Genomic DNA, 57671 nt, shown 5'->3' with positions numbered 1-57671 from the left:
TGCTCTCTAGCGTCATTAACAACTCGAAAACCAACATGCACCCGACAAAACTGGTTGCTGAAGCTCTGATTCTCGACAGTTTAGGCAAACAGGATCTAGCCATAGATAAGCTCCACAACTTTCTGATCGCGCAGCCACTCTCATTGAGCGTCATTGATTGCTTAAGCTGTATCTACGAAAAACATAAGATGCTGCTTCCTGCTCTGAAATTAGCGATTCGTGCATTTGAGATGACACCAAGTATCAGCCATCGTGCAATCAGGGCGATTGACTTGGCTGAGAACGCAGACAACACACGTATGATCATAAAGTTAGGTGAGATGTATGCGACCCATATTTCAGCTGCTGACATTGATGTCATCCATTCCATTGGTGCGCACTTTAATTCCTTAAAAGCAACGTATCAGCGCGAGACGCAACTAAAGTACAAACGTATTTTGCTTGAGCACGCCAACCAATTCACCGAGTTGGTAAACCTGAAACTTCCGGTAAAACAACAGCAGCAAGTTTTGGCCAGCCTGGCCCTATTTCAGACCAGCATATTGCTCATCGAAAATAGCCCTCAGATTGCCCACAAAAAAGTGATTAGAGCTTCGACACTGTTAGCGAACAATTTCCACAGCCAACCGACTTACTTGCTCACTCAGTTATTACCCATGCTCGCCCACTTTGGTGAGTACTCTCTTTATCATTTAACAGTGGAATGTCTCAAATCTCGTGGAGAAGCCATAAATCACCAACTTGAGTCCAAAAATGTCGACCCCTCAACGTGTATAAACATTGAAAATTTGGGTTCGATCCAAGAAATAAAGGACTACATTCACAGTTACCCATATTCAGTTGCCGCCAAACTTGACTATATATACGCCGTCAATAAAGCTCATATAGATGAGAAACTTAGCGACGACTATCTAGAAGAAATCTTACAGTTAGAACTTCCTCCAAAATGGAATCAATGGATTAGTGATTCATCAAGGTATGGTTTTTCCACTAAGCCGCCTAGCCCATTTTCAACATTCAGCCGACAGGAGTCCACATGCTAGACTTTGATGCTTTAAACGCCTATTTAGACAATGACAGAGACGTCATTTACGCCGTTTTGTCTACATATCAAGAAGACCATGGCAATTCGCTACAAGAGATCGAAGAGTTGGTTCAACAACAAGATTGGGGCAAGCTTCATTTTACCGTTCACACCTTAAAAGGCATTTTAGCCAGCTTTGGTGAAGAAACGGCCACAGTTGCATTGGAAAGAGTAGAACAAAACACACTCAATAAGCTTGCGCCGCAAGATGATGATCTTTCGGTTATCTACAGCGAAATGAAGATCATTAATCAGCAAATCGATGAGGTTCTTAGCACTTATTAGTCGATAGAATTAAAACGTGCGTGGCGATACTTAACAGCCGACACAGCTAAAAGAGTTGAGGTACTTGGAAACATTGAACCTCGACTCTTACCATTTTTCTCATTATTTCTCCTCTCAATTATAGTTCTAACCCACACCTATAAATTCACGTCATTTATCTAGATAAACCGATGTATAACACATGCTTTATAAACTATCCGTCTTAATGTTTTAAATGAAAAACCAACACACTTGATGAGATGCAAAATAGTTAAATATTTGTAGATCTTTTTGTGACATAAACATACGAAATTGCATTTTATTTATTGGTAAAGAAGAAACTGTTATCTACACTCTAATGAAACCAAGCGTTAATCACTTGGTAGCATAATAATAAAATAAAACGTTCAGTCGGCTAGATAAGGACAAGGAAATGAACAACGATAGTTTTGCTGCGTTTCAGGGGCTCACGGATGAAACACCCATTACCGAATCATTTTCTACCAGTGCAGACCCTTATGCTCATTATCTGAAAGATATTGTAGGCATTGATCTGCTGTCGCGTGAAGATGAAGTGTATTACGCAAAATTGAATCGCGCGGGTGATAAAAAAGCGCGTGATGTTATGATCGAATCAAACCTACGCCTTGTTGTGAAGATCGCAAAGAGTTACCTAAAACGTAAAGGCAATAATTTCACCCTGCTCGACCTGATCGAGGAAGGCAACATTGGCTTGATTAAAGCCATCGACAAATACGATCCAGAACCAGGTTATCGTTTTTCAACCTATGCTGTGTGGTGGGTCCGTGAAAACATTGAAGCCGCACTCATGAACACGGGTCGAACCGTTCGATTGCCAGCCCACGTGTGTAAAGAAATAAACAGCCTCGCCTCAAAAAAGCTCGATGTAAGCAGAAAAATGAGTAAAGAGGTTTCTATTTCTGAGTTATCAGACAGTTCAGGTGTTAAGGCCGAACGCGTCGATCAACTGGTGGCGTTAAGCGGGTTTATTGACGTGACGACAACGGTTGGAACTAGCCATGCTCCTATGGTGCTTGATCAATGCGAAAGTGAATATATCCTCGACCCTCAACAAGACTGTGAAGATAAATCCTTTACCCAAGCTCTGGAACAAATTATCAATACACTTCCTCCAAAATTACAAAAGGTGCTCATCCACCGTTTTGGTTTCTTTGATAACAACGTGAAAACGCTGTCTGAGGTCGGACAAATGTTGGATGTGAACGTTTCTAATGAACGTGTTAGACAAATGCAGAAAGAAGCGGTCGAAAGGATTCAAAAACGACTCAAATTTGATGGTTGGGTGTAAACCGCAACCCTGATTAGAAGTGGGTAAAAATAACGTTTCGCCAAAACAGCAACGTTAAGTAAAAGAATGAACCTAAAGGGTGAGCCTCAAAGCTTGCCCTTTTTGTTTGCCTGTATTGTTTACCTGATTCGCCAGAAAAACAAAAATATCGTAAGCACACGGCCCCTAATTCGCTAATGGCTAATGCCTAATACCTAATGAAAAATGCCACAGCATTAACTTACCTTAGAGAAGTGACTCGCTCACTGCGCAAAATGAGATAATTGATATAAGTGGTTTCAAGACAATCTTGTTCCCACACTGATAAAATCCGTTTGGCCGCAAAATAATAATCTTTGTTTCTCAACAACATCCCAACGGTGCGGCTAAGCTTTTCAAATCGAACGTGATCGCTCGCAGAGATGTAGTCATCTTCACTTTCAATAATGGGCGCTAAACCATCAGCAAACCAATTATTCAATATTTCTCGCATCTCTAATTCAGACTCAGGCACATCCACACTCGACAACTCTCGATGTTGAGGCGGTGGCACTATGTACTTCGACGCTTGCGGTGAACTGACATAACGATACATGTCGTCCCTCCGTCTAACTGACCCTTCTAATAATTAAGGACATATTTACCTGTTCTCAAGTTTATTTAGCGAAACAAACAAAAAAAAACAAATAAAAAAGCCATGTATCAATAACTCTACATGGCTTTAATGAGGGCAACTTTACGCTGCCCTATCTGCTTGTTGGCTTAGACTAAATGTCGGTTTAGACTAAATGTCGGTTTAGACTAAAACTAAGCTCTCTCGATTAAATCGAGCTTTGGTCGAAGTCGTTGCCTTGATCAGTTCCAGTTTGAGAATCTGAATCGAAGCTTCCAGAGTCATCCGTGAAGTCAACACCTTGATCTTGACCACCTGAACTTGTCCAGTCGCTGCCACCAGATTCCATACCCGCCATGTCCGGTTGCTGTTCTTGCGTAGAACTTTGCATGGTGTATTGATCATCGACCTCAACTTCAACAGAACCGCTAGCACCGTCTATTGAGCTACCCAATTCGTCGTAACCTTGGAATTGGATCTCGCTAGTACCTTCATAACCTTCTGGAAGTTCAACGGATACAGGCTGCTCTAGGTTGCCACTGATTGTGAAGCTACCATCACCGTTATCCAGTGCGTTGCTCACAGTAGCGCCCTCAGGTAAGCCAGACATATCAGTATAATCAACCGATTCGTTACCACTCACCTCATCTGGAATCGAGATAGAGATGGTATCGCCCGGTGCCGCGGTTACATCGGCTGTACTGTCTTCAGTTTCAGCATCTTGAGCTTGGTCATCAGCTTGTTGAGCCACTTCCACTTGTTGCTCTTCTGTTTCTTGAGCAGCTTGGACTTGTGGTTCATCACTTTGTACTGAATCATCTTCAACTTGGATGCTTAAGCTGTGACTTGATACTTCACCGCCGTCGTTAACTTCAACATTCATCGCTAAATTGCCATCGAAGTCTTCGTTCGGCCAGTAAGTCCACTCACCTTCACCAGATTGAGCAAAGAAGCCAGCATCGTTCGCGTCTGCAACATCAACAACTTGTGCAGAATCACTCACGCCTAACTCATCCACCAGCTGTGCATCCGTGATAGTTAGTGAACCATCATCAGCTAAGGCATAACCTTCGCTCGCCGCCGCTTCATCTCCGCCTTGGATATCCACATTGAAGAAGCTTTCGATGCGATTCTCGCCATCGGTCGCTATAAACCCAACTTGAACATCTCCGGTGTAGTCTTCAGCAGGAGTGAATTGATAGTTACCTTGGTTATCGCTCTCAATTACGCCCTGACCTTCCATCAAGCTTACTGACTCAATGCTCAAGCTGTCGCCTTCTGCATCGCTCAGGTTCGCTAACATGTCTTCATCAGTGAACGACAAGGTGGCATCCGCTGCGATTTCCGTCGTTGTGATGCTGTTAACTTCTGGTGCTGCATTCTCTTGCGAGTCACCTTCTTTCACGACTACGCCAGTTTGCTCATCATGAAGCACGCCATCTTTATCAACTACGTACGCAATGTCTGCTTCGCCCGTGAAGCCTGGTGCTGGTGTGAACGTCCAAGTGCCATCGCCATTATCGACAATCTCACCTTGGCTGCGGTCAGCAAGATGAACCAGTTTCACTTCATCATCGCTGTCAGCATCCACATTCTCAGCCAAACCAATTAGGTCGTCCGCCGTTAGGATGATGGAATCACCCGCCACAGTTTCGAAATCACCTGAATCGATACCATCATCAAACGCTTCCGGCTCATCTCCGTAATCAACCGTTGTTGCACTTACGGTTACGAAGAACTCACCATGGAAGTCTTCAGGCGGCGTCATTTGAATGTTTGAGATATCCCAGTCGAACAGGTCGATGTATTGACCCGGCTCGGTGATCATCACGGTATTCACACCATCTGTTACCTCGAATCCAATAGGGAAACCTGTCATCACCAAGTTACTTAGCGTTTCTGAATCATCGACTAGGCCAACGTTCAGTCCCAGGTGACCCGTTTCATCTTCGCCGAAGACTAATGGACCATCATGGTCGGTTGAAATAACCGCGCCATCTGCGACAGGACGTACGTACACAGGAACATCGAGAACCGTTTCGAACTCACCGTCACTCACGACAACTTGTAGGTCAGAAACACCCGCAAAGTCGCCTGTTGGTGTGAATGTCCAAGTACCATCACCGTTGTCTGTTACTTCTCCGCCATCTTCACCGTCTGCGGTGATAATGCGAGAAACAACAAGGTCAGCGGTATCAATGTCACCGAACAAGTTCATCAAGTCGCCAGCATCGAAGGTGAACGCGCCATCTTCGTCTGTGGTCATCATTGCGTTGCCGACATTGAATGGTGCGTCGTTAACCGGAATGACATCCACATTCAGCGACCCATCAACCACTTCTTCACCGTCAGTAGCTTGATAACCGAGTTCTACTAAGCCATTAAAGTCTTGAGTAGTCACTAAGTGATACATGCCGTCTGGTTGCTGAGTTAAGGTCGCATTCGCTGGAGCCCGAACTGTGATGCTCTCAATGCTGATCTCGTCGCCATCAAGGTCTGTCACTTGATCCGCGATGTAAGCTGGGTCAATCACCATGACCACATCTTCTTCGCCTTGCATCTCAATCATTGGCGCTTCAGGTGCATCATTCACTGGCGTAACATCGATGTTGCCGTCGACTGAAATTGTCTCTTGGCCATCGCTAACATTAAACGTCATTGGCACATCGCCATTGAAGTTTTCGTTTGGCGTAAATGACCAAGTACCATCTTCGTTGTCTAGCAACTCACCTAAGCTAGGGTCGATTTGTAGACCAGAAGCCGACAGCTCGTCTGCGGTGTTATCGATGTCGGTAGCTTGAGCTAACAACATGTCTTGTGTGATAAGAATGGTGCTGTCTTCGGCTGTGGTTAGTTTCACATCCTCAGATTCAGGTCCATCGTTGACAGCCAGAACTTCGATACCTGCCGTTGTTGTTGCCGTTGCACCGTCATCATCGGTCACGACCACATCTAGGCTGATATCACCATTAAAGTTCTCGTTTGGCGTGAAGGTCACAGACCCATTATCGTTTTGAACCAAGGTGCCGTCAGAGCCTGAGTAAGTCACGCTTTCAAGCGACACTTCACCATCAACGTCAGAGCTATTAGCAATTAACTGCTCAGGGCTGATTGTGATGGTGCCATCTTCGTTCATTTGATAAGACGTAGAACCCGCTACCGGCGCATCGTTAACATCCGTTACCGTCACACCAATATTGGCATCGACTGTCTCAGTGCCATCAGTCACTGTGAAGCCTAGGTTGACATCGCCATTGAAGTTCTCGTTCGGAGCAAAACTATAAGTGCCATCACCGTTATCCGTGAATACACCTTCTGCGCCCGTGTAAGACACATCCGTGATAGACAAGTCATCGCCGTCAATGTCTGCAGCACCTGCTAGTAGGTCTGCATCCGTGAAGATTAACGTTCCATCTTCCTCAACAGTAAAGTTTTGGTCTTCTGCTGTTGGTAGGTCATTGACTGGGTTAACCGTTAGGTCGACGCCAGCTTGAACAGTTTCGAGGCCATCTGACACGTCGAAGCTTAGGTCAATGTCACCGTTGAAATCAGCATCAGGCATGATAGTAAATGAACCATCTTCGTTTGCCGTTACGGTTGCATTGTCACCTGCAGATAGGTTGCTTGCGGTCAGTGCATCACCATCAACATCGGAAGCGTTCGCCAACAACTGTTCTTGAGACAGCGTAATTGAACCATCTTCATCAACCGAGTAAGCCACGTTTCCGGCTACTGGAGCGTCGTTGACAGCAATTACTTCAATACCAGCCGTTGTTTCAGCCGTTGCGCCATCGTCATCAATAACCGTCACATCAAGGTTGATGTCTCCGTTAAAGTTTTCGTTTGGTGCGAACGTTACCGAACCATCTTCATTTTGAACCAAGATACCGTCTGCACCTGAGTAGCTCACGCTATCAAGCGACACTTCACCGTCCACATCGGAGCTATTGGCAATCAACTGCTCAGGGCTCAATGTGATGGTGCCATCTTCGTTCATTTGGTAAGACGTTGCGCCTGCCACTGGTGCATCGTTAACGTCTGTTACCGTTACGTCGATGTTTGCATCGACTGTCTCAGTGCCGTCAGATACTGAGAAGTCTAGGCTTACTTCACCGTTGAAGTTTTCGTTTGGAGCAAAGGTGTAAGTGCCATCGCCATTGTCGGTAAACACACCCTCTGCGCCAGTGTAAGACACATCAGCAACTGACAGCTCATCACCATCAATATCAGAAGCACCCGCTAGCAGTTGCTCGTCTGTAAAGGTAAGTGAACCACCTTCTTCAATGGTGTAAGCGACATCTTCTACAACCGCGATGTCATTCACTGGATTCACAGTAAGGTCGGCCGTTGCAACAACCGTTTCAGTACCATCAGAAAGGTCGAAGCTAAGGTCAATATCACCATTAAAGTCGGCATCCGGTGTAATAGTAAATGAACCATCATCGTTTGCCGTAACGGTAGCGTTATCACCCGCGGTTAGATTAGCCGCGGTAAGATCATCGCCGTCCACATCCGATGCTTGAGCCAGCAGTTGCTCTTGGCTTAGCGTGATTGAACCATCTTCATCCACTGAGTAAGCCAAGTCACCTGACACTGGTGCATCGTTGACTGCGATAACATCTATACCCGCAGTGGTTTCAGCCGTTGCACCCTCTTCATCAGCAACGGTTACATCTAGGCTGACATTGCCGTTGAAGTTTTCATTTGGTGCGAAGCTGTAAGTACCATCACCATTGTCAGTAAAGATACCGTCTGCGCCTGAGTAGGAAACGTCGCTAACGGATACATCACCTTCAATGTCTGAGCTGTTCGCAAGAAGCTGCGCTTCAGAGATGGTAATCACGTTATCTTCGTCAACGCTGTAGGTCGTTGAACCTGCTACCGGCAAGTCATTAACAGCAATGACGTCGATACCTGCGGTTGTTTCAGCGGTTGCGCCATCTTCATCCATAACAGAGACATCAAGACTGATGTCACCGTTAAAGTTTTCGTTTGGAGCAAAGGTGTAAGTACCATCACCATTATCAGTGAATACACCATCAGTGCCGCTGTAGCTTACATCGCTGACAAACACTTCCCCTTCAACATCCGAGCTATTCGCCAGAAGTTGTGCATCGCTTAGCGTAATACTGCCGTCTTCTTCAACGCTGTAAGTTGTAGAACCTGCTACCGGTACGTCGTTGATTGGAACCACTTGAACATCAATATTCGCCGATACAACATCTGTACCATCACTCACATCGTAAGTTAGGTCGACATTACCATTGAAGTTCTCGTTTGGAGCAAAGGTATAAGTACCGTCGCCGTTATCCGTAAACACACCTTCGGTGCCTTCGTAGTTAACAGATTCAACAGAAAGGTCGTCGCCATCGATATCCGTTGCACCAGCGAGTAACTGCTCATCAGTGAAGGTCAGTGAGCCATCTTCATTGATGGTATAGTCGTGGTCATAAATAACCGAAAGGTCATTAACTGCTGTTACGGTCACGTCTAGTTCCGCTGGAGTAACCCCACCGTTGCCATCGTCTACGTTGTAGCTAATCGAGAATTCACCATTGAAGTTCTCTTCCGGTGTAATGGTGTAAGTACCATCACCATTGTCAGTGATAAGAGCGTTCTCAATGGAAACATCTCCAACACTTGGTTCGTTTCCACCCGTATCACCAGAGTCATCACCTTCATCTCCGGTTAGCAATTCAGAGATATCAATGCCGTTTTCATTCGCGAGCGCTTCTTCTGCCGTTGGCAAGTCGAATGCATTTTGAGTGCCTACGTCTTGGCTTGGAACAATAACGCCATTCACGATATCAAATACATGCCAGTGGTCACCCGATGGGTTCTCAGATAAATCAGGGCTAAAGGTTTCAACCAATGTATCGCCAACAAACACCTGAACCTGTACATCTTCAACACCATCCACATCCCAACTTCTGCTGGTGTAGTTGTGTACTGAATAGTGCATGTCAGCATCTTGATAATTTGGAATAGTGATGGTTTCAGGACCACCGCCATTCGTGTCATCCACATCTTGCTGAACGACATTACCTTCGCCCAAATCGTGGCTCATGTCGCGATAGTAAATGTGGTCTAGCTCATTGCCATTTTCTGTATCGTAGAGCCATAAATGGTTGTCCATATCACGTGGGCTTTCACCCCATGTGACCACGATACGCATATCTGTTTCTTCAAGTACTTCAGATATTGCAGTTACGCCACCGTTGGTATCTTCGCCTGCTGGAACTAGGAAGCTGCTAGTAATTGAGCCTTCTTGTTCAATCGTAACGGTACCTTGGTCAACAACAGGACCGCTCACAGAGTAGTTACCGGATTGATCGGTCTCCGCCGTGTAAGAATGACCTGCGTTGTCGGTTAGCGTAACATCCGCACCTGCGATTGGATTGCCAGTTTCAGCATCCAACACAGTACCAGTAACGGTCGTTTCATCGCCCTGCTCTCCGATAATTGCGGTCATGTCATCGTCTTCGATGTCAGTCGCGAATTGTAGGAGCTCTTCTTGAGTAATGGTGTATGAACCGTCTTCTTCAATGGTTATCGCCACATCAGCAGAAACAATTGGCGCGTCGTTAACTGGGTCAACGGTCAAGCCTAAGTTAGCGGCAATTGGTGTGTCGCCATCGCTGATGCTGTAGGCAACATCGATGTAGCCATTGAAGTTTTCGCTTGGAGTGATTGAGAACGTGCCATCGCCATTGTCGACAATCGTTGCATCGTCACCCACTAATGTTAAGTCGGAAGCGACAAGGTCGTCGCCCTCAATATCAGCGGCATTCGCAAGTAACTGCTCCTGCGTGATAGTGATGACATTATCTTCATCAACGTTCGCATAAACATCAGATGTCGTTGGCAAGTCGTTGACTGGGTTTACCGTCAGATCGGCGTTCGCCACAATCGACTCAGTGCCGTCCGAGATATCAAAGCTTAAGTCGATATCGCCATTGAAGTTCGCATCTGGCGTTACCGTAAAGGTGCCATCACCATTATCAACAACGGTTGCATTATCGCCTGCGCTTAAGTTGCTTGCGGTCAGATCATCGCCATCCACATCCGAGGCTTGAGATAGCAACTGCTCTTGAGTCAGAGTAATGGAACCATCTTCATCAATGCTGTATGCCAAATCACCCGATACTGGTGGATCGTTAATTGGAAGAACATCAATACTTGCGCTGGTGGCTACTGTCGCACCGCCTTCATCTGTCACCACTACATCAAGGCTAACATCGCCGTCGAAGTTTGCGTTCGGCGCGAAGCTAAATGTTCCATCGCCATTGTCAGTAAAGATGCCGTCAGCGCCTGTGTAGTTCACGCTATCAATCGCCACTTCACCTTCAATATCAGAAGAGTTCGCCAACAGTTGCTCTGCACTGATGGTGATAACTTCATCTTCGTTTACTGAGTAACTGGTTGAGCCTGCGATTGGCGGATCGTTCACCTCAAGTACAGTGATTCCCGCTGTGGTCGCTTCTGTTACCCCTTCTTCATCGGTAACAACAACCGCTAAGCTCACATCACCATTGAAGTTCTCGTTTGGAGAGAAGGTGTAAGTGCCGTCACCGTTGTCTTCGAACACACCGTCACTGCCAGTGTAAGTCACGCTATCAATCGCAACCTCACCTTCAACGTCTGAAGAGTTGGCTAATAGTTGTTCGTTACTGATCGTGATTGAGTTGTCTTCATGTACGGTGTAAGACGTGCTGCCCGCCACTGGTGGATCGTTCTCAGGCGTCACGCTCACATCGATGTTCGCTTGAACCGTATCCGTGCCATCTGACACATCAAAGCTGAAGTTCACATCACCATTGAAGTTCTCGTTTGGCGCAAAGCTGTAGCTTCCGTCGCCATTATCAGTAAGAACGCCATCAGCACCCGTGTATGTCACACCTTCTACCGTTAAGTCATCACCTTCAACATCCGTTGCACCCGTTAACAGGTCAGCGTCAGAGAAGTTAAGAACCCCATCTTCACCAATAGTGAATGCTTGGTCTTGTGGCTCTGGCGCGTCATTGACCGGTGTTACCGTCAAGTCTAGGCCTGCAGCGACCATGTCTTCCCCATCGGTTACATCGTAACTAAATTCGATATTACCGTTGAAGTTTTCACTCGGTGTAATGGTGAAGCTGCCATCGTCGTTCATTTGAACGGTCGCATTTTCATCATTGGTGGTTAGGTTGATTGCTGATAGGTCATCACCATCAATGTCAACAGCGTGCTCTAGCAACTGCTCTTGAGTTAGCGTGATGCTGTTGTCTTCGGCTGTCACAGCACTGATGTCACCATCAACTTCTGGAGCATCATTCGCTGGCGAGATATGAATCGTCACATCTTGGGTTGCCGTCGCGGTGGTGCCCGTATCAACATCAGTCGACGTCGCATTCACGGTTAGAACCACATCCCCATTGAAGTCACCTGAAGGGATAAACTCTAGCCCTTCTAGCTCACCAGGTTGCAATGACCAAGTGCCATCACCGTTATCAGTACCTGCAGAAAGCGAGCTGCCTTCCGGCACATCTTCAATCAAAATAGCAAGGTTTTCTGAACCATCGGTATCGGTTAGAGCGGCATCAATATCGAGTGGTACAGGTGTATCTTCGGTACCAATGATTTGGTAATCCGCGTCAGACACTGTGATTTCGATGTTGTCGATACCAAACGACTCATCACTCACACCTTGGTTCAAGGTTGAACCGAAGCCTAACTCAAGTTGGCCGTCTTCAACGGGTACCGTTAGGTTGATTTGGTGCGCTTGGTCGTTCCAACCACTGAAGCCTTCACCTTGCGACACGCCGTGAACAACTTCACCCACTTCATTGCCCGCTGAATCGTACAATGTTGTAGTGCCATCTTGAGTTTGGAACGCCGAGTTGTCTAACGAAGTTAGCTCTTCGCCGCCGACAAAGATTTGGAATGACTCACCATCCCAAGAATCAATTTCGTAGAAACTGAACGAGATATTAACTTCGCTCACATCACTTGGAATGTCGTAAGTTTTGCTGACTGCTTCATCGCCACCAGTGCCACCAATACGACCTAGCATGTCACCTGATTCGAAGCCTTGTGAGCTTTCAGTACCGGTATTCCAACCGTTTGAGCCAGACTCGAAGTTGTCTGACGCAATCACTAGGTCAGACGCAATCGACAGCTCTGGCATATCAACCACAGATTGAACATCAATTGTCGCTTCTGCTGGTACTGTCGCTGTACCGTCATTCACGTCGAACGTCACATTTACATTGCCGTCGAAGTTTTCATTCGGTGCGAATGTGTAAGTACCGTCGCCGTTATCAACCAAAGTACCGCTATCTGAAGCCACATTTTCAACCGATAGGTTATCGCCATCAATGTCGCCCGCATTTTGCAGCAGTTGCTCTTCTGTGAAGGTAAAGCTGGTGTCTTCTTGAGTCACAAATTGTGGCTCACCTACTGTTGGCAAGTCATTAACTGGGTTAACCGTTAGGTCAGCTGTTGCTTGAAGCGTCGCATCACCATCGGTAATGTCGAAGTTCAAATCAATGTCGCCATTGAAGTTAGCATCTGGCGTGATAGTGAAACTACCATCATCGTTTGCAGTAACTGTCGCATCACCACCAACGGTCAGGTTAGCCGCTGTTAAGTCATCGCCATCCACATCACTCGCTTGAGCAAGTAATTGCTCTTGGCTCAGGGTAATTGAACCATCTTCGTCCACGCTGTACGCCAAGTCGCCCGATACCGGAGCATCGTTAACAGGCAGAACATCAATGCTTGCGTTGGTCGCTACGGTTGCGCCTTCTTCATCAGTAACGACAACATCAAGGCTTACATCGCCATCGAAGTTAGCGTTTGGTGCGAAGCTGAATGTGCCATCACCATTGTCGGTAAAGATACCGTCTGAGCCTGTGTAGTTAACGCTATCAATCGCCACTTCACCTTCGATATCAGAAGCGTTCGCCAACAGTTGCTCTGAACTGATGGTGATAACTTCGTCCTCGTTGACTGAGTAGCTGGTTGAGCCTGCGATTGGTGGATCGTTCACCTCAAGTACAGTAATACCCGCGGTGGTCGATTCAGTTGCACCCTCTTCATCGGTAACGACAACATCAAGGCTAACTTCGCCGTTGAAGTTTTCGTTTGGTGAGAAGGTGTAAGTACCGTCACCGTTGTCTTCAAAGACACCATCAGCGCCAGTGTAAGTCACGCTATCGACTGCCACATCACCTTCAATGTCCGAAGTGTTAGCAAGTAACTGTTCGTCGCTGATGGTAATTGAGTTGTCTTCATGAACGGTGTAAGACGTGCTACCTGCAACCGGTGGATCGTTCTCTGGTGTCACGCTGACATCAATGTTGGCTTGAACCGTATCCGTGCCATCTGACACATCAAAACTGAAGTTCACATCACCATTGAAGTTCTCGTTTGGCGCAAAGCTGTAGCTTCCATCGCCATTATCAGTAAGAACACCATCAGCGCCCGTGTAGAGCACGTTTTCAATCGACAGTTCATCACCATCAATATCTGACGCGCCTGCAAGTAGGTCAGCATCGGTGAAGAGTAACGTACCGTCTTCTTCAATCGTGAACTGTTGATCTTGCGCTTGTGGCAAGTCATTCAACGGGTTCACTGTGATATCAAGACCGACTTGAACCTCACCACCATCGTTATCGATGATATCGAAACTCAGGTCTAGGTCGCCGTTGTAATCAGCGTCTGGTGTAATGGTGTAGCTACCATCGTCGTTTTGTTGGATGGTTGCATTTTCATCGGTCGAAAGGTTAATAGCTTCTAGGTTTTCGCTATCAATATCACCAGCTCGCGCCAGTAACTGCTCTTGGCTTAGTGTGATTAAGCTGTCTTCGTTGATGGTGTAAGCCAAATCGCCCGATACTGGTGGATCGTTAATTGGCAGTACATCAACATTAATCTGTGTCTCTACCGTCGCACCATCTTCATCTTGAATGGTCACACCCAATTGAACCTGACCATTAAAGTTTTCATTGGGTGCAAAGCTGCATGTACCATCACCATTTACAGTGAAGATACCGTCAGAGCCATCGTAGTTAATGCCAACAAGTTCTACATCGCCTTCGATATCCGAAGCATTCACAAGAATCTGAGATTCACTGAACGTCAGAACCGAATCTTCATCAATGGTGTATGACGTTGGACCTGCGACCGGTGGATCATTCACTTCTAGAACGGTAATGCCCGCGGTGGTCTCATCAATCGAACCGTCTTCATCAGCAACAATAACGTCAAGGCTGATATCGCCACTGAAGTTTTCATTAGGAAGGAAGGTATAACTGCCGTCACCATTGTCTTGGAACACACCATCCGTACCACTGTAGGTCACGCTATCAACCGATACCGCACCTTCAACGTCAGAAGAGTTTGCTAACAATTGCTCATCAGAAATTGTGATAGCGTTGTCTTCATTGACCATGTACGAGGTAGAGCCAGCAACTGGCGGATCGTTCTCAGGTGTCACGCTCACATCAATATTTGCACTAACCGTTTCTGTGCCATCAGACACATCGAAGCCGAAGTTTACATCGCCATTGAAGTTTTCGTTTGGTGCAAAGGTATAAGTACCATCACCATGGTCCGTTAATACACCGTCACCGCCTGTGTAGCTGATGCCTTCTACGGTGAGGTCATCGCCATCGATATCGGTGGCATCAGTAAGCAGGTCAGCGTCAGTGAATTGGAGCGTACCGTCTTCTTCTACACTGAACTGTTGATCTTGAGGAACTGGCAGATCATTGATTGGATTAACAGTAAGATCGGCGGTTGCTTGAACCGTGTCAGTACCATCCGTGATGTTGAATTGGATATCAACGTCACCATTGAAGTTCGCATCAGGAACAATGGTGAAGCTACCATCATCATTAGCGGTTACCGTTGCGTTTCCATCAACCGTTAGGTCGCTCGCGGTTAGGTCTTCACCTTCAACATCGGACGCTTGAGACAACAACTGATCTTGGCTCAATGTGATTGAACCGTCTTCGTTAACGTTGTAAGCCAAATCACCCGAGACTGGTGCATCATTAATTGGCAGAACATCCACGTTGATGACCGTATCAACTTCTGCGCCGTCTTCATCACGAATAGTCACGTCAAGTTGAACTTGGCCATTAAAGTTCTCATTCGGTGCAAAGCTACAAGTCCCATCTCCATTGACTGAGAAGATGCCATCAGGGCCGTCGTAGCTAATGCCGACAAGCTCAACATCCCCTTCTAAATCAGAAGCATTCAGTAGCATTTGTGACTCACTGAAGGTCAGTACTGAGTCTTCATCAATGGTGTAAGACGTTGGGCCTGCGACTGGCGGATCATTCACTTCAAGTACGGTGATACCCGCAGTTGTCGCATCGGTTGCACCTTCTTCATCGGCAACCACTACATCTAGGGCAATTTCACCGCTGAAGTTCTCATTTGGCGAGAAGGTGTAAGTGCCATTACCGTTGATTTCAAGGACACCATCACTACCCGAGTAAGTCACGCTGTCTATCGATACATCACCTTCGATGTCTGAAGATGTTGCCAATAGTTGTGCATCAGAAATGGTAATCGAATTGTCTTCATTAACTGTGTAAGACGTAGAGCCAGCAACTGGCGGATCGTTCTCTGGAGTCACGCTAATATCAATGTTTGCAGACACCGTATCGGTGCCGTCTGAAACATCGAAACTAAAGTTTACGTCGCCATTGAAGTTTTCATTTGGCGCAAAGCTGTATGAGCCCCCACCCAGGTCAGTCAGTACGCCATCAGTACCTTCATAACTGATACCTTCAACCGTCAGGTTATCACCTTCAACGTCTGTCGCACCTGTAAGCAGATCCGCGTCTGTGAACAGTAAAGTACCGTCTTCTGCAATACTGAACTGTTGATCTTGAGGCACTGGCAGATCATTAACTGGGTTAACAGTTAGGTCTGCGGAAGCTTGAACGGTATTGGTGCCATCAGAGATATCAAAACTGATATCAATGTCGCCATTGAAGTTCTCATCTGGCGTGATAGTGAAACTGCCATCATCGTTTTGAGTAACGGTTGCATCACCGCCAACTGTTAGGCTGCTGGCTGTCAGGTCATCGCCTTCAACGTCAGACGCTTGCGATAGAAGCTGCTCTTGGCTTAAACGGATAGAACCGTCTTCATCGATTGAGTATGCTAGGTCACCTGACACAGGCGCATCATCAACCGCTGTTACGCTCACATCGATGTTGGTAGAGACTGTATCGGTACCATCTGATACATCGAAACCGAAGTTTACGTCGCCATTAAAGTTTTCATTCGGTGCGAAGGTGTATGTGCCATTACCGTTGTCGGTAAGAATACCGTCGCCACCGTCGTAGGTCACACTTTCAATAGTAAGGTTGTCACCTTCAATGTCCGTCGCACCAGAAAGAAGATCAGCGTCGGTGAAGACAAGAGTTCCGTCTTCCTCTATTTCAAACGTTTTATCTTCTGGTACAGGTGCGTCATTAATAGGACGAACCGTTAAATCAATTGCACTACTTATGGTTTCTTGGCCGTCACTGATATCAAAAGTAAGGTCTAGCTCGCCATTAAAGTCAGCGGAAGGTACAACTGTGAATGTACCGTCACCATTATCTTGAACCGTTGCATCTGCGCCGACTTGAACATTTGAAGCAACAAGCTCATCACCATCAACATCACTTGCGTATTCGAGTAATTGTTCTTGAGTAAATGTTATGGAGCCATCTTCATCCATGATGTAAGCCAGATCTTGTTCAGCCTCTGGAGCATCATTTTCACTTTCCACTTTGATTTTGAACGTTTCACTTGTTGTCTCAGAATCAAAGTCATCTTCTACTTCACTGATGGTCTCTTCATCTGAAGCTTGAACATCAACGGCAAATGTCTCTTCGACTGTCTGTGAATCGAGGTCATCATCGACTTGTTGGCCATCAGATTCAGAAGATGTAGCACTCGGCGCTGCAGATGTACGTGCTGCTTGGCCTTGTTCTTCATTACCCTCAGCGTCGGCTCCACCTGTCGCAGCCTCTGCGTTATCGCCACCTACGGCTTGAGCGCCAGCACCTGCTCCGCCACCACTGCCAGCAGCATTATCCGAGCCAGCTTCCGAAGCCGCACCACCGACTACATTAGATTGAGCTGCATCTGAATCTCCATCGCTTTCTGGCGTCTCTTCTTGAACAGCCGCACCAGAAGCTGCTGCTTCTTCTGAATTACCAGCACCACTTGGATTGTCTTCCAACGCTTGGTTCACTTCGTCTGCCGCGTCGGTATTTTCAGCACCCGTCGCTACCGTCGACGCAATCGTGTTCTGTTGATTCTGCTGTTGGGAGGGCGTACCCGCGTCGTTCGTGTCCGTCTGTTCTACCGCGTCATTGAGATCTTCATTTTGGTTGTTTTGGTTATTTTCGCCTGCCATTACAGCCTCCGTTGCTACTAGCTAACTGATCGTATTTAGAGGCATTAAAGGACACCATTTTGAAAAACCAAGTTTTTATACAACTTTTTTCATATTTTTCTTTTTATGCATAAAGAAGTAAAAAAAATTTGAAAACTGCCTTTAAAGATCCTTAGTTATTGTGATTAAAGCAATTAAGGCAGTGGAATGATGATAGACATGACGAATTTATTGCGTTCAATCGACAACAACCACAAAGGGCTGCAATTGCTGCTAGGCGACTTTTATAAGGACTTTTCGGACGCACCGATGAACATAGAGATGCTTCATAAAGGTAATCGTTTTGATGAACTCAACAACTACTCTAAAAAATTGAAAACCATCTTAACTTTGTTATGCGACCAAGACCTGCCGCCCAAAATGGCCAAGTTGGAACATTTGAGTAAACACGAATTCCCTGCGCCGGAAGCGCTTTTAGAGGATGTAAAAACTGAACTACAAAACGTCAATAGACAAATCCATCACTTGTTGGATATTAAGGAAGTTGTAGATGACGAGTCATCGAGGTAGGTCATGAGCAATAACCAAATAGAGCATCACCTAAGAAAAGCGCTTGTTTCTAACAACGAGGCTTCCAAGGTCACAGCAGATGACACCATCGTGCTTGCAAGTGCGATGACTAGCGTTCACAAGACGTTACTCATCATTTTTCTACTTGCTTTGGTGGCTATCGCCGTAGCGTCACAAGCACGCATCGACATTGTCGTTTCTGTGCGTGGCGAGCTGTTACTAGAGTCTGATGTTGAGAAAGTTCAACATCTAGAAGGCGGTATTTTAGAAGAGCTGTTAGTGAGAAAAGGGGAAGTTGTGTATGAAGGCCAACCTATTGCTCGAATCCGCTCACTCGACCGTAACACCCAACTCGATACAGTGAACACCGAAATCATTCAGCTGGAACTCGATAAAATCCGTTATGAAAGCTTGCGTGACATGGTCGAACCAAACTTTGCTTCTTACATCGAAAAGTACCCAGAACAAGTTCAAGTCAACATGAATACGTGGCAGCAAGAGTTCTCGAAGAACCGCTCTAACGAAGAGCTGATCACTCACGATATTAAACACAAAAACTCTCTAATTGGATCAATGCTAAAGCGTCGCAAAAGCTCAGAGAACCAACTCTCACTCATTCGCAAACAACTCAACATCAAAAACACGCTTTATAAAGAAGAGATGGCGTCATATGTCGACGTTCTAAATATGAAAGTACAAGAATCCAATATGGTTCGTGAGATTGAAAACCTTGATGAGTCCGTCATGAATGAACGTTTCCAGCTCGACAAACTCGAGAAACAACATCGAGACTTGGTTGAGAACCGAAACTCTGAGTACCAAGCACAAATCATCCAGGCCAATAAAGACCTCAAACTAAAACGGATCTTACAACCACAGCACTCCGATAAGGTAGACCGACTCATAGTCTACTCACCAGTGGATGGTGTGGTCGACAAATTACACTTCAACTTCCGTTCTGCGGTAATACCACCCGGCGAGAGTATCGCTGATATTGCTCCAATCAATAACTCCCTACACGGTGAAGCGAAAATTCCGCGTAAAGACATGGGGTTTGTTGAAATTGGCCAGGCGGTAAAAGTAAAAATGGATACTTATAACTTCGCAAAATATGGATTTGTTGAGGGAACCATCGCTTCAATTAGCCGTTCATCATACGAAGAAGAAGATGCCGAATTCTATTTGGCAGAGATTGAGATTGATCGAAACTTTCTTGAACGAGGAGGCACTCAATACAAATTATCACCTTATATGGAATTTACCGCCGACGTAAAAACAGGCTCGCGTCGCGTGATCGAATACGCTGCAAAACCTGTGATGTCAGCCATCGAAGATGCATTCGATGAGAGGTAATCAATGAGCGGAAAACCTTCTTATAACATTTCCGTACCAGCTCTACGTCTGAGCATATTGTTCAGCGTAGTACTAGCGGCGCTCGCTTTCTATTTATACTTTTCTTGGTCAAAAGTAGATTCGGTTGCTCAAGTGCAAAGTGCCCCACTGCTCATACAAGCTCAGAAGCTTAATCAGACCATCGAACAAGATATTCAAACTCTACAGCAGTGCTTAAGTACCGACACTTGTGGTACTAACGAATTCAATCTAGTTAACTTGAAGCGTGAAATAGATGAATTTAGATCGCTAGCCTCTTTGAACAAAACTGAGTTCAGCTTGGTTGGCGCGACTGAATACACCCAACTTGAATTAGCTATCAATCGCTTTTCCGACAGCACTAAAACACGCAACGACGTACTCGACTTATACCTGTCACTGACCAACAACTACCTACAGATGGACGACAACTACCGCACCATGTTCAACAACCATGCGAGCGACTTGATGTCAGAGAAAAATGAGTTCTTTATCTGGTTGTTTATGGTGGTCGTGATACTGGCAGTAATCACGGTCCTATCGAACTCAGTTGCTATGTTGAAGCTGAAGAAATCCAGCTCTAATGAACGAGAAATCGACTATGAGTTCGATGCTCTCTATCAAGAGCTGAAACAACTCGACTTACAAAGACTCGAAGAGCTTCTGAATGAAGTGAGCATCAATCCGAAACAACGCCAGATCTACTCTCACCTCAAACTGATTTTCAGTAAATTGGAAGACCAAAAGCGCAATAACGATCTCTACAAACAGCTGTATGCGCTAATCGGCTATGAGATTCGCGGAATCACCAACACCATCAACGGTGGTGTCCAATATCTGGTTCAAGAAACCGATGAAAACGGCGTATTGATGGCGAAGGATATTACCTCAGCATGTAGTACGTTATCTGAGTTAGCAGAAAACTATAACCGTTTGATTTCACAGGGTACGGAAAGTAAGTCGAAGGAATTCTCTTTACTGAGCGTGTTGTCTGAATTGATGATTCATATCAGCGCCAAAGTTCAGAGGAACGAAGGTCAACTCGACTGCTTTATCTCTGATAATTTGCCGAACCGTGTGGAAGGCCAATCCACCAGCTTGTTCTGGATCTTGTTCCTGCAGCTTTCTAACGCCATCCAACTTAAATCAAACAAGAAGTTGTTCGTGACAATAGAGTCTGGCGCAGCTTCGGATATGGAAAATACACGTGTCACCATCAATCTGAATTTCCTTTCAACACTGGATGTCTCTGTCGCCAAGCTCAATAAGCTCCATTGGAGCGATCATAAACACCATACTGCTAACACAGACGACTTAGCGAAAAGCGTATTAAAAGATTACGGGTATTACGAAAGTCACTGGTTCCAATCGGGTACACAGGAACGTTTTCAGATCGAGCTTGATCTCAAGGCGAAGAATTTCCATACAGAGAAAACTCGCTTCGACGGCAAGCGTTTACTGCTTTGCGCCAATACACAAGTTCGTATAGATGTAATGAAGAAAATGCTCAGTAACTTGGGGCTTGATATCACTGAAATCCGCACTGCAAATGAGTTGTTTTCAGCGGCGAAGACCTTTGGTGAGTACGATGCCATCATGCTGACCGATACCTTTGAACCTAACAAGCTGCCATCACTGAGCAAAACGGTGAAATCTCAACTTAAGAATCATCCAAATACCAAGCTGTTGCTGTCAGTAACCAATACTCAGCATGCACAAGAGTGTCACAGCTTCGTCGATAAGATCATCAACTCCCCTGCGATTCCTTATGAGTTTATTCCGAACTTACTCACCATTATGGAAGCAGAAGCATCAGAAGAGCAGATGGAAAACAGTTCATTCCTTATCGTAGAGGATGACCGAGTTCAACAGATCTTACTTAAACGAATTTTAACCAAACAAGAGTATGAACCAGACACGGTTGGCGATGGTGCCGACGCAGTAGAGCACTTCATGAATAAACGTTCTGACATCATTTTCATGGACTGCATCATGCCAGGTATGGGCGGCATTGAAGCGACCAAACGCATTCGCCAGTTTGAACAAGAGAACGAGAAAAACCCTTGTACCATCATAGGGGCAACCGCATTGACCAGCAGTAACGAACACCAGGCTTGTATTGAAGCCGGAATGGATTACGTGATCAGCAAACCTTACAAAAGCGACCAAATCATCAAGGTGATCAACAAGTATGTGGCGGTACAGAAACTTAACTAGCAGCATTATGGCTGCGCTTGCATTCAGCACAACACCTTCAGTATCGGCGACGACCCTGCTTGAGGCGGTAGAACTCGGCCTGCAAAACAGCCTATCCCTTCGCGCCAGTGATAAAGGTGTGGAAGAGAACGAATACAACATTGGGATCAGCCGCTCTAAGTTTCTTCCTTCACTCAATGGTGCAGCTGATACTACATGGAATGAGAATGAAACCTTGTTATCGAGCGTGCCCGATGAAACCTCCAGCTATAACTCAAACAGCTACAGCCTTTCCCTTACCCAATCGATATTCAATCTTGGTGATATTTTTAAATATGGAACGGCAAAACTCGACTTCAATATTGAAGAAATTAAACACGAGAACAAAATCCAGAGCACTATCTCTGAAATCGGCTCTCAATACTTCGAGTATTTGAAAAACAATGCGCAAATAAAAGCGACCAAGGTAGAGCTTAAGTCGTCTGAGACTCGTGAACATCAGATGCGACGCAACGTAGAGTTGGGGAACACAGCCGCCAGCGAGCTGTACGAAGTTATCGCTCAGAAAGAAGGTGTGTCGAATCGATTAAGAACCTTGCAGAAAGATCGCCGTGTCATTCTCAACGGGCTATCCATTCAGATTCAGTACCCTATCACTCCATCACAGGATATATACGAAAGTGTGCCATTAAAAGAGATAAACGAAAGCGAACAACACTCAATCATGGATCAAGCGTTAAAGCTCAACAACGACTTACTAGTAGCCAAGAAAAACGTCGAGAGAAGCCGTAGAAGCTTAAAAGAGAGCGGTACAAACTTCTTACCTACCGTGTCACTCTCAGCCAGCTATCGTCACGATGACGCCAATAACTACGATAAAACCGACATCACAGCGACAGGCGAAAGCAACTCAACTAGCGTTGGCTTGAACCTAGCCTTGCCTATTTTGTCTGGTGGTTCTGATTACTATGGATATCAAAAATCATCGACGGCAATTGAACGTACTGAACTGCTTTATCAAGACTCGCTTTACACCACGCGCAACAGCGTGAACACCTCTGTACTCAACATCAACGATTTTTCGCAATCTATAAGCAGTTACGAGAACATCATTCGCGCCAACTATGCCTCTTATAAAGGGATCCAAAGAGCCTACCAATTAGGCACGCGTACCATCACCGACTTGCTGGCGGCGGAAAGTAAACTGTTCAGCGCTTTGAGAGACTATGAAAGCGCACGATACGACTACATCATCGAGACCATCAAGCTTGAGCAAATTAAAGGCATACTCTCAATTCAATCGATAGAGAGCATCATGCAATTGATGAGCGATATTGAGGGACGAGACAATCAAGATTTGGTGCCGAAACACCTTCTCTCAACGGAGTCATTGAGAAAAGGAGGTCGTAATGCAAACTGAGCAATTTTCGCAAAAGATCAATATGGCAGATAAGTGTTATCTGACTTTCTCAACGATAATATCGACCCTGTTTGGCTTGGTACTGCCCTTCTCTATTCTGATCATTTTTGACCGAGTGTTACCCAACCAAGCACAAGATACTCTGTTCTTACTGTTTACGATTATCTTGATTTCCATCTTCCTTGACTACCACCTGAAAAATCAGGAAGAGAAGATTTCCTCTGTCATCATGAGGCAGTTTGAGACCAACTTAACCAATAAGGTATTTCAATCCATCTGTTTGGCTGAGATCTCTAAATTCCGCCGTTTAGAGCCCGGTGAATATTTGGAGCGTATTTCGACCATTCCAGAACTGAAAACCTTTTTTGGTGGAGAATCGGTTCGAGCACTGATCAACCTTGCTGTCAGTTTGATTACCATCCTTATCATAGGACTCATCAACATATGGGCTGGTATTACACTTCTGATTGCCTCTGTCATCTTGGCTATTTTCGCGTGGAGCCTTTCCAAACAAAAGATTGGTAGTTTGCAGAATAAGTCAGACATCGAAGGGTTAACCACCTCCAAAATCATCGAGATCATCTCTAGCCCGCTTGATATCAAAGCTCGAAATATGGAATACCGCGTTGAAAGCCTGATGACACAAATGGTCGAGGAACGTGAAGTTGAAAACATCAAATACGAACAGATTGAATCGAATTTTGGCTTAATCTTAGCGCTCATCCAACAACTCTCGATTGCTTGTGTTGTTGTGGTATTGGCAACAGCCGTGATCAATATGGAGTCAAGCCAAGGCATTATGGCCGCGATAATCATGCTTACCAATCGTTACTTCGCGCCCTACCAACAAGTGATGCGTACCGCGAGCCGCTGGGAACTAAACAAGCTCCATATACAACGTATCGCCGAACTTCTTGAACTGGCCGCGTCGGTTGAACATCAACATGAGACGACCGAAGTAGAACGTATTTCTGTTAAATATTCTGAAAAGCAGCGTATCGAATTCGAACTCGGACAAACTTATTTGCTTACCGGGAAAAGTGGCTCCGGCAAGACCCACCTTGCTAACTGTATTACACGTCAGAACAATGATAACAAACTGGACATCATGATTAATGACACGCCTCTGAGTGACGTAAACTACAACGTTTGGCGTAACAGCGTGCTGATGGTCGATAAAACAAGTTCATTCGTGGAAGGGACCATTATTGATAACCTAACCTGTTTCCGTCCAAGCCTGAACAATACGGCTTTCGCCTTATGTGAAACCATGAACATCAAGGCTCAAATTGATGGGCTGCCTGCAGGTTTCTATACCGAGCTCAAAGGTCACATGCGTAACCCATTCTCACGCCAAGTTGGCTATGCTCTGTTATTAGTCCGTGCCCTGCTCGCCAGTAAGCGTGTGTTGATATTCGACGATATAGACTGCGTCTTTGATGAAGAATTTGCGCGCGTCGTGCTGACCAGTACCGCCTATCGTGCCAATGACAAAATCTTAATCATCGCCAGCAATAAGATGGATAAACTTAACCACCGCCTCAAACGCGTAAAACTTATCGGAGGTGACCAATGAGTATCCTAGTAGACTTCAATAATGTGCCGCAACGTGTTTTGGATTTTGAATCTAGTGGATACGACGAACGTTACAGTCAATCGCCACTTATTCGTGGTTTGGCCTACACCTTGATAGCGCTCGAATGGGAAGGCACGCCCGCTATACTCAGCGATGCTTTTATTCCAAAACCCAAAGACGGCGATAGCTTTACAGCAACCATAGAGCGCCTTGGATACCGCTGTGATGTGACCAAACTAAAGACACTCGAGAATATCGATAAATATCCTCACCCGTGCTTTATTGAGATAGAAAACCTCAGTGCCATCTTCTTAGGGACAAAAGATGGGAAGTTGCTGCTGTTTGATTACACGAACAACAACACCATTGAATACCCAATGTGTAAAAAGCCCTGCTTGCTGATTTCTATTAGCGAGTACTCTCGTCTGTTCCGCGAACCACCTCCGGAATCGCAAGACAGAAGCAATTGGATAAAATACGCTTTCTATCGTTACAACAATGAACTTAAAAGCCTGATCATTCTGAGCTTCGTCATCAGTATTCTCGGTGCGTTACAGCCATTCTTCATCATGAGTGTCTATAACTTCGCACTGACTTCGAGTTCTCAAGCCACGCTCTATTGGTTGACCCTATTTGCCGTGATCGTCGGCTTCTCGGAATACTTCTTCAAAAAGATGCGAGTCAACATCATTGCGACCTCCGGTAAAGATCTCGCGGTTCACATATCCCAAGCCGTAATATCGAAACTGCTTTGGCTGCCCTACGCAATGACTTCAACCGCAGGGGTTTCGTCTCAGTTGGCTCGTTTGAAAGATATCGATACCTTCCGCCGCTTAGTGACCGCAGAATCGACCCTTAGTTACTTTGATATGCCGTTTGTGATTGTATTCATCATTGCGATTGCTCTGATGTCTGGCACCGCTGCACTTGTGGTGATGGGCGGCTTAATATTGATGTTGGTGTTCTGTGTTTACTCTCGTTACATCTACTCACAAGCCACATCTAAAAGCTCTCGCGCCAATGCGATGATCTCTTATCAATGGAATGAAATCCTTCGTGGTATCAAGACCATTCAGGGTTTGCCTTTGTTGCGCGTGGTTCAATCTCGTTTTAGTGCCTCCCATATGCAAAGCACCAATGATGCGGAGAATGTCGCTGTAACCAACAGTAAAATTCAGGCTGCAGGTGGTAGTTTGATTCAGGTGATTGGTACTGCAAGTATCGTGACCGCAGTAATCGGAGTCATGGAAGGCACTTCTGATGCGGGCGCGATGCTCGCAACCGTTATTCTCGTTTGGAAAGCACTAGGCCCGATAATGGGCATCTATAACTCAATTTCTAAGTTTCAATCCATCAAGGCTTCGTCGGCACAGATCAACAACTTGATGTCGATGAATGACGACAAGTTAACGCTAGAAAAAAGCCCGCCTATTCGGCTGTTCCAAGGAAATATTGTGGGCAGTGGTGTCAGCCACCGTTACACAGGGGCAGCAACAGGGTTAACCAACTTGGGGTTCAAAATACCACCCAGTGCAAAAGTGGTCATTTGTGGCCCTACGGGCTGCGGAAAAACCACCTTAATTTCAATCATTGCTGGGCTAGAAGACCGCTATCAAGGCGCAGTTTCTGTCGATGGTTACAACATTAAACAGTTCAATAGCTACCGTTATCGCACCTCAATTAACTACATCCCTTTTAACCTGCATATTTTTGAAGGCTCACTAGAAACCAACTTCATTCTGCATAACGGACTCATTCCGACAGAGAAAATGCAGGAGATGGTGAGCTTCTTCGAGCTAGACGAATGGCTGCCAGAAGGCTTAGCGACTCAATTGAGTGTCGATAAGTGCAAAGGTCTTCCCAATGGCATTCAACAAAAGCTGCGTTTGGCACTTGGTTTAGGTAACTGTGAGCAATCTCTGATAATCATTGATGAACCGTTCAACGGGGCTGAAAATGAAAACGCCCAGTATTTTAACCGCCTGTTCAGCGATAAGTTGCTGAATAAAACCGTCATTTTTTCGACCAATGATCCCGGTTTGATCGCTACTTCCAATATGAGTTTGGTTCTAGAACCTGATGGCAACTTGAAATATTTTGGCTTAACAGACAAATACTTAAACAGCTTGAGTTAAACACGACGATGCTTATTCACAAATTACTCGTTAGATAAATAGATGTAATTGACAAAAACATAAGTGAGAGAGATGATTCGCTCTAAAATCACCGATACAAAGGAAGCAAATGTACACATTCGTTGCAGACAAGCTTGATGTAGCTTACTTATCCGCAATTCCTGAAAACCATCAACTTCAGGGCTGCGATGTGCCTGAAGAGGAAATCGAACTTCGAGAGATCATAGAAGTTTGGTATGAGTGTGCCTTTCTACCCGCTTTCAATCTTCAGAAAATCGATATCGAGAACAAAGCTGAGTTAACCGTCGTACAATCAAATGTTCTGAGCAACGATACGCGTACGCTCGCTTTCCTACTCAAAAACAGAGTGTACCGCGCTGCACTGAACAGAGTGCTCGGTGTTTGGGCGCTAGAACCTTCTGCAAAAACGGTGTTATAGCAACTTCTATTTGAACTAAGTCTCGATAAAAATCACCCTAATTAACTCGCTTTTTAAGATACTCATCAATAAGCATCAAAATCAAACCGACCGCCAAACGCTATAAATTGCTAGCAAGAAAAGCTATTTCAAAATAAGCTGTGGAATCACAAGAACTTATACCCCTCCCACACTTCCATTAAATTTACAGTTTCAAAGTTTCCATATCGGCATTTTTACTCTACTGTTTTTATATAAAACCAGTTGGATGGATCCTTAATATGTCGACACTTACGGTCTGGAATAACCTTTCAGTTAAACATAAACTCTTTGGCTTAGTTCTACTACCGATCTCATTGCTCCTTTTCTTAGCCGGTAGACAAGCTTACTTTCTGACGACGCAGTTAAACGATTTTGAGCGAACCAATCAGTTAGCAATTTACCTTGAAGATATCTCTGTCTTGTATCGAAGTACTTTGGCCCCAAACACTGAAGAGTTCGTTAATCGAAGTGCTAAGGTAAATGCCGAGCTCAAAGCACTTTCACCCAGCATATTTCTAAACAGCTCCGAAGAAGTGAACCAACTGCTGGCCGACTTCAGTGAGGCAACCTTGTCGACTATGAAAACGACCGACAGTTTCGATAAGCTGGATGCGATTGAATGGCAAAGTGACTTGTACCAACAATTGTTGCTAGCCATTGAGAAAGTCCCTTTTGATATCACCAAGCGTGAGATTCAACAGCACCTCACCGCCTTGCATCAACTAGAGTGGTTGATGTTTTGGTCAAATGAAGAATTTAAGCTCAGCGCTTCACTCTTCGATATTTACCAAAATCATCAAGAGTATGATTCTGAACTAGCCGAGTTGGTTGAAAGCCTCAATGCTAGGCAAGTTTTGTTCTTAGAAAGATTTGTGTCCTTGAATGCCAATACACATCAAGTTTCACTCATGATTGAAGTGTTTAAAGATGAGGCTTTTATGAAAAGCCAAGAGATACGTCACGCACTTCATAGTTCATCCACAATAAGCGCATTGACTCCACAAGAGATCACTACCGGACTCAATGCGATGAGTGCTCGCCTAAGCCTGTTGCAGAATTTAGGTGACGTGATCAAACAAGAGTTCCAAGCCGAAGTAGCTCAAGCGATCTCAGATGCTAAAACAGAAAGAACGCTATTTATTTCCATCGTCACGTTGCTTGCAGCAACTGTTATGGGATTAACCCTCAGTTTAGCGAAACAAGTCACCAACAATCTTGGGCTAGTTCTTAGGTTCTTAAAAAGTGAAAATGATGATACCCGCCCTTCTTTGGACAAACTGATTCAAGGCAAAGACGAACTCAGCCTATTTGCTCAGCAAGTAGAGCGACTGACCATCGAACGAGAACATGCAAAAGAGAAGTTAACGATAGCGAAAGAAGACGCAGAGCGAGCTAAAGAAGACGCCGAAGAAGCCAAAGACCACGCGATACAAGCTAGCAAAGCGAAAAGTAGCTTCTTGGCCAATATGTCTCATGAAATTCGAACCCCACTGAATGGCGTTATCGGTATTTCGGAGATTCTGTCAGACACACCACTTACACCAACACAACGTGATTATGTAGATACGATCGAGACCTCATCTCAACTACTGCTAAGCCTGATCAACGACATCTTAGACTTCTCTAAGATTGAATCTGGCATGCTATTAATCAGCCCGCATTCGGCATCGATTAGAGAATCCATTTACGACATCGCATCTATTGTCGCGCCAAAAGCTAAAGAGCAAAAAATATCAGTGAACGTTGATATCAGCCCAGACACACCTGCACGCGTGATGATCGATGATCACCGATTAAGACAGATCTTGATGAACTTTATGTCGAACGCGGTGAAGTTCACAGCAGAAGGTGGCGTTACCCTGTCAATCCAAACGCTAAACAAAGCAGAAAACAATGTCACCCTAAGGTTTTCTGTGCGAGACACGGGGATAGGTATCGATAAACAGCAACAGAAACAGATATTCGAACCGTTCGCTCAAGAAGATGATTCAACGACCAGACAATTCGGTGGTACTGGTCTTGGCCTTGCGATCAGTACTCAGCTTGTTGAACTTATGGGTGGTCAGATCCAACTCGACTCCGTCAAAGGTAAAGGCAGTTGTTTCTACTTCGATCTAGAATTACCCATTGATTTAATGTTGCCAAAACCAAGCACAGCAACCGCCGACATTTATGTTCTAGGTAACGCGAACATGCTCTCTAAACGAATAGAATGGGACCTTAACCTCTATGGTTTAGAAATAACCCAACAAACGAGAGATACAGCTGAGCTTACACAACAACTCACGATTCAAAAGCACGCTAACCCAATCACAGTTGTCTTTGCTGAAGATGACACATTCCAAGCCAGTGACTATACCAGTGACTTAGATAAGCTCCACCAAAACGGCATCACTATCTGCTTGATTCGATCATTTTTGAGCGAGCCGGCTGACATCGGCAATTGTGTTACGGCTCAAGTATCACAGCCCCTACTCGGTTTACGTTTGATTAAAGCGGTTGAGCTCTGTGATACACAGGGTCGGGTTGAGCTTTCAGAGGCGAGCCAACCTTCTCTAGAGATACAACACAAAATTCTGATCGTCGAAGACAACAAGGTCAACCAAAAAATTGCCGGGCTTCATGTTGGTAAAAGTGGTTTTGAATTCGAGTTTGCGAATAATGGCCAGGAAGCCGTGGACATGTTCAGATCGAACCCTCACTACGCAGCAATACTCATGGACTGCATGATGCCGGTTATGGATGGCTTTGAAGCGACAAGTAATATTCGCCGCGTTGAAAAAGAGACCAATGCCACGCGTCGTATCCCTATCATTGCCCTGACCGCCAGTGTTATTGATGACGATATTCAAAGGTGTTTCGACGTGGGCATGGATGACTATGTGCCAAAGCCATTCAAATTTGAAATGTTAAAAGAAAAAGTACTTGCCGCCGTTGAAGCAATGCCACTTCCTGTTGCCTACAAAACTAAATCTACGAAAAAACCCGCGACCGTAACGCCGATTCTTAATGCAGCAGCTAAACGGACTGTGCCAGAGGAAAGAGAACAAAACCCGGTTCCGAGCAAATCTGAAAGAATACTGCTCGTCGAAGACAATCGAGTTAACCAAAAAGTCGCTTCGGTCATGCTAACAAGGGCTGGTTACGCTTTTGAAATTGCAGAGAATGGTCAAATTGCCGTTGATATGTACCAAAACGACAGTAGTTTCGACATTATACTAATGGATTGCATGATGCCCGTTATGGACGGTTTCACAGCAACTAAGGAGATTAGGGAGCATGAGAAAAACCTAGGCTTAAGCAAAACTCCTATCATCGCGCTAACCGCCAGTGTTATCGATGATGACATTCAAAAGTGCTTTGATTCAGGCATGGATGGATACGTAGCGAAGCCCGTAAGAAAAGAAAAGCTATTCCATCAAATAGAAAGTGCGACTTGTTAGGAGAAACCCATGGATTGGATTAAAACAATAAAAACACTTCCACGCAGAGTCATATTGCCAGTCGCGGTAGGGCTATTAGGAAACTTGCTTCTTCTCAGCCCAGCTCATGCCGCAGAAGATTACGCCATATTCTCTTTAGATTCAGGATTTGAAGAAATATCGATAAACAAAGCAAGGAAGCTGTATAGAGGAAAAACAAAACGACTCGATGGTAAACGTGTAGAACTTTCTGATTGGCCTGAAAACAGCAGCGAACGTGAAGTTTTTTACCAACAACTGCTTGGAAAAAACGCAGCTCAAATGAATGCCCATTGGGCGAGCTTATCCTTCTCAGGTAAAGCTCGTTATCCAAGAGAGATTAAATCGGCGTCCACCGAAACCTTGCTTGACTGGCTTGATGACAAGCCCAATCGAATTGGGTACGCCCCGCTCTCGACGCTCCCTGAAAATGCCAATGTTCTATACGTTATAAGCTCGGAGAAATAATATGAAAAAAATAATTACGTCAGTGCTATGTGCTTCAATTGCCTCTCCGGCTTTCGCTATTATTGAACTTACCGATAATTTTTCGTTAAGCGGATTTGGTTCTACTTCTTGGGCAACATCAGATAACGATTCCCCTTTAATCATCAACCGTGGTTTTACCGATGAAAATTGTTATGACTGTGATACCACCTTGGGGGTCCAGCTTGACTACTTCTACAACTCATTTAAAGCTTCCGTGCAAGTTGTCAAACCACCCCAATATGATTGGAGTGACCCACAACTCGAGTGGGCTTATCTTGGCTATGAGTTTAATAACTTTGATGTGAGTATTGGTCGTCTAAGGCTTCCTCTGTTTTTAGCTTCTGAATACTATTATGTTGGTCAAGCCTATATGACTGCAAGACCACCGACAGAGGTGTATAACAGCGTTCTTGGTATTACCGCTTTCAACGGTGTCAAAGTGAGTTGGACTCATGATGTAACCGATGAAGCTACCCTACAACTCTCTCCGTTTTTCGGAATCAAAGATAAGAATGAAGTCGACTTCAATTCGACAACCGAACTGGAATTCGAAACAAATCGAATGTTTGGTGCAAACCTTCAATTAAGTGGTGATAACTATCGTTGGAACTTATCTTTCCTTGATTCAAATTTCGATCAAACGACAAAAATTAAAAACGTTGGCACGCTTCCAACAGCAGACAACCAACACATCCAACTTTGGTCGCTAGGCGCTGAATATGAATTTGGCCAAGCGGTATTGGCGAGCGAAGGTCAAATCAGTGACGTTTCTTCATCCATGTACGCCAGCCTAGGTTACCATTTAGGAGTATTCACACCTTACGTAGTATACGGCGCGCAATTTAACGCCAATGAGCACTTAGAAGGGAATAGCTACTTAGTTGGTGTAGATTACGACTTGATGTCAAATATATCTATCAATGGTGAAATGCAATTCTTCGAAGCTCGTAGGTCAAACGGTGCCTTTATTGACGCCCCTAAAACCGATAAAGATGCATTGCTCTACACCATCATGTTGAGTTTTGTTTTTTAGCTCGAATTCAAATCGATGGTCACTTGCAGCAATTAAGATCAAAAAAAAGCCAGTCGAGTATTCGACTGGCTTTCTCAATAACGGTTTATCAGCTTACCATTAACCCATCTAAAGCTTACGAGCTTGGCGCGACTCGTTTCTCTTTCAACTGTTCAATAACATAATCAGGAGCCACTTTACCTAGCTCACCCAAGCAATCATTGGTTTTTTCATTGCCATAGCGTACATAAATATCACATACCGCGTATAACTGTTCTGGAGAGCCAGAGATCAAATACGCTTTCTCGAACGATTTAGTCGACTTGTCGATATCCAACTCTTCTTGTAATACCCCATTTAGGTACCAATAGTAACTGTTATCTTTCGCTAGCTTCGCGGCTACTTCAATCTCGTGGGCTGCTGCTGTTTTGTCTTCAAGGCGAACCAAAGTTAATGATTTAGAATAGTGCATCGCTGCATTGTCCGGCACGTTCTTCAAACCACGATCCAACACCTCGACCGCTTGTTGATCTTTATTCTGAGCTCGGAAGTTGTCCGCGTAGCTCAGCCAAACTTGAGGGTCTTTCTGGTGAGTATTAATCAACTCAAGATAAATCGTTTCCGCTTTATCCCATTCATTGTGCCAACGGAGCACGTCAGCGAACAACAATTGAAACTTTTCAGATTCTTGTGATTCCAAGAATGTGATTAACTCAGCGACGGGTTGTTCAATTTGTACTTTCTGTTCTTTATCTAACGTATTGTAATCACGTACTAAGTTCGATGTTGCCGAGTGACGAACCATAGAATCTGTATCGCTCAGCAAAGGCGAAACTAACGCCCAACGATGCTCAAGTTGATATGGCGAAGAACCGATAATCGAAGCCTCACGAACTTCAGGGTTTTGATCTTTCAAACCTCTTGCCACCGCCACCAGCGCATTCTGACTTGGGTATGAAGCAAGCCCTTGCAGTGCACCAGTACGATTTTCAACAGATTGGTTCTGATCTTGTGCCATGTAAGACAACTGTTGAATACGGGTTTGAGTGTCCGTCATTTCGAGCACTTGATTAATATTTTTTGCCGGTGCGTCAACAGTTTGCTGAACGCTATTCGCTGCCATTGCTGATGTTGAAATCAATGCGGACGTTGAAACTAATAAAGCAACAGCCGTCGCTAAACTCTTCTTCATCATAGTATTACCTTAAACTGGAGAACTTAGCCTGTCCTTAGACTCGTATCTGATTAAATTTGTCTTGGATCTGTTGACCCAAAAAACGAGTTAAAACTTGGTCTCGAACGTAGTTTGTTGCGCTTGTTTTGCACGATGTGCCATCAATACTGAATCACTGAATTTGCCATGAGCAACCGGATGCCCCATCGCACGAGCGATATAAGCCATCGACTTGTCGACATGAGAAAAGAACTTATGCCAACCTGCACATAAGTAGTTCAAGCCCGGTTCGCCTGCGCGAGTTTTGATAAAGCGGTTTTTAGGACATTCACCATGACAAGCAAACTTGTAATCACACTGCTGACATTGACTGGTCATTGTGCGTGATTTAGCGAAACCAAACTTTTGCTGTGGTGCGCTGTACGCCAAGTCATCAAGCTTCTCGTGATGAATATTGCCAATCTTGTATTCAGGGTAAACATAGTGGTCGCATGAGAATACGTCGCCGTTAGGCTCCATCGCGAGGCCTTTACCGCAGATTTCATTCAGAGTACAAAGCGGGTTAGGACGCCCTATCCATGTTTCTAAACTTGCTTCAAAATACTGAACGAATACTTTACCGATGTCGTTCTTCGCCCACTCATCAAATACAGAAATAAGGAAGTTACCCCAAGCCAAGTCCGACACACACCACGATTCCATGATCGAGTCTTTATGGCCTGGGATCAGACGTTTGTCGCCTTGTTTAAGCTGCTCACTCACTTGAGACGTTTGTGGCGCAACCGTTCGGAACGTTTTCTGTTCAACGATAGGGATAAACTGCATTTGCGGTGACTTCACCACATCACGTAGGAAGCGATACACCTCAAGTGCATTTTGACTGGTGAGGTTATTCACACAAGTCAGCGTTGCGAACTTCACTTGGTGTTTGTGCAGCAGTTCAACGGCCGCCATCACTTGTTTGAATGTACCACGGCCTGCTCTGTTAACACGATACGCATTGTGCAGCATTTCAGGGCCATCAATACTCAAGCCTATTAGGAAATTGTTCTTTGCTAAGAATCGGCCCCAGTCGTCATTCAATAATGTGCCATTGGTTTGCAGATCGTTTGAGATCAACACTCCTTCAGGTCGGTACTTTTTCTGTAGTTCAACCACTCTTTCAAAGTACGCTAAACCCAGCATGGTCGGTTCACCGCCCTGCCATGAGAAGATAATTTCAGGCGTATTTTGACCTTCGATGTATTGTCGGATGTAGGTTTCTAGCGTCTCATCATCCATTCTTGGAGAACTGCCTTTCTTGTACTCCAACAAATCTTGCTTACTTAGGTAATAACAATATTTACAGTCAATGTTGCACGCTGCGCCAATTGGCTTAGCCATAACATGCAAGCGTTTAGACGCTTTACCATTGTATTGTGGACCTTGAGTAATGTGCATGATTTATCTACCTATCTTAGTGTCTGTAGCCATCATAATGCCTATTTCAGTCAGTGGCATGTTATACCCTTTATAACCAATAGGAATGACCTTAAACGTTAAAATTGCCCTCTATTTCGAACATTCGAGGCACGTGATGAAATTTTTCAATTACAAACAATTAGCGGCGATCAGCAGCGTCACCATGACTATTTTCCTAAGCGGCTGTGCGAGCGTGCCTACACACCCTATCGCCCAACAAATCGACCAAGAGATGGTGCTAGTTGAAGGTGGTACATTCACCATGGGTTCGAACGATCCTGAAGCGACCAAAGCAGAACGACCAGCGCGAGATATAACTGTAGATAGTTTCTACATTGCGAAGTTTGAGGTGACTCAAGAATTGTTCGAATCGGTGATGGGCTCATCTCTCAGTTATTTCCAAAACCCACAAGTTCCGGTCAATAACTTAAGTTGGCAACAGGCGAACTACTTCGTTGAACAATTGAACGAACTTACAGGTGAAGAATACCGTCTGCCGACTGAAGCTGAATGGGAATTTGCAGCGAAAGGTGGCAACAAGAGCAAAGGCTATACTTACAGTGGTTCCAATAACTTAGATGATGTTGCGTGGTACTCAGCAAATTCTAAAAATAGCGCACATCCAGTCGGGCTAAAGAAGCCAAATGAACTAGGCTTATATGACATGACCGGAAACGTGGGTGAGTTTGTGATTGATGCCTTCGATGACACCTTCTACCGATTCGGTCCAACAGACAATCCTAACAACGCAAAACACAGCGACGTTGGTTTATCACATAAATCGGTTCGCGGTGGCAGCTTTGCTTATGACGAAAACGAATCTGAAAGTTACCGTCGCGACTTCGCAAGCCAATCGATCACTATGTCAGATATGGGGCTGCGTTTAGTTAAAGACACGAACTAGATAAAGCTGTGAGCTAGTTGAAGAATGAACTAACTAAAGATGCCAATGGTTATGAATCAACAACCTTCACAAGCAATACTAAAATACGACTTGCACTATACACACATTAGAAATTTGACACACGTTAGAAATCTGACCAAACGTTAGAACTCTGCGGCAACGCTGAATAAGGAACTTCTATGCAATACACCAAGCTTTCAGGACTTACACTCGCGTTACTCTGTGCCTTCCCTGTCTCAGCAGCAGAGAAGCCAAATCTAGTCCTTCAAATCACGGTAGATGGCCTGCGCGCAGATCTTATCGAACGATATAAGCACAACTTCGGTGAAGGTGGTTTCCGGTACTTAATGGATGACGGTACTTACTACACCAACGCGAACTATCAACATGGCAACACGGAAACGATCGTGGGCCATGTGTCGCTTGCAACCGGCGCTCCACCGAGCGTACACGGCATGGTAGGTAACGTTTGGTATGACCGTAGCGAAGAACGTTTGGTGTATAACGTAGAAGACGGTAACTACAAAATGTTGACCTCTGGTGCGGGTGTCGATAAAGCAACTGAGATCGACCCAACTCAGAAGACAGCACAAGGTGATGGGCGATCTCCAGGGCCTATACTTGCCACCACGTTTGGTGACGAGCTGACAATTTCCAATAGTGGCAAATCAAAAGTATTCGGTGTATCCGTGAAAGACCGCGGCGCAATCTCATTGGCGGGACACAGTGGTAAAGCCTTCTGGTTCTCCAAAGCGCAATCTGAGTTTGTCACCAGCAACTATTACTACGACGAATATCCAGATTGGGTATCACGTTGGAACGAGAAAGCGATTGCTGCAGAGTACTCGAAACAGAAGTGGGATCTCTCATTACCACGTGAGAAGTACACGCTGCAAGAGCACGATACCGAACACAAAGTGAAACTCGGTGATTTCCAACGCACCTTCCCTCACCCATACGGCCCCGCGAGTTACAAGTACTACAGCACAACGCTAACCGTTAGCCCGGCTGGCGATGAAATCACAGAAAACTTTGCAAGCACACTGTTGATGCAAGAGAAGCTAGGCCAAGGTGACGTGACCGATTACCTGTCTGTAAGTTTCTCATCAAACGACTACGTGGTGCACTTATACGGCCCTGAAAGCCTAGAGACAGAAGACAACCTTATCAGACTTGATAAGACGATCGCTAAGCTTCTTAAAACCGTCGATAACCAAGTCGGGCTAAAGAATACATTAATTGTGTTGTCTGCCGACCACGGTGTACCTGAGTCTTCACCTGCGGCAAATGCGCTTGGCTTCAATCAAGCTCAATACTTCAATAAAGACACACTGCTATCGAGTGGCGTAGAGCAAAGGTTGAAGGATGAGTTTGGTTTATCCAAAGACGCAATACGCTTGTACGCACAGCCTTATATTTATCTGAATCACGATTTAATCGCAGAAAAGAAACTTGACCTGACGAAAGTACAGGAAGCGATCGCTGATGAGATTGCCAAAGTAAAAGGCGTTGCGTTTGCCGTATCAAGCAGTGATATCGCGGCAAACCGAGTCCCTGATACTCATGTTATGCAGCTCATTAAGAACAACTACCACCCTGCTCGTTCTGGCGATGTGTATGTGGTATTTGCTCCACGTAGCTACATTAACGACATGGAAGGCCTTCAAATCGCTTCGACTCATGGCTCGCCATGGAAGTACGATACACATGTCCCAGTCATCTTCGCAGGCTACGACGTTGAAGCTCAGAAGATCTCGCGGGCAATCACGCCATACGACATTGCACCAACGCTTTCGAACAAACTGGGTATCACTCAACCAAGTGGTTCAATTGGAGAAGTGCTGCAAGAAATTACCGAATAATAGACGTCATTGAGGTTTCTTCATTTTAATGTCGAAACCCACACCAAGTAAAAGAGCCACTTATCAATTCAGACTGACTCAGTCAAAACAGATAAGCGGCTCTTTTTGATTGCCTGTTGTTAGGCAATCAACGTATGTCAGTGCTAGGAATAACGGCTATTCGCACAAACATTTTCCATTAAACTCCCTTCAAAGGTTAACTTGATATGTCTTTTGCTGCCGCTTTGATCTTAGCGCGCAACCACTTGTGGCTAGGTTCATTAGTGCGACTCGGGTGCCAAATCATACACATATCGAGGTCTTCCAATTCGAATGGTAGTGGTAGTGTTTTAACCGAGTACTTTTCAGAAAAACAACGCACCGATGACATAGGTAACACTCCGATGTAATCAGAGCCCTCAATAACTGGCAGCATCTCAACAACACCCGCAGCGCGATAGACTATTCTGCGCTTTTCAAGGTCACTGTAGTGTTCAGAACTCAATAAGCTTTTACGTACATGCCAACGAGATACAACCACATGCTCAACTGATAGGAACTGCTCCATATCGATCGTATCACCAATCGTAGGATGGTCTTTGCGGCACACCACCACCAGTTCCTCTTTAGAGATCACCTCATGCTTGAGCATGGTTCTTCCTTTAGGTGTCATATCGATAATAACATCGTGTCTTTGAAGCCTTAAATCAGACTCGTAATCTTCCGTAAATAGAGGGTGAACTTCTAACGCGATACCAGGTGCAACTTGGCTGATTAACTGCATCACTCTTGGCATCATTTCGTAGCTCGCCGCCGAGACGCAGGCAATTGAATACACGCGACCTGAAGTTTTGGGGTCGAAATCTCTTGATGCGGATAAGGTAGACGTAAAGTTTTTTAGCGCAGCGGCCATTGCCGGATAGATATCAATAGCGAATGTGGTTGGCTCTACGCCTGATGTGGTTCGGTGAAACAGTGGCTCGTCATAGATATCTCGCAACCGTGCAAGCGCTTTGCTCACAGCAGGTTGGCTTATATCCATGCGATTAGCAGCCCTAGATAAGTTCTTCTCTTCATAGATAGCAACAAATATAGGAATTAAATTGAGTTCGGTGCTTTTCATACAGTTCCATATTAAAGAAGCAGGTCCCCTATAGTAGAGAGCCTGCCGATTTTGTTCGATGCGAATGACTAAAGTTTGCTACTTAGTTCTATCTTTTAAGTCTGGCAAGGCTTTAGGGATTTTCAAGCGGTCGAAAATTGAACGAGAATTGCTTGAGTTTGATGTGTCATTGGGTAAGTTACGTAACCCTCTCCACAAACGAGTAAATACGTTTTTGTCTTCTCGCCCTTGTTGGAGGGATTCACTGTCTTCTATCCAACGTTCCTGTCCATTCAATTTACCAAGTTGCGCTTTATTCAGTTCTAGCTGAGAGGTTTCGTTTCGTAATTGACGATAGATAAAGGTTCTCAATGCGGGCCAATTATTTTGCTTAAGCAAACGACGCAATACCAACCAACTTGGTGTTGGTCGATTTTTGTAATAGCGCTTCGCCGCAACGAATAACATGCCACATAAGACCACTGCCAAACCAACGCTTATAAAGACCGACATGTAAGCTTTGATGAAGAATTGGAATGTGTGTTTTGCTTCAAACACTTCGCCTTTTATTACCACGCTCTCAAGACGCTGATTTTTGCTGTCCCACCACTGGAATGTGAACTCCGGTAAGGTAAATTCACCACCTTGCTGAATCACATAAACCGTCTCTTCAATTCTACTGGAACGGTAGTCACCACGTTCTTGTGTGTCATCTAAACGATTAGGTTGCGGGTAAGCTTGATATTGCTGTGTCGATTCATTGGTCAACACATTGGGAAGTAACACCGACAAACTGTCTTTCGCTTTGATCGTCACGGTTCGAGTAACCGCATCACCCACTTTTAAGTCTTCGCTCGAACGTTGCCATTGCTGCTCAACATCCACGTCTGTCGCTGAAAACCAAGGCGATTCATCGCTTAACAAACCAGACGGTAATGAGGCTTCAAACTTAATCGGCTGCGTATAAAGCGTGCCACCAACGTTTGACCCATCAGGAGCTGACACTTGAATACGAACCGGTACGGTTGGAATCACAAACTTGCCAGAAGTCATCGGATAAAGCGTCACTTCCCAACGTTGACGCGACCATGTAGTGCCATTGACCCGTTCCGTGTAATTAGTCGCGAGTTGGTTACGTTGCTTAGCGATCACGTTAGGGATTTCGATACTGCCGATTCGAGTCCCTCCCGTTAACCAACGCGGCGTCGCCACCTCAATATTCAGAATTACCTGCTCATTAACGCTCACTTTAGTCGGCGTTATCTTATCGCCTGACTTTGGCTTTTCCCCTACCCAAGCGATAAGCTCAACGTCACCACTTTTTTGGAGATCGAAGATATCGGCAGCAGAAGCAACAAAAGGAGAAAACCAACTCAATATAAGAGTCATCGACAGTAACCACTTATGGGTTCTGAATCGCACTCTCTTTGATTGAATGGCTTCAAGAGCTAAATGATATCGACTCATTGGGTTTGCTCCTGTTTTGACGCTTGTTCGATGGAAGGTGCAGGGTCTCTTAATTGAATTTGGAACTTGGACTTTAAGAAGAACTTAGGGTCCGCTTCGACTCGTTTTAACCACTTATCGGCAAGCTCTTGGCTACCCAAAATTTCATTGGCATTAAGCGTTTCCTTGAGCATCAATTCCGCTACCGTTTCTTCTTCAGCGCCATCACCCGTTCGCGGCTGATCGTCTTCGAGTTCTAAAGACTCTTCAGGGCCATCTGTGGTCCCGGACTGACTTTCACTGGTTCGGTTAACCTCTTCGACAATCCCACTAAGCACAGCAAGATTGTTCTCCACATCCGTTCTTAGTTCTGGTGACAGACCCTCTTTCTCGCTTAATGACTTCAAAAGGTCTCGCGCAGCAAGGTATTCACGTTGTCGAGCTAAAGCACTCGCGGCGTTATACAAACCAAGATCTGTTTTGGTTTGTAAAAAGGCACTGTGAGCTAACTTAAAATCGCGAGCATAGTAGTAAGCCGCGCCTTTTCTCATTGGGTCAGTAAAATGTTTTGCCGCTTCAAGGTATTCCTTCTGGTTCAACAGGCGTTGACCTTGCTGGTCGGGCGTTAACCATAAATCCCACCACCATTGGACTGTTTTATCCCAAACCGTAACCGACTCCACCACAACGGGTTTCTCAGCGGTTAAATTGACTGTTTTCGCCAAAGTGTCTGGTGAATAGATGCTGCTTGTGATCATCAAACCAACAACACACCACTGAACCAACCACCCTTTTCTGAACCACAACAACATAATGATCGCCATTGGAATGAGCAGTCCATAGCCCATGTCTTTCCAAGGCATTGAAGATTCGCCGTTGAGCTGCATGTTTCTTTCAACCGCGTTGTTGAGCTGTTGGATATCCGAATCATCCACGGTCACTTCGATCAGTCGTCCACCTGTCTTACTCGCTAAGTTACGCAGTGAATCTAGGTCGACAGGGTTATCGCTCACCACATTACTGTTTCCTGCGGCTAGAATGAGCAACTGATACGGATTGTCGTTAAAGAAGCTCTCGAACGCTCTGATGGTACTTGGATTTACACCATCCGATACCAACAACACTGACGAACCTAACTCGCCAGACAATTGTTGATTTATGAGTGGCAGCGCTTCTTCTGCTGACTTACCTGATACCGGCATGATGTCAGGTGTGATAGCCGCAAGAAACGGTTCGAATACCTTGCTGTCTTGAGTCACAGGCATCGCAACGTGGGCACTGCCCGCATACACAACCAAACCTGTGTTACCGCCCTTGCGAGCTGCCAATAAGTCTCTAATTTTCTGCTTAGATCGTTCCAAGCGACTTGGAGGCAAATCTTTAGCGAGCATAGATTCACTATTATCGAGTACAACCAACATCGAAGCTTTGTCTTCCCCAAAAGGTGAAGCTTCACGTTGCCATGTTGGGCCAGAACAGATAATGATGGCGATAGTTACAATCACCACCAATAGCTTCAATGGCAGCTGCCTATGCCAGCCTGTTTCACCAATGGTCAATGCATCACGTAAGTGTGCAGGTAGAATGTCTTTCCACGTTGGTTTGGTCTCTTCTCTCCAACGAACCCATAACAGGAAGAACATCGGAATAAAGGCCAACAACCACAAAGGTCGGATAAAATGAAACTGGGTAAAGAACTGTTGCAGAGTGAGAGAATCAGGCATCATCCTCTCCTTTCAATTTTTTAGTTTTAGAAGCCAAAAGCGACCTTCTACGTAAAGTCGCCAGACTAAAGGCAGTCAGATACATCACAACAACAATCGCCATTAAGTAATGGTGCAGCCCCTGTTTAGGGCGATAAGTGATACTTTCATATAATTGTGGTTCTAGCTCACCAATCTGAGCGTAGGCTTTGGTAAGTTCGTCGCGGTTAAGTGCCTCAAAGGCTTCACCACCGGATTCTTGCGCTACTCGTTTGATGGTTTCCATATCCAACGCCACTTCTCCCACGGTTTGAGGATCACCCATGGCGATAACGTGAATACGAACGCCTTTCGCCTTGGCGACTTTGGCGGCATCGATAGGTTCAACAAAGCTTCCGGTGTCATTACCGTCGGTTAATACGATCACGACTTTCTCTTTCACGTTGGCATCAACACTTGAATCTTGAACGGCAGCACTTTGCTTCTCACTTTGCTCAAACACCTTAATCGCAAGACCAATCGCATCACCTAAGTGCGTGCTTTGCCCTGCCATCGCGACATCGGTTTGATTAAGCAGTTCAAACCATACATCTTGGTCGGCGGTAAATGGCGTTTGTACAAACGCTGCATCACCAAACAAGATCAAACCGAGTCGGTCCCCTTTTCTGGTTTTCGCGAAATCGGCTAACACCTCTTTGGTCGCATCTAAGCGAGAGATTTTATCCCCTTGTTTAGACGTAAAATCTTGTTCAGCCATTGAGCCAGACAAATCGACAACCACCATCACGTCGCGACCTAATTGTTCACGAACTTGTGGCTCACCAAGAATGGTAGGTTTCGCTAATGCGCAGATCACTAATACCCAGGTAATGATCAGCGTAGTGCGTTGCCACCAGCTTGGTGTTAATTGGCTTGCACCTTCTGATGGAGCCTCGCCAATCGCTTCAACCAACTCACTGAAAAATGGCACCTTGATGGCCATTTGTTTAGTGCGATAAGCAGGTACGGCGAAGTAAACGAGTAAAGGCAAAGGTAGTGCGATAAACCACAGTGGGTGCGCAAATTCAAAGCTGGCAGATAAAACATCAAACATTGTCTTGCCCCTCAACCGTTACCTGTACATTCGGCTTGTGAAGTTTTAGCCACATCATCGCGGTTTGAATTACCTCTAATCGCTGTTCAAAGCTCAGACGCACATTAGGGTCAGTTAGGCTTTGCATCCATAATTCCGAAACTTCATCGGCAAAGAACGCATTGCTGTTTTCACTTGTGTTAGCGCTAACAGGCAGATAAGCGTTCAGACGGTTTACATAGGCTTTTCCAAACAGCTTTGCATTGCTGCTGTCTAGGTAACGAAGTACCACTTTGAGGACTTTAAAGGTTCGTTCAGTTGAGTTCTTGTCTCTTGCATCCAGTACCATGAGTTCTTGAAGCGCTTCTTTGCGATAACGGTTATTCCACCACCTTAGCGCTAAACGATAAGCCAGATAGACAGCGACCAATAACAGAATGACGCCAAGGATCTTCCAGCCAATAGTTTGCGGCATCCAGCTCACGCTCTCGGGAATGGCGACATCGTGCAGATCGCGAAGGATATAAGTACTTGGAGGCGTATGTTCAACGGCCATCTAACGCCCTCCCACCAGCTTTTGAAGCTGAGAAATATGAGTTCCAGACGTATCTAATTCGATATAAGGGAGGTTTTTCATCGCCATTAATTTAGCAAGGGACTGTTTCTGGAGTGCAGCCTTTTGAGCAAGGCTTTCACTTGCGAGGTTAACCTTAGATTGGCTATCGAGATTAAGTTGAAAGCGACCATCACCCACCACCCAATTTGCGCTTGCGAGATCTTGAGGTAATGATTGTTCCAATGGGTCTGTGACCATTATGGCCAAGATGTCGTTGTGTTGCTGTAACTGCTTTAGTCGGTCTAGATGTTGTTCTTGGCAGTCGCGCCAATCGCTAATAAAGATTAAGGTCGACTGCTTTAATCTCATTCGTTTTATCAGTTCAATCCATTGACTGAACCCGACTCCTTCGCTGTCACTCACACTCACGTCTAAGCTTTGATTTGCTTTAGTAAGGTGCTTTAACTGAGCCAGTAAATCAGACTGTGAACGCTGTGCTTTGGTGTGGAAGAGTTTTTGATGAGAAGCTAAAACAAAGCCAACACGGTCACCATCTTTCAGGACTCGCCATCCACACAATGCCGCGACTTCGGCCGCAACAACTGATTTCATGGTGTTTTGAGAAGCAAAGAACATCGAACTGCGCTGATCGACACAGATGATTACATTTCGGTCTTTCTCTTCGGTATAGCTACGAACATGAGGCTTACCCGTTCGCATCGTGACTTTCCAATCGAGATTACGAATATCATCACCAAGTTGGTAGTGACGTAATTCCTCAAAATTCAAACCACGACCACGAAACAGGGAATTATGTCGACCCGACAGCACACTGCCCGCCTTTAGATGAGGCAACAGAGAAAACGACTCAGCTTGAGCCTGGATTCGCACTAACCTTGAATAGTCACAGTACAGTCGAGGATCAAGGCCTTGCGGTTTAGGAGCTTGTGTTGGCTTCGCCATGACGCCCCCTAGTTATCCGATCTCAACATTATCAAGTAGTTCTTCAACCACTCTTTGATGGTTAACACCATCGGCCAATGCGTCATAAGACAACGAGAATCGGTGACCTAACACGGTAGGTAGCATCGCTCGCACATCGTCTAACGTGACATAGTCACGTCCTTGAAGCCATGCATAAGCGCGAGCACATTTATCCAACGCGATAGAAGCACGTGGGCTTGAACCAATCTCAATCCATTTAGACAAGTTTGATTCTGGGTAACGCTCTGGCTTACGAGTCGCCATAACCAAAGCCACAATGTAGTTTTCGACCAAATCAGAAACCGCAATATCAGGAAGTTGGCGACGCGCTTCAAGTACCAATTCAGGTTCAATATGCTGTGGTGTGACTAATTCTGAACTCGTCTCGCTGCCCAGCTCTTCGCTGCGCACCAATCGAATGATGTCGCGCTCCGCTTCGTCTTCTGGGTAGTCAACCGTCACTTTCATAATGAAACGGTCCATTTGCGCCTCAGGCAACGGGTACGTACCTTCTTGTTCAACCGGGTTTTGAGTCGCTAATACCATGAACAAATCTGGAAGGATGTGAGTTTGGCCACCTACAGTTATCGTCCCTTCCGCCATCGCTTCAAGCAGAGCCGCTTGTACCTTTGCGGGCGCACGGTTCACTTCATCGGCCAGAACGATGCTATTGAAAATAGGACCCGGTTGGAAATGCAGCTGAGGCTTGCCATCAAGCTCTTGATACACTTCTGTACCGGTTACATCTGATGGCAGCAGGTCAGGCGTAAACTGAATTCGACCAAAACTGGTGTTCAGTAGGTTCGCCAGCGATTTCACTGAACGAGTTTTCGCTGTACCGGGAAGTCCCTCTAAAAGCACATGCCCATTAGTCAATAACCCTATCACCAGAGCCCGAACGACGTGGCTCTGACCGATAACACTTTTCTCTGTTTGTTCAATCAGTTGGTTTATTGCTTGTTGTGCATGGTTCATAGGTCTTCCCTTAATTCAATCTGGCTGCGTACATCCTACTCACAAGCCCCATAACTATTAGTTATACACGTGATAATTGTTCATCAGCGCGATAAATTATAAACGTGATAATTGCTCATAAGCGCGATAATTGGTTACAAGCGGAATAAGCAGCAAGCACAATAGCCAAACTCACCTCATCGCTTTATTCAAACTTAGCTTTCAATTGGTTAATGGCCTCCGGCGGTGCCACTTTGCTCAGTGATGAAATACATTGCTCAAACGCCTTTGGTACGCCCGGTATATGGCTGTTTCGCGCCAACACTTCACACTGGGCATACAGGTGCTGTGGGTTACGGCTAAATTGGTAAGCCTTGTGCAATGATTTACTTGCCGCAAGCACATCAGACTTCTCCAAAGCCAATCCGTACACATACCAATATTGTGGGTCAGTTTGCGCAGTTTCAGCGGCTTGTTTAAGGTAGTCGGTTGCTTGGTCGTAATCTTTCACACGAAGCAGAGATAATCCTGCGCTGTATGGCAATACACTCGATTTCGGCTGAGCTTTAATACCTTGCTTCAATGTCGACAACGCTTTTGCTTCGTTACCTTGCGCTCGATACAAATCAGCCAAGTTGGCATAGCTGTTCTCGAAGTAAGGCTCAATGTCGATAGCGCCTAGATAAAACTCAATCGCTTTGTCGTGTTGACCTAAATCTCGGTAAACGTTACCTAGGTTCGTACGACCAAACCCTCTGTCGGCATTAAATTGCTGTATCTCAATGTATTCTTGCAATGCAGGTTTGATTTGATCTTTCTGCAGAGGATTCATTTCTCCCCAGTTACGCACCAACGCACCTGCGGTTTCTGAGCGAATCGACAATACAGGATCTTTCAATAGTGGCTCTAGAATCTGCCAACGATCAGTAAATGGAAAACCTGAGGAACCTTGCACGACGCCTAAACGGATCATCTCATCATCGTGTTTCACTGCTCTTGCCAATGAAATAAGCGTGTTCTTACCCGTGTTGCCACCCAAGCGTTCTAAGCTTGATGCTCGAATGATGTTGCTTAAGCTGGAATCTTGAGCCGAATACGCCAGTGCATCTTCTGCTCCTCTGTGCCCTATTGAATCCGCGTAAAAGGCGACAGCAAAATGTTGTTGGTTGCGATACTTAGAATCTGGGAACCATTTACCGATTTGTTTATCAGCCCACTGGTCGGTTTGATCTTCATGACAGCTAGTACACACGTTCGGCGTTTTAATGTGTTGGCTAATATCAGGACGCGGGATATGCCAGCTGTGGTCACGCCTAGGATCGACTTCCATGTAAGTCGTTTCTGGCATATGGCAAGTGGTACATTGTGAAGCTTCGGTATTCGCCTCGTGGAAGGTGTGCTTTTCAGGCGTGTATTCTGATGCAATGTGACATTGGCTACACACGGCTTCTTCCGCAATTTTTAGTTCAGCGGTATGGGGATCGTGGCAGTTAGTACATGTGACGCCTTTTTCAGCCATCACTGATTGAAGGAAAGATCCGTAAACGTAATCTTCATCGTAGATTTGACCATCGTTATGGTAAAGCTCAGGAGTAATCAAACTTAGACGATACTTATCAAAGAAAGACCCGTTAACGTGATCTCCAGTTTCATTTAACTGAGTACGTCTGCTGTGGCATTGAGCACAGGTTTGAACTTGGTTGGTATGGATGATGTCTTTTGGTTGCAGGGTTGAGTTGCCCTCTTGGTAGACCCATTCTTTCACCGACTTCGACAAGTCGCGATCAAAGCCATAATGCGCCGAGATTTGAGCATCCTTTCCACCGTTAGCTTTTGCTGACTGCTCTTTGGTTAATTGAGCTTTTGCTAACTGGGCCTGCTCAACGTGCTCGCTTTCAGGCCCATGACAGGCTTCACAACCGACATTAATCTCAGACCAAGTAGTGTTGTAAGTATTACTCGCGCTGTCGTAGTTCTTTTCTAGGTTCGTTGAATGGCAATCAGCACACATGAAGTTCCAGTTTTGACCGCTATTGGTCCAGTAGAATTCATCAGTGTTAGTGGTATCCGGGTAGAGGTTAAACCAGCGTTGACCGCCTTCGCCCTCAGTGCGAGAGTCCCAAGCGAAAGGAATCAACTGTACTCGACCGTCTTCAAACTCAACCATGTACTGTTGTAGAGGCTCGAAGGCAAAGGTATAGCTGATTTTGTAATCGTTGAATTGACCGTCCGGCCCTTCGATGTTGACCCAAAACTCATCACCCTTGCGAAAAAAACGGTTGGGCTTTCCTTTATGAGTCACGGTTTGATCGTTGAAGTCGCCCAAAACGGACTCATCAGTCGCGTGTTTCATCGCCATATCATGATGAGAGCCTTGCCACGCTTCCACTTCTTCGCTGTGACAGTCTACACAGGCTTCAGAACCGATATACGTAGCCTTGGAAGAGTTGGCATCTGAAATTTCTGAACCGATAAGCGAAGCTTCAGTCGTCGGTGCTTGTTCATTCGCATACACATTGACACTGAGTGTCGACAACATAGGTAAAGACAACATTGCGGATAATACTGCAACTCGCTGGTGTTTCAATCCGTTCACTAGTGAGCACAACCATGCAGACATAACATTCCTTGTTTTTATACATCCTTATGCTTAATAAGGTAGACGTAAAAACAATGAATTTACAATTATTTAGTGGCAGTGAGCTCGATAGTTGTGACTCATATTCACGACTGGTATTTACTCATCGATATGCTCATAAAAAAAGAGCTCCGAAGAGCTCTTTCGTGTTACCAGTTTAGCTAAGCAACTATTTACTTGTTATGGTTCTCTTGAAGTTTTTCCATAACCTGATCCAAGCTAAAGCTTGCTGCTTTTTGACGTGGTGGATATTCAGCAAAGGTTTCTAAGAACTTGCCAACATACGCTTGCGCAGGAACGAACATATAGGCATGGTCTAACAACCAGTCATAGTAAGTATTCGATGTGATATCTGCGTTTTCGTATGGGTCCATTCGGAGGTTAAACAGCTTAGGAAGACGTAACGTTACAAATGGTTCTGCCCAAATTTGCATGGTACCCGTCGCACGCTGCTCCATGAACACCGCTTTCCATTGGTTGTAACGAAGTGCCGCAAGGTCACCGTCATCGGTAAAGTAGAAGATCTCCGAACGACGACCTTTCTCTTCTTCACCGGTTAGGTAAGGAAGGAAGTTGTAGCCATCTAGATGAACTTTAAACGTTTTATCACCCGCAGTATGACCTTTCAGTAGTTTCTCTTTGATCTGATCATCACCAGCAGCTGCAACGAAGGTTGGCATCCAGTCCATGTGGTGCATGATTTCATTTGAAACACTGCCCGGTTCAATCTTTCCTGGCCAACGAACCATTGCTGGTACACGGTATGCGCCTTCCCAGTTGGTGTTTTTCTCACCACGGAACGGCGTTGTACCGGCATCAGGCCAAGAGTTCATGTGTGGACCGTTATCCGTTGAGTAGAAAACGATGGTGTTGTCTTTGATGCCCAACTCATCCACTTGCTTCAATAGTTGTCCAACGTGTCGATCGTGCTCAACCATACCATCAGCGTAATTACTGATGCCGGTTACACCTTTGCTATCTGGCTGCACGTGCGTTCTAAAGTGCATTCTTGTTGCGTTCCACCAAACGAAGAATGGTTTGTCCGCTTTCACTGCGCGATCCATGAAATCAAGTGCCGCGTCTAGTGTTTCTTCATCGACCGTTTCCATACGCTTACGCGTTAGTGGGCCTGTATCTTCAATCTTGCCATCTGCGAATGACTTGATGACACCACGAGGGCCAAATTTCTTACGAAACTCTGGGTCAGTTGGGTAATCTTCATTCTCCGGTTCTTCTTCAGCATTCAGGTGGTAAAGGTTGCCAAAAAATTCGTCAAACCCGTGCGCTGTTGGAAGGAATTCATCTTTATCGCCAAGGTGGTTTTTACCAAATTGGCCTGTCATGTATCCCATAGGTTTAAGCATTTCTGCAATCGTTGCATCCTCCGCTTGCAAACCAATGTCTGCTCCTGGAAGGCCTACTTTACTTAAACCCGTTCTAAGAACACTTTGACCCGTGATGAACGTTGAGCGACCTGCGGTACAAGACTGCTCCGCATAATAATCGGTAAACATCATGCCTTCTTTGGCGATGCTATCAATATTTGGAGTGCGGTAACCCATTAAGCCAAATGTGTACGCACTCACATTGGATTGACCAATGTCGTCCCCCCAAATGACCAATATATTTGGCTTTTCTGCTGCAAAAGTGGCGCTAGACGCGGCCATCATTGCTGTACCCAAAATCGCTAATCGACGTTTAGCGCCATACTTCGCTGTCATAGAAACCTCTTCGTAAGTTATTTGCATCCTGCCCTACAACGTATAGTTCATTTTTTGCGCATACGCGAGATTACCTAAGCTATTAATCTTTTTGTTATTTTCATCAAGATATGGATACAGAAGTCATCGATATGGTTTACGGCAACAAACATGATAAGGATCACACATACAAACTAAGGGGCTGTTCTGGCAACACACTGGAACTGATATGAATCAATAAGTTAACTAGACATCATAACGATTGGTTATAAGCACTATAAAAGGACGGAACGGAATATTGAGAATAACATTTGCTCATCGATGTGTTGTTCTAACGCATTAATCTTAAAAGTGAATCGGAGTCCTTATGGGTACTAAAATTAATAAACTAGCATTAGGTGTTGGCTTATTAGCAGCTTCTTCAGCGGCAACAGCAGCAGAAAAACCAAACATTCTTGCTATCTGGGGTGATGACATTGGTGTATTCAACATCAGTGCATACAACAACGGCATGATGGGTTATGAAACACCTAACATCGACCGTATTGCTAACGAAGGCGCACTATTTACTGACCATTACGGTCAACAATCGTGTACTGCTGGCCGTGCTGCATTCCTAACAGGTCAAGAACCTTTCCGTACTGGTCTATTGACTATCGGCATGCCAGGTTCGGACCACGGTATCCCTGATTGGGCTCCAACGATCGCAGATCTTCTTAAAGAACAAGGCTACATGACAGCTCAGTTCGGTAAGAACCACATGGGTGACCAAGACAAACACCTTCCAACAAACCACGGTTTTGACCAGTTCTTCGGTAACCTGTACCACCTAAACGCGGAAGAAGAGCCAGAGACATACTACTACCCTAAAGATCCTGAGTTCCGTAAGAACTTTGGCCCTCGTGGTGTAATCAAATCGACTTCTGACGGTAAGATTGAAGATACAGGCCCTATGACGCGTAAGCGTATGGAGCATGCGGATGAAGAGTTCCTAGAAGAATCTCTAGCATTTATGGAAAAAGCAGTGAAAGCTGACAAACCATTCTTCATCTGGCATAACACAACACGTATGCACGTGTGGACTCGTCTACAAGAAAAATACCAAGGCGCATCGGGTATCAGCATCTACGCAGACGGCATGCTAGAGCATGATGACCAAGTGGGTATCCTCCTAGACAAACTTGATGAGCTTAAGATCGCAGACAACACTATCGTAATCTACTCTACCGATAACGGTGCAGAGACAGTTTCTTGGCCTGATGGCGGTGCTACTTACTTCCACGGTGAGAAAGGTACAACTTACGAAGGCGGTATGCGTGTTCCTCAGCTAGTTCGCTGGCCTGGTACTATCAAGCCGGGAACTAAGATCAACGACATCATGGGTCACCAAGACTGGATCCCGACTCTACTAGCAGCCGCTGGTGATGATAAAGTTGTTGAGAAGCTTGCTTCTGATAAAGGTGCTACTTACAACGGTAAAAACTGGCGTGTACACCTAGATGGTTACAACTTCCTACCTTACTTCCAAGGTAAAGAAGAGAAAGGCCCTCGTGACAGCATGCTTTACTTCTCTGCTAACGCTGAACTAAATGCGGTACGTTGGAATGACTTCAAGATTTCATTCGCTGTTATGGACGGTAACATTGTTGATGCCGTGCGTTTCCAACCAAACTGGCCTCAAGTCGTTCACCTACGTGCTGACCCATTCGAAAAAGCACCACACGAATCAGGCATGTACCTACGCTGGATGGCAGACAATATGTGGCTATTCGTACCAGTAGGCGGCAAAGTACAAGAGTTCATGAACACACTACCTGACTACCCAATGCAGCAAAGCCAAGTGTTGAACCCTGGTAACTTCAACCAGAATGCGTACATGCTTCAAGGTAAACTTAAGCAACTAGAAGCGGCAGCAGCGCAAGCTAAATAATTAGCTAAAGCTTAACCAACCCTAGGAAAGCGAAACAAAGCCGTGATAGCTCAAGTGCTATCACGGCTTTTCAGTATATCAACAATGAAAACTGTCCTACATAAGCCTTTAACAAACGAGTGACGAACAAGGTTATCCGCATACATTTACTCGCATAGCCTTGTAGCTCGCCTCGTTTATGACCGTTACGTTAAGATTACGCAAATTTTTTCAAATCCCACGGACATCACTTGAAATACAGAGATATGCGTGCGATTGTATTTTAACTCACCCTAACAACTGTATGATTATGAAGACAATCCAAAGCATTGCCCTACTCTCAGCTATCGTTGCTGCACCTTCAGTATTAGCTGACGTTGAAATCCAAGTTCCATCCAGTGTTGATATTCTAGCGGTTAACGAAGCTAAGCCTGACTTAGACGGCGGCTTATTCTCTTCTCATAAAACACTGACGTTACCAGATGGCCAAAACCAAATCGTATTCCAATATCAACTTGCATTTGATAAAGGTAACGATCGTGAATTCGTAGACAGCGACGCTGTTATCGCAACATTCGATGCGACTGATACCACACTGACTTTCGATCTGCCAAAATACCGCAACACAGCAGAAGCAAAATCTGGGTTTAAAAACTTAGAGTGGAGCCTTGTTGACGAGAACCAGAATGAAATCAGCGTTAAGCAAGACAAGCTAGTTAAAGACGGTATGCAAATTGGACGTAAATACCCTCAAGAAGCAAAAGAATACAACCAGAAAGGCGGTATTGCTGCGCTAGCTATAGGTACAACAGCGGCGGTTGTTCAACCTGTAACACTTCCAGCAAAAATTGATGGAAATGCGGCTAACACAGCTGAAGAAATGTTGTATTTTTGGTACGAAAAAGCCGATGCTGAAACGAAGCAGAAATTCAAAGATTACGTGAACAAGTAGATTCGATTACGAACAAATCTATAAAATATCTCGTTCAAACCAAAGAAGCTGGCACACTGCCAGCTTCTTTGATTTCATCTAAATAGGACGTTATAGGTCTAACAATCAACGATAATCAGGTCTAATCCTCGACATCAACAACATATCAATGTATTTCCCGCCTTTGAATGTACTCAGCCTTTTAGTGCCTTCTAACTGAAAACCTACTCGTTCATACAAAGCAATGGCAGCGTTGTTATCGGCATGAACCTCTAGCTCCAGACGGACCAGATTAAGCCAATTATCAGCCTGATTAATCGCTTCTTTCATTAATGCCTTCCCAACCCCTTTGCCGTGTGCATCAGGGTGAATCGCAATCCCTAAGCCAGCACTATGTCGGTCTCTCACCTTAGTCGTCATGAATAAGGTAATGTGCCCAACGACTTTACCTGACACTTCTGCGACTAAAGTGAAATGGTCTGAATGACCAAACAATCGCTCCACTTGATCAGAGCTAAGGAAAGGTTTTTGTGAGGTATTTTCTGATACTGATGAATGACGATAAATATCAAAAATGTCTTGGTTGTCTGTGGTTTCAAGATGTCTAATTTGTATTTCCAAAGTGATTCCTTACTGTCTATTACTATCCTTAAGCTAATTTTCATATTACGGATAGCAACGAGTAGCTACAACCGTAAGTGACAGAAATAATTGAATAATCGTCATAGCCCATAAAACAGTCGCCACAGCCCATAAATAACAAACTCAAATACTAAAAATGCACCATTGAAGTCCCTCACTCGCCTGTTCATAGAGTAAAGTTCGCTCTCGAATCAAATAGCTCAAAGGTATAATAATACCAATCGTAGTAAATAACTGTTCACCCTAGCTTGTTAAAAATCTCGATAACGTCGTTAGGTTTTTTGATTGTAGAATAACTACTTATCGAAACTATTTATTGAAAAGAGCAGCCTTGTTCTCAAGCTTTTTTCCTGCGCTATTTTTGATCACTTACTTACTGTGATTGGTATAAATTGATCCATCGCTTTGAGCCTTTCGTAATACCTGACGAAAATAACGGACAAACTCAAAGGATTCCAACATGATTAATAAAATTAGTAAGTCTCTATCTCTTCTTGTCGCTGCACTTTTTTTTAGTGCATTCGCTAACGCCAATCATCATGAGATGAAAAAAGATATCGTCGATGTCGCAGTAGGAAATGGCTCTTTCAATACACTTGTTGCTGCTGTTAAAGCGGGTGGACTTGTAGATACTTTGAAAGGAGAAGGACCTTTTACCGTTTTCGCTCCAACCGATGAAGCATTTGCCAAGTTGCCAGATGGTACTGTCGATATGCTTTTGAAACCGGAAAACAAAGACAAATTAGTCGCCGTGCTAACTTATCATGTAGTCGCAGGGAAAGTGATGGCGGCAGACGTTATGAAAATAGACAAAGCGACAACAATTCAAGGTCAAAACGTGATGATAAGCGTAAGCGATGGCACGGTTATGATTAACAATGCGAAAGTGATTGCGGCTGATGTGGAAGCAAGCAATGGTGTAATCCACGTAATTGATACGGTCTTGCTCCCGAAATAATCAAATAGAAAGAAAGTCTCAGGCAAACCAAACTCTTTGAGGGTGTGACAGTTCACACCCTTTTTAACCTACTGGGCTAAGCGTTGAGCATATCCAATTTTACCTACACTAGACATAACGTTAATGGCTACTTAGTGGTTTTCTCCATCACGTAATTAGTCAGCTTAACGCCACGTATTTCGACTTCCTGTTCATTCACTAACTTAAAGCCAAGGTGCTCATAGAAAGGCCTAGCGGTAATACTCACCTCAGAGAAGTATCTCGATACACCACGAAATCGACCAATCTCGAATACATGCTCCATCAAAGCTCGCCCTACACCTTTACCTCGATATTCATGATGACAAAAGAAGTGATCTATCAACCCATTCGGTTGCAAGTCAGTATAGCCAACAATGTGGCCATCCAACTCCGCTACAAAAGGTTGGATACGATGCAGACACTTTTCCCACACCTCGGAGTCAAAGTCACTTGGAGCCCAAGCCTCAACTTGTTCTTGAGAATAGTCACGAACATTAATATTTCGGACGGTATGGAAATAGATCTCCCATAATGCTTTGGCATCACTAACTTGGTAATTTCGAATTCTAACCACGACACAGTCCTTTCATGTATTGCTGATTGCCTATTCACTACTTGATAGCAATACTAACGATAAAACACAGCTAGCCAAATAGTCACAACGTCTCTATCCGTACCAATAACCTTGTGCTTCTCTCTCGCGGCAATATTGATGTAATCCCCTTTAGACAAGGTAACGACACGTCCGTCTTCGAACTCAATAACACCTTGCCCCTCTACCACCATAACCCATTCGTTTTCATCTTGGTCATACCAACCTTGTTCTGGAGAACTGTGCCCATGAGATATTATTCTTTCAATCCGCACATTCTCAGTAGTAATGATGTCGTTGAAGATTTCGTCGGGTATTGACGAAGGCACATTCGAGTAGATATTTGACATCGCTCTCTCCTAATCCTTGTTAGATGAATATGGTGCATTGCTTTATCGTTTTATCTAAAGCCTAGCTTCCTGAGCTCCTGAGCTATAAGCTATAAGCTATAAGCTATAAGCCCTAAGCCACAGCACTTTTTCTGAAATAGAAACGATAATAGCCAACCAAGTTACTGCAGATAAATAGCGCTTCCATCAGTACAGCAGTTGGAGAACCAACTAAGTAATTGTGAACCAACCAAAAGCTAGTTCCGATGATCATCAACTCTCTTAATCGACGGTCATCTTTATTGAAGGCTGCAAAGGTTTGAAATACGGAAGCAAAGCAACTCAATATGCTAGTGAGCCCCGAGTAAGTCACAACCGTTGCGACTACTGACATGGAACTGAACAAATATTTAAATTTGGGTGACGTAGAAAACACGCTCGTCAAATATCGAATAGTGGCGATCGTCATTAGGCTCGCCGCTGTCCATTGTTCAAGAAGAATAAAGTGGCTAGAAATAAGAACGCCTGCAAAAAACAAGCATGTGACGATTTTCTTCCTCTCTTTAAATTGAAAAGACAGAAGATCGAAACAAATAGCAATTGCGACTAATACCTGAGAAAGATAAAAAGCTGACACGATTATTCCTTAAGTAGTGACCTAGCAGATTTAAATTATGACGTTTCCGTTCTAAATAACGACATTACTGTTTTATGAATGATATTGAAGTTTAGACTTTTAAAGTACCACTGATTACGGTGGTTGCAGACCCCATCAGTTTTATACGACCATTCGGTAATAGCTCTGTCGATACATACCCACCGCGGCGCGACGCTTGGTAAGCATTGAAATGCGCTTTGTTTAGTTTCTCGGACCAGTATTGTGTGAGAGCGCAATGCGCTGAACCCGTAACGGGATCTTCGTTAACACCCACCCACGGCGCAAAATAGCGCGAAACAAAATCAAGCTCAGAGTTCGACGACAATGCTGTCACAACAACGCCTCGACCTTTAATACGCTTTAGAGCATCAAAGTTTGGTGATAAATCTAATAAAACTTGTTCGCTGACAACCTCAATAAACTGCTTGGTATCGAACTCACTGTATGACACGACTTGGGCTTCACACAGCCCTAAATATTCAAGCAAATCTTTATTAGTATCCAATCCAAGATCAAGCACAGTACTTGGGAAGTCAAGCTCGATTGTGGAGTCACAAACTGTGGCAGATAGCTCCCCTGAAAGCGTATCAAACGTCACAACCTCACCCACATTGACTAACCCTCTTTCCTTCATCACATGCGCTGTTGCCAACGTACCGTGACCGCATAATTTGACTTCAACTTCTGGTGTGAACCATTTCAACGTCATCGTATTGAGGGCTAAGAATGCCGTTTCTGATACTGCCATCTCTTCAGCAATCGAATACATCAACGACTCTTCTAAAGGTTCTTGTGAAATACAAACCCCTGCAGGGTTTCCTTTAAAAGCTTGAGTTGTGAACGAATCCACTTGATATATCTCTAAATTCACAATGGCTCCTAGCGCTGATATCGAATAGACATTGCAGCCTACAATAAGCACAAACACCCCGTGCTACAAGTGTTCAACAGCAACATTATTAATACTTATTTAAGAACTAAGGAATGATAAACAAGCAGTTATGAAAAGAATTGGTGGATTAAGCTGAGGGTTTAACATCGGGCAGATAAGAGATAAAACGTATCAGCCCTGGTAGGAAACAAGCACACATTCGCGGCACATAGGCATTGTATCGTGCCACAAACGTGAGGTTACTCAGCAATGGTAACTTTATAGAATCTACTGACGTACCAGAGCAGATTTCACAATGGTCAAGCCAAGCAGACCCAACATAACTCCTGTCACTTTATCAATATAGTAAGCAACACGTGTAAACTCTTGACGCACTTTAGGCGTCGATAACAGGAAGATGATCGCCGCATCCCAAATAAAGACAACCACCGTCATCCAAATACCTAGGCCTAGCTTAAACATGAAGCCAATGTCATTGTTCAACACAACCGTGAATAAGCTCAAATAGAACAATAGGTTTTTGGGATTAAGGATTCCAGATAGAAAACCCGTAACAAATTCTTTAAGAAAAGTGGTTTGAATGGAGACACCTTCTTCGACAACATCGATATTACTGTAATTACATTTTTTCGCTCTTATCGCTTGAACTGCAAGGTACACCAGAAACAAACCGCCAATAATTTTTAAAGCGATCATCACTGAAACCGAAGCTGCCAAAATAGAACCGACCCCAATAAGACACAAACCAATATAGACTGCATTGGCACTGGCAATACCGAATGCAACGCCGAGTGCTTTTCTACCCTTATTTTTAACAGCACTCTTTACCACAATCACAAAATCTGGTCCGGGGCT

General features: G+C 44.9%; 37 protein-coding genes (2 of these 37 cut by a window edge). 18 read left to right on the top strand and 19 right to left on the bottom strand.

The annotated features are described in order from the left end of the window. The 3 genes from AB6D07_RS05145 to AB6D07_RS05135 all read left to right on the top strand — a co-directional run. A protein-coding gene (locus AB6D07_RS05145; protein ID WP_017102616.1) for a response regulator crosses the window boundary here: on the top strand, nt 1–1043 show its 3' portion. It extends 547 nt beyond the left edge of the window; the window shows 1043 of its 1590 coding nt (coding positions 548–1590); its start codon lies beyond the left edge, outside the window; it ends in the stop codon at nt 1041–1043. Then, the gene (locus tag AB6D07_RS05140; protein WP_017060508.1) at nt 1037–1369 is read left to right on the top strand and encodes an Hpt domain-containing protein; all 333 of its coding nucleotides are present in this window, start codon (nt 1037–1039) and stop codon (nt 1367–1369) included. Before AB6D07_RS05145 ends, AB6D07_RS05140 begins: the two co-directional genes overlap by 7 nt. A 412-nt stretch (nt 1370–1781) precedes the next feature. Further along, a complete protein-coding gene (locus AB6D07_RS05135) occupies nt 1782–2678 on the top strand; it encodes an RNA polymerase sigma factor RpoD/SigA (protein WP_017102615.1) in 897 nt (298 codons plus the stop codon). A gap of 220 nt (nt 2679–2898) precedes the next feature. On the opposite strand, the gene AB6D07_RS05130 is transcribed toward AB6D07_RS05135, so the two are convergent. Beyond that, nucleotides 2899–3252 (bottom strand): hypothetical protein, encoded by a 354-nt coding sequence (locus tag AB6D07_RS05130; protein ID WP_017072193.1) that lies wholly within the window; start codon nt 3250–3252, stop codon nt 2899–2901. 226 nt (nt 3253–3478) lie between these two features. Next, nucleotides 3479–17680, bottom strand: a complete 14202-nt coding sequence (locus AB6D07_RS05125; RefSeq protein WP_017102614.1) for a carboxypeptidase-like regulatory domain-containing protein — start codon at nt 17678–17680, stop codon at nt 3479–3481. A gap of 186 nt (nt 17681–17866) precedes the next feature. On the opposite strand from AB6D07_RS05125, the gene AB6D07_RS05120 reads away from it, so the two are divergent. The 10 genes from AB6D07_RS05120 (at nt 17867) to AB6D07_RS05075 (ending at nt 32370) form a co-directional block, all read left to right on the top strand. Further along, nucleotides 17867–18229: a hypothetical protein gene (locus AB6D07_RS05120; RefSeq protein WP_017102613.1), complete on the top strand. Its 363-nt coding sequence runs from the start codon at nt 17867–17869 to the stop codon at nt 18227–18229. A gap of 3 nt (nt 18230–18232) precedes the next feature. Continuing rightward, nucleotides 18233–19582 (top strand): HlyD family type I secretion periplasmic adaptor subunit, encoded by a 1350-nt coding sequence (locus AB6D07_RS05115; RefSeq protein ID WP_009844977.1) that lies wholly within the window; start codon nt 18233–18235, stop codon nt 19580–19582. 3 nt (nt 19583–19585) lie between these two features. Further along, nucleotides 19586–21817 carry a response regulator gene (locus tag AB6D07_RS05110; RefSeq protein ID WP_017102612.1) on the top strand — a complete coding sequence of 744 codons (2232 nt, stop codon included), beginning with the start codon at nt 19586–19588 and terminating at the stop codon, nt 21815–21817. Continuing rightward, nucleotides 21792–23216: a TolC family protein gene (locus AB6D07_RS05105; protein ID WP_017102611.1), complete on the top strand. Its 1425-nt coding sequence runs from the start codon at nt 21792–21794 to the stop codon at nt 23214–23216. The genes AB6D07_RS05110 and AB6D07_RS05105 overlap by 26 nt, the downstream gene beginning before the upstream one ends. Continuing rightward, nucleotides 23206–24792 carry an ABC transporter transmembrane domain-containing protein gene (locus AB6D07_RS05100; RefSeq protein WP_017102610.1) on the top strand — a complete coding sequence of 529 codons (1587 nt, stop codon included), beginning with the start codon at nt 23206–23208 and terminating at the stop codon, nt 24790–24792. Before AB6D07_RS05105 ends, AB6D07_RS05100 begins: the two co-directional genes overlap by 11 nt. Continuing rightward, a complete protein-coding gene (locus AB6D07_RS05095; RefSeq protein WP_017102609.1) occupies nt 24789–26927 on the top strand; it encodes an ATP-binding cassette domain-containing protein in 2139 nt (712 codons plus the stop codon). The genes AB6D07_RS05100 and AB6D07_RS05095 overlap by 4 nt, the downstream gene beginning before the upstream one ends. 109 nt (nt 26928–27036) lie before the next feature. Beyond that, a complete protein-coding gene (locus tag AB6D07_RS05090; protein WP_050546657.1) occupies nt 27037–27366 on the top strand; it encodes a hypothetical protein in 330 nt (109 codons plus the stop codon). Nucleotides 27367–27626: 260 nt separating this feature from the next. Beyond that, nucleotides 27627–30830 (top strand): response regulator, encoded by a 3204-nt coding sequence (locus AB6D07_RS05085; RefSeq protein WP_017102608.1) that lies wholly within the window; start codon nt 27627–27629, stop codon nt 30828–30830. A gap of 9 nt (nt 30831–30839) precedes the next feature. Next, nucleotides 30840–31316: a hypothetical protein gene (locus AB6D07_RS05080; RefSeq protein WP_017102607.1), complete on the top strand. Its 477-nt coding sequence runs from the start codon at nt 30840–30842 to the stop codon at nt 31314–31316. A 1-nt stretch (nt 31317) separates the two neighbouring features. Continuing rightward, entirely contained in the window at nt 31318–32370 is a 1053-nt protein-coding gene (locus tag AB6D07_RS05075; RefSeq protein WP_017102606.1) for a hypothetical protein, read from the top strand. A gap of 115 nt (nt 32371–32485) precedes the next feature. Here AB6D07_RS05075 and AB6D07_RS05070 read toward each other — a convergent pair whose 3' ends face one another. Both AB6D07_RS05070 and AB6D07_RS05065 read right to left on the bottom strand, forming a co-directional pair. Further along, complete coding sequence (locus AB6D07_RS05070; protein ID WP_017102605.1) at nt 32486–33544, bottom strand: hypothetical protein; 1059 nt, start codon at nt 33542–33544, stop codon at nt 32486–32488. Nucleotides 33545–33631: 87 nt separating this feature from the next. Further along, nucleotides 33632–34963, bottom strand: a complete 1332-nt coding sequence (locus tag AB6D07_RS05065) for an anaerobic sulfatase maturase (RefSeq protein ID WP_004730505.1) — start codon at nt 34961–34963, stop codon at nt 33632–33634. A 136-nt stretch (nt 34964–35099) separates the two neighbouring features. On the opposite strand from AB6D07_RS05065, the gene AB6D07_RS05060 reads away from it, so the two are divergent. Then, entirely contained in the window at nt 35100–35888 is a 789-nt protein-coding gene (locus AB6D07_RS05060; RefSeq protein ID WP_017088127.1) for an SUMF1/EgtB/PvdO family nonheme iron enzyme, read from the top strand. Between the two features lie 179 nt (nt 35889–36067). Further along, entirely contained in the window at nt 36068–37750 is a 1683-nt protein-coding gene (locus tag AB6D07_RS05055; RefSeq protein WP_372091271.1) for an alkaline phosphatase family protein, read from the top strand. A gap of 196 nt (nt 37751–37946) precedes the next feature. Here AB6D07_RS05055 and AB6D07_RS05050 read toward each other — a convergent pair whose 3' ends face one another. The 9 genes from AB6D07_RS05050 to AB6D07_RS05010 form a co-directional block, all read right to left on the bottom strand. Continuing rightward, the gene (locus AB6D07_RS05050; RefSeq protein ID WP_017102603.1) at nt 37947–38852 is read right to left on the bottom strand and encodes a LysR family transcriptional regulator; all 906 of its coding nucleotides are present in this window, start codon (nt 38850–38852) and stop codon (nt 37947–37949) included. Nucleotides 38853–38930: 78 nt separating this feature from the next. Then, a complete protein-coding gene (locus tag AB6D07_RS05045) occupies nt 38931–40298 on the bottom strand; it encodes a BatD family protein (RefSeq protein ID WP_017098949.1) in 1368 nt (455 codons plus the stop codon). Further along, on the bottom strand, nt 40295–42001 hold the full coding sequence (locus tag AB6D07_RS05040; RefSeq protein WP_372091273.1) for a VWA domain-containing protein: 1707 nt from the start codon (nt 41999–42001) through the stop codon (nt 40295–40297). Before AB6D07_RS05040 ends, AB6D07_RS05045 begins: the two co-directional genes overlap by 4 nt. Beyond that, on the bottom strand, nt 41994–43073 hold the full coding sequence (locus tag AB6D07_RS05035) for a VWA domain-containing protein (protein ID WP_017102602.1): 1080 nt from the start codon (nt 43071–43073) through the stop codon (nt 41994–41996). Before AB6D07_RS05035 ends, AB6D07_RS05040 begins: the two co-directional genes overlap by 8 nt. Further along, entirely contained in the window at nt 43066–43608 is a 543-nt protein-coding gene (locus AB6D07_RS05030) for a DUF4381 domain-containing protein (protein ID WP_017102601.1), read from the bottom strand. The genes AB6D07_RS05035 and AB6D07_RS05030 overlap by 8 nt, the downstream gene beginning before the upstream one ends. After that, nucleotides 43609–44571: a DUF58 domain-containing protein gene (locus AB6D07_RS05025; protein WP_017102600.1), complete on the bottom strand. Its 963-nt coding sequence runs from the start codon at nt 44569–44571 to the stop codon at nt 43609–43611. It lies immediately after the preceding gene. Nucleotides 44572–44583: 12 nt separating this feature from the next. After that, on the bottom strand, nt 44584–45567 hold the full coding sequence (locus AB6D07_RS05020) for a MoxR family ATPase (protein ID WP_017102599.1): 984 nt from the start codon (nt 45565–45567) through the stop codon (nt 44584–44586). 184 nt (nt 45568–45751) lie between these two features. Then, nucleotides 45752–48166: a tetratricopeptide repeat protein gene (locus AB6D07_RS05015; RefSeq protein ID WP_017102598.1), complete on the bottom strand. Its 2415-nt coding sequence runs from the start codon at nt 48164–48166 to the stop codon at nt 45752–45754. Nucleotides 48167–48357: 191 nt separating this feature from the next. Continuing rightward, the gene (locus AB6D07_RS05010; RefSeq protein ID WP_029222847.1) at nt 48358–49905 is read right to left on the bottom strand and encodes an arylsulfatase; all 1548 of its coding nucleotides are present in this window, start codon (nt 49903–49905) and stop codon (nt 48358–48360) included. 346 nt (nt 49906–50251) lie between these two features. Here AB6D07_RS05010 and AB6D07_RS05005 point away from each other — a divergent pair, with 346 nt between their 5' ends. Together AB6D07_RS05005 and AB6D07_RS05000 are read left to right on the top strand one after the other, a co-directional pair. Then, a complete protein-coding gene (locus AB6D07_RS05005) occupies nt 50252–51814 on the top strand; it encodes an arylsulfatase (protein WP_004730480.1) in 1563 nt (520 codons plus the stop codon). Nucleotides 51815–52103: 289 nt separating this feature from the next. Further along, a complete protein-coding gene (locus AB6D07_RS05000) occupies nt 52104–52745 on the top strand; it encodes a DUF2057 family protein (RefSeq protein ID WP_020477210.1) in 642 nt (213 codons plus the stop codon). A 105-nt stretch (nt 52746–52850) separates the two neighbouring features. Here the strand turns inward: AB6D07_RS05000 and AB6D07_RS04995 are convergent, their stop codons facing one another. Then, entirely contained in the window at nt 52851–53345 is a 495-nt protein-coding gene (locus AB6D07_RS04995) for a GNAT family N-acetyltransferase (protein WP_009844954.1), read from the bottom strand. A gap of 481 nt (nt 53346–53826) precedes the next feature. Here AB6D07_RS04995 and AB6D07_RS04990 point away from each other — a divergent pair, with 481 nt between their 5' ends. Continuing rightward, on the top strand, nt 53827–54324 hold the full coding sequence (locus AB6D07_RS04990; protein WP_017102596.1) for a fasciclin domain-containing protein: 498 nt from the start codon (nt 53827–53829) through the stop codon (nt 54322–54324). Nucleotides 54325–54451: 127 nt separating this feature from the next. On the opposite strand, the gene AB6D07_RS04985 is transcribed toward AB6D07_RS04990, so the two are convergent. The 5 genes from AB6D07_RS04985 to AB6D07_RS04965 form a co-directional block, all read right to left on the bottom strand. Further along, on the bottom strand, nt 54452–54919 hold the full coding sequence (locus AB6D07_RS04985) for a GNAT family N-acetyltransferase (RefSeq protein WP_017102595.1): 468 nt from the start codon (nt 54917–54919) through the stop codon (nt 54452–54454). 53 nt (nt 54920–54972) lie between these two features. After that, entirely contained in the window at nt 54973–55287 is a 315-nt protein-coding gene (locus tag AB6D07_RS04980; protein WP_017102594.1) for a cupin domain-containing protein, read from the bottom strand. Nucleotides 55288–55399: 112 nt separating this feature from the next. After that, nucleotides 55400–55903 (bottom strand): YgjV family protein, encoded by a 504-nt coding sequence (locus AB6D07_RS04975; RefSeq protein WP_017099360.1) that lies wholly within the window; start codon nt 55901–55903, stop codon nt 55400–55402. A 91-nt stretch (nt 55904–55994) separates the two neighbouring features. Continuing rightward, nucleotides 55995–56795 (bottom strand): PhzF family phenazine biosynthesis protein, encoded by an 801-nt coding sequence (locus tag AB6D07_RS04970; RefSeq protein WP_029222846.1) that lies wholly within the window; start codon nt 56793–56795, stop codon nt 55995–55997. A 288-nt stretch (nt 56796–57083) separates the two neighbouring features. Then, nucleotides 57084–57671 carry the 3' portion of a LysE family translocator gene (locus AB6D07_RS04965; RefSeq protein ID WP_017102592.1) on the bottom strand. Its footprint extends 63 nt past the window's final position, so the window shows 588 of its 651 coding nt (coding positions 64–651); the start codon falls outside the window, past its right edge — the gene reads right to left on this strand; it ends in the stop codon at nt 57084–57086.

Source organism: Vibrio sp. 10N.239.312.C11 (assembly GCF_041466065.1).
Taxonomy (GTDB): domain Bacteria; phylum Pseudomonadota; class Gammaproteobacteria; order Enterobacterales; family Vibrionaceae; genus Vibrio; species Vibrio tasmaniensis_A.
The sequence above is the reverse complement of the archived record's forward strand: the minus strand, read 5'-3'. Positions and strand labels throughout refer to the sequence as shown.

What these genes read in the sequence shown, in the direction of transcription:
- AB6D07_RS05140 (WP_017060508.1), top strand. Translation starts at nt 1,037, where the DNA reads ATGCTAGACTTTGATGCTTTAAACGCCTATTTAGACAATGACAGAGAC.
- AB6D07_RS05135 (WP_017102615.1), top strand. Translation starts at nt 1,782, where the DNA reads ATGAACAACGATAGTTTTGCTGCGTTTCAGGGGCTCACGGATGAAACA.
- AB6D07_RS05130 (WP_017072193.1), bottom strand. Translation starts at nt 3,252, where the DNA reads ATGTATCGTTATGTCAGTTCACCGCAAGCGTCGAAGTACATAGTGCCA.
- AB6D07_RS05125 (WP_017102614.1), bottom strand. Translation starts at nt 17,680, where the DNA reads ATGGCAGGCGAAAATAACCAAAACAACCAAAATGAAGATCTCAATGAC.
- AB6D07_RS05120 (WP_017102613.1), top strand. Translation starts at nt 17,867, where the DNA reads ATGATGATAGACATGACGAATTTATTGCGTTCAATCGACAACAACCAC.
- AB6D07_RS05115 (WP_009844977.1), top strand. Translation starts at nt 18,233, where the DNA reads ATGAGCAATAACCAAATAGAGCATCACCTAAGAAAAGCGCTTGTTTCT.
- AB6D07_RS05110 (WP_017102612.1), top strand. Translation starts at nt 19,586, where the DNA reads ATGAGCGGAAAACCTTCTTATAACATTTCCGTACCAGCTCTACGTCTG.
- AB6D07_RS05105 (WP_017102611.1), top strand. Translation starts at nt 21,792, where the DNA reads ATGTGGCGGTACAGAAACTTAACTAGCAGCATTATGGCTGCGCTTGCA.
- AB6D07_RS05100 (WP_017102610.1), top strand. Translation starts at nt 23,206, where the DNA reads ATGCAAACTGAGCAATTTTCGCAAAAGATCAATATGGCAGATAAGTGT.
- AB6D07_RS05095 (WP_017102609.1), top strand. Translation starts at nt 24,789, where the DNA reads ATGAGTATCCTAGTAGACTTCAATAATGTGCCGCAACGTGTTTTGGAT.
- AB6D07_RS05090 (WP_050546657.1), top strand. Translation starts at nt 27,037, where the DNA reads ATGTACACATTCGTTGCAGACAAGCTTGATGTAGCTTACTTATCCGCA.
- AB6D07_RS05085 (WP_017102608.1), top strand. Translation starts at nt 27,627, where the DNA reads ATGTCGACACTTACGGTCTGGAATAACCTTTCAGTTAAACATAAACTC.
- AB6D07_RS05080 (WP_017102607.1), top strand. Translation starts at nt 30,840, where the DNA reads ATGGATTGGATTAAAACAATAAAAACACTTCCACGCAGAGTCATATTG.
- AB6D07_RS05075 (WP_017102606.1), top strand. Translation starts at nt 31,318, where the DNA reads ATGAAAAAAATAATTACGTCAGTGCTATGTGCTTCAATTGCCTCTCCG.
- AB6D07_RS05070 (WP_017102605.1), bottom strand. Translation starts at nt 33,544, where the DNA reads ATGATGAAGAAGAGTTTAGCGACGGCTGTTGCTTTATTAGTTTCAACG.
- AB6D07_RS05065 (WP_004730505.1), bottom strand. Translation starts at nt 34,963, where the DNA reads ATGCACATTACTCAAGGTCCACAATACAATGGTAAAGCGTCTAAACGC.
- AB6D07_RS05060 (WP_017088127.1), top strand. Translation starts at nt 35,100, where the DNA reads ATGAAATTTTTCAATTACAAACAATTAGCGGCGATCAGCAGCGTCACC.
- AB6D07_RS05055 (WP_372091271.1), top strand. Translation starts at nt 36,068, where the DNA reads ATGCAATACACCAAGCTTTCAGGACTTACACTCGCGTTACTCTGTGCC.
- AB6D07_RS05050 (WP_017102603.1), bottom strand. Translation starts at nt 38,852, where the DNA reads ATGAAAAGCACCGAACTCAATTTAATTCCTATATTTGTTGCTATCTAT.
- AB6D07_RS05045 (WP_017098949.1), bottom strand. Translation starts at nt 40,298, where the DNA reads ATGAGTCGATATCATTTAGCTCTTGAAGCCATTCAATCAAAGAGAGTG.
- AB6D07_RS05040 (WP_372091273.1), bottom strand. Translation starts at nt 42,001, where the DNA reads ATGCCTGATTCTCTCACTCTGCAACAGTTCTTTACCCAGTTTCATTTT.
- AB6D07_RS05035 (WP_017102602.1), bottom strand. Translation starts at nt 43,073, where the DNA reads ATGTTTGATGTTTTATCTGCCAGCTTTGAATTTGCGCACCCACTGTGG.
- AB6D07_RS05030 (WP_017102601.1), bottom strand. Translation starts at nt 43,608, where the DNA reads ATGGCCGTTGAACATACGCCTCCAAGTACTTATATCCTTCGCGATCTG.
- AB6D07_RS05025 (WP_017102600.1), bottom strand. Translation starts at nt 44,571, where the DNA reads ATGGCGAAGCCAACACAAGCTCCTAAACCGCAAGGCCTTGATCCTCGA.
- AB6D07_RS05020 (WP_017102599.1), bottom strand. Translation starts at nt 45,567, where the DNA reads ATGAACCATGCACAACAAGCAATAAACCAACTGATTGAACAAACAGAG.
- AB6D07_RS05015 (WP_017102598.1), bottom strand. Translation starts at nt 48,166, where the DNA reads ATGTCTGCATGGTTGTGCTCACTAGTGAACGGATTGAAACACCAGCGA.
- AB6D07_RS05010 (WP_029222847.1), bottom strand. Translation starts at nt 49,905, where the DNA reads ATGACAGCGAAGTATGGCGCTAAACGTCGATTAGCGATTTTGGGTACA.
- AB6D07_RS05005 (WP_004730480.1), top strand. Translation starts at nt 50,252, where the DNA reads ATGGGTACTAAAATTAATAAACTAGCATTAGGTGTTGGCTTATTAGCA.
- AB6D07_RS05000 (WP_020477210.1), top strand. Translation starts at nt 52,104, where the DNA reads ATGAAGACAATCCAAAGCATTGCCCTACTCTCAGCTATCGTTGCTGCA.
- AB6D07_RS04990 (WP_017102596.1), top strand. Translation starts at nt 53,827, where the DNA reads ATGATTAATAAAATTAGTAAGTCTCTATCTCTTCTTGTCGCTGCACTT.
- AB6D07_RS04980 (WP_017102594.1), bottom strand. Translation starts at nt 55,287, where the DNA reads ATGTCAAATATCTACTCGAATGTGCCTTCGTCAATACCCGACGAAATC.